Here is a 56648-nt window from a genome sequence, read left to right as displayed (position 1 = left end):
ACCGAAATCTGGGATAAGACCCGCGTCCTGCAGAACGGCGCGCCGATCGCCAACAACCAGAGCGGCACGGCGATGATGAACCTCGACTGGATCTGGGGGCGGCCGATCGTGCTGTTCTGGGAGATCCTGGCGCCGAAGCCGTCCTTCGTCGCGCCGGCATGGCTCGTCGGCTGGTGGCAGATCACCGATTTCCCGAACAGCTACTACTATTACTTCTATCCCGACGGCACGGTCGTCTACTCCAAGACCGCGCCGGGCATGGCCTACTGCCCGGTGCCGAGCGTGGACAATTCGGGCAATTATTCGCTGAAGAGCGCGACCGCCATCCGCATCAAATGGAACGACGAGGACTACAATGCCGAGCTCTTCGGCTTCGTCGCGGGCAAGGACGTCTCGGTCATGGCCGGAACTTATGAAGGCATCGCCGCGCTGCCCTTCGCCGCGACGAAGATGAGCTTCAGGCGCTGGTGAGCGTGGACGCCCCGCGATCGCATCTTCCGCGAGACCGGGACATGCCGGCAGGGCCAGCTCGTGGCCCTGCTGAAAGGTACGCAGCTACCTGGAGCGCGAAGCCCCCCGCTATTCATGCGCGCCTGGCTACTGCCCTGACCACGGCGCTCTTCCCGCCTCCACCGCAGTAGAAGCGGTCGCCGCCGGCCTCCATGCCAGAGACGAAGGTGCCCTCCGGCATGCGCATGGCGTCGAGCACCTTGCCAGTCTCGGGGTCGACCTGCCGGATCTCGCTCTCCTCGTTCTCCCAGGTCGCATGCCAGAGCTCGCCATCGGTCCAGGTCACGCCGGTGACGAAGCGGTTGGATTGCAGCGTGCGCAGCACCTTGCCGGTGTCCGGGTCGATCTGATGGATCTGGCGCTCGCGATAGTGCCCGACCCAAAGCGTGCCCTCCGCCCAGGTGAGGCCGGAATCGCCGCCGCCGGCAGGCGCGGGAATCGTCGAGACCACCCGCCCGCTCTCCGGGTCGATCTTCTGGATGCGGTCCTCGGCGATCTGGTAGAGATGCTTGCCGTCGAAGGCGGTGCCGGCATGGGCGGGCACGTCGAGGCTGCGGACGGTCTCGCCGCTGTCCGGATCGAAGGCGTTGAGCTTGTCGCCGGACGCGAACCAGACGTTGTTGCCGTCATAGCTGACGCCGTGCACGGCCTCGACGCCGGGGAAGGGGCCGTATTCGCGAAGGATCGTGGCTGCCCTGGTCATGAGATGATCTCCTCTGTTTGGTTGGACCGGGACGAGGACTAGCCATCCGGCAGCGGAGCCGGGAGTAACAAGGCTGTCGGGAAACCGGGCACCGGCGGCGTTAGCCATCGCCGCGCCCGTGCCTTGCCGAAGGACTGCACCTTGCCGGTCCCGGCCAGCGTCTCGAGCGCACGCTGCATGTTGCGCTGGCTCACATCGAGCGCCAGCGCCAGCGCCGAGCTCGACCAGGCTTCGCCATCGGCGAGCAGTGCGAGCACGTCGGCGTGCGGCTCCTCCAGCGGCTGCGCCAGCACCGCGACCTCGCGCGCCCGGTGCGGCTTGAGGGCAAAGCCGCGTTTCGTCGCATTGATCTCGGCGAGCCCGTGCAGCTCGGCGCGCAGTCGGCCGATCTCGACCCGCAGGCGGGCACGGTGCGACTCGTCGGCTTCCTTGGCCCGGAAGGCGCGCCTCAGCAGCACCTCGCGTGAGACATCCGCCGGCCAGGCCTCCGCCAGGGTGCGGGCGAGCGAAAACAGCACCGGCCGCGTCGCCAGCGGAACGGCCGTGCCGGCTTCGCGCACGACATTGCGGCAGGCATCGACGACGAAGCCGCCTGAGGCGAGCAGTGCTGCGACCTCGCCCAGCATCAGCGGGCGCTCGTTGCCATGGGCGATCAGTCGCGCTGCGGGTTCATCCAGCACGCGCGCGGCGGCCTCGACCTCGGCCGCCAGCGCCGGAATACGGGCGCGCTCAGCCGCCTCGGCCGCCCGAGCGAATGCCGCGCTAGCGAGCTCCGCTTGCAGCCGCCGCAGCGCGATACCGCCGATCGCAAGCGCCCGCGCCGCCTCCAGCGCTGGCGGCAGCGGTTGCTCGTCGAAACCGGCGAGCACGCGTTCGGCCTCGCCGAGCCGGCCGATCAGCAGCAGCCGGCGGACCTCGATCGTACGGGCATGGGCGGCGTTGAGGCGGTCGCCATGCGCTTCCAGCGTCGCGCGTGCCGTATCGAGCGCCTTCACCGGCCACCCAAGATCGCGCGAGACCAGGGCGATCTCGGCTTCGGCAACGGCGCAGCGGGCTCGTGCCACCGGCTCGCGGGCTCCGAAGGCCTGGCCGGCGCGCTTCAGCAGCGCCTTGGCCCTGGGCAGATCACCGAGCTGTGCCATGGCGATGCCGCGCAGCGCCAGGGCCGGCGCATCCTCGCGCAGCGCGATGCGGTTGAGCGCGGCGAACGGGTCGCCCGCCGCCAGCGCCCGCCCGGCTGCCGTGATCAGCGAGTCCATGCCGAGCTTTCGAATCCCGCCAAACTTGTCACTCCCGCTCCCTGTCGCCCTGCCTCTAGTTCATCTCCCCACGACGGCCGGACGGTTCGTCGCTGGCACCTGACGAGAGGAGATCATCATGCCGGACATCCTGCACAGAGTCGGAATCAAGTCTTCCCCCGAGGCAGTCTACAAGGCGCTGACCACCATCGACGGCCTGTCGCACTGGTGGACCGACGAGACGCGCGGCGACAGCAAGGTCGATGGCGTCGTTCACTTCCAGTTCGGCGAGCGCGGCTTCTTCGACATGAAGGTGCTCGAGCTTGCTCCGGGCAAGCGCGTCCTCTGGCAGGTGGTCGACGGACCGGCCGAATGGATCGGCACGCAGGTCGCCTTCGATATCAGGCAGGAGGGCGAATACACGATCATCCTCTTCAAGCACGAGGGCTGGCAGGAGCCGATCGAGTTCATGCATCATTGCAGCACGAAATGGGGCGTGTTCCTGCTGAGCATGAAGTCGCTGGTCGAAACCGGCCGGGGCGCTCCCTACCCGAACGACGTCAAGATCGACGACTGGAACTGACGCGTCCGGCTCGCACCGGAGCGCTATCAGTATAATCGCGGTGGCCCATGCCACCGCGTTTTTTGTTCGTACGAGGAGTTGGGTCGATCTAACGGCGGCGGGCGCGCGGCGTCATGCCTGCCATGCATTTTTGCATCTGCTCAGAAACGCGCCACGCAGTGCCGCGCCGCCTCGCGCTGGCTTATACAGGTCGCAGGCGATCCGTGGGTCGGGTCGCACGCAAAAAGTGTATGGCTAAAGAGGAGACGCACATGACGCTCAAAGCCCGATTCCTCATCGGAGCAGCCTTTGCCACGGCGCTGCTCGCGGGGGCGCCGGCGCGCGCCGACATCACCATCGGCCTGCTCGCACCGCTGACCGGCGCCGTCGCCGCCTATGGCGACCAGGTCAAGAACGGCGCCCAGGCCGCCGTCGACGCGATCAACAAGAAGGGCGGCATCGGGGGTGAGAAGGTCATCCTGAAGCTTGCCGACGATGCCGGCGATCCCAAGCAGGGCGTCTCGGCCGCCAACCTCCTGGTCGGCGACAAGGTCCGCTTCGTCGTCGGCCCGGTGACTTCCGGCGTCGCCATGGCGGCGTCCGACGTCTTCGCCGAGAGCGGCGTCCTGATGGTGACGCCGACCGCGACCTCGCCGGCCCTGACCAATCGCGGCCTCGACAACGTCTTCCGCACCTGTGGCCGCGACGACCAGCAGGCCGAGGTCGCTGCCAACTACGTCCTGAAGAACCTGAAGGGCAAGAAGGTCGCCATCGTCCATGACAAGGGCACCTATGGCAAGGGCCTCGCCGATTCCTTCAAGAAGGGCATCAATGCCGGTGGCATCACCGAGGTCGCCTATCTCACCCTGAACCCCGGCGACAAGGATCTCGCGGCGGTGATCACCCGGCTGAAGTCGGGCGGCGCCGAGCTGATCTATTTCGGCGGCTACCACCCCGAGGGCGGCCTGCTTGCCCGCCAACTGCACGATGCCGGCGTCAAGGCGACGATCATCGGCGGCGAGGGGCTGTCCAACACCGAGCTCTGGGCGATCGGCGGCGACACCGCGGCCGGCACGCTCTTCACCAACGCGACCGATGCGCTGAAGAACCCGGCCTCGGCCGAGGCCGTGGCGGTGCTGAAGGAGAAGGGCATCCCGCCGGAAGCCTTCACGCTCAACGCCTATGCCGCCGTCGAGGTCCTGAAGGCCGGCATCGAGAAGGCTGGCAAGGACGCCAAGGCCGATGCGGTCGCCAAGGCATTGAAGGCTGGCCTTGAGGTCAAGACCGCGATCGGCACGCTGACCTATGGCAAGACCGGCGATCTGAGCTCGCCGAGCTTCTCCATGTACAAGTGGGAAGCCGGCAAGATCGTCGCGGCCGACTGACGAAGCCGCATCGGACGGAAAGGGAAGGGGCCTGCAGCGTGCCGCGGGCTCTTTTTCGTTGCGGATCGCGATATGCTTCCGTTCTCCTGAACGCGCCGTTCGGGAACCGTTCAGGCGCCGGGCCGTTCAGTCCGGCGATCGAACCGGAATTGCCCATGCCAACCGCCGACGCCGTCGCTGCCACGCAAGCCTTCGCCAAGCCGTCCCTGATCGCGATTCGGCGTGAGGCGGACGGCTACGGCATCCGCTTCGGCCTGAACGAGGCCGAGGATGCGGCGATGCCGGGCCCGGTCTTTCCGACGCTGGGCGAAGCCATGGCCTGGATCGAGCGCATCGACCGCGCCCGCGACCATTGAAGCGGTCTGATCGGACCGATCTTCCCGATGCCTGTCGATCGCGTATTCTGATGACTTGTCAAAGCGGGTCGCGATCGGGCATAGAGCCTTCCAACGGAGACGTGGCCGAGAGGCTGAAGGCACTCGTTTGCTAAATGAGCATACCCCACAAGGGTATCGAGGGTTCGAATCCCTCCGTCTCCGCCATTCTTTTCATTGCGCGATGCCGCCCACCAACCCATCGCGCGGGCTCCGAGTTCGAACTGCGTTCCGAACTCTCCGCCACTTTCCTCGCAAGCCGACCGGATCTGGCTCTAGCTGTGAGCGCCCGATGTCAGGTTTCGGCGCACCCGGCCTGAGCTACAAGCCGCGCTGGCCTCGTGTCGGTTGATCGGTCATCAAAAGGCCGATCGCCGCTGTCCAGGAGAACTGCCCTCCGCCCAAGCCTTCTCCGGAAGTCGGATCGAAATATTCGGCGATGCCGCCGTCTCTCATCAGGGCCAGAGTCGCAGTCCGAATCCGCGCGGCGAGCGCCATGTGTCCATAGCGCGCGAACCCTTCGGCGATCATGAAGTTGACGACCGCCCAGACGGGCCCGCGCCAGTATCGCTTCGGCTCGAAGCGGGGATCGAGCGGCGAGGTGCTCGGCACCGGATAGGGCGCCCTGGCGAGCCAGCTTTCGAGCTCGGCGGCGAGTTCGTCGGCCTGCCGGGCGCCAGGGATGCCCGCGAATAGCGGCAGCAGGCCGGCTGATGTCGATGCGCTGACCACCGTGCCCGTGCCGAGATCGCGCGCCTGGTAGATTCGCCGGTCCTGGTTCCAGAGCCCGGCGAAAGCAGCGGCCCGGCGCGCCATCCGTGCCTCGATCCGGCGGCGTTCCGCGTCGCTGCCGAACTTTTCGGCCAGCACCAGCAGATCCTCATCCGCCTTGTGCAGGATGGCATTGGTCGCGACGTCGACGAGCTTGAAGGGCGAGGCCCGCCACATCGCCGCCGGCTCCCAGCCGAGCCCGGCATAAAGATCGACCAGCGCGATGAAGCGGCGATAGTCCTCGTCGCGCGGGCGCATCTCGGCGCCGATATGGGAGATGTCGCGGCGCCGGATCGGCGTCGTCGGCTGAAGCGTCAGGCGCGCCATCGCCTCGTCCCAGGCCGGGCTGTTGTCCATGCCCGATTCCCAAGGATGCAGGATGGCGACGAGCCCGGTACCTTCCGGATCGCGGGCTCTGTCCCACCAGTCATGCGAGGCGAGCGCGCATTTGTAGAGCCGGGCTGCGCGCGCCTGCGCGTCGGGACCCCGGGCGATCTCGAAGACGTGGCGCAGCGCCGTGGCGAAGACCGGCGGCTGGGTGATGCCTGAGGTCGGGACCGAATGGCGGGTCCGCCAGACGTCCGGTCCCGGGAAATAGTCGTCGCTCGGTGCGTGGAAGACGATATGCGGCACCATGCCGTCATTCCATTGGCCCTCGACCAACCGCTCCAGCTCGCGCCAGGCCCGCTCCTCGTCGAAGGTCGCCCAGCCCATCGCGACGAAGGCCGAATCCCAGTTCCACTGGAACGGATAGAGCCGGTCGGTCGGAACCGTGTAGCCGCCGCGGTCATTGGCACGCAGGATGGCGCGGGCCGCTTCGATATCGATCGTCATCGTCTCAAAGGTCCGTCATTGCGCCTGGATCGCCCGGCCCGATGCCGGATCCATCCAGACCAGTCGTTTCGGGTCGGGCTTGAGGCCGATCCGCGTGCCGGGCTTGTGTCCGCTGCCGGCCGGGGCCGCCACGCGCAGCAGCGTCTGCCCGCTGCGGCCGGTGACGAGGTCATGCGCGCCGAGGGGCTCGACCACCGCGATGTCGAAGGGCAGGCCCTCGCCATCGGCGACCGGCGTCAGGTCCTCGGCCCTGATGCCCATCAGAAAATCGCCGGAGGCCTGCGGCGCCGGCAGGCTCGAGCCGGGCAGCTCCAGCCGTGAATTCACGACAGTGACCGGCAGGAAGTTCATCGGTGGGCTGCCGACGAAGCCGCCGACGAAGGTGGTGGCCGGACGCTCATAGACCGCGGTCGGCCGGTCGATCTGCTCGATGCGCCCGCCATGCATGACGGCAATCCGATCGGCCAATCCCATCGCCTCGGTCTGGTCGTGGGTGACGTAGATCGTCGTGGTACGGGCCTCGCGCAGCACCGCCTTGAGTTCCGCGCGCATCTCCAGCCGCAGCAGCGCGTCGAGATTGGAGAGCGGCTCGTCCATCAGCAGTACCGGCGGCTCGACCGCGAGCGCCCGGGCGACCGCGACGCGCTGGCGCTGCCCGCCCGAGAGCTTTGCCGGATAGCGATCGAGATAAGGCGTGATGTGAAGCAGCTCCGTCGCCTTGCCGACGCGTGCCTTGATGCGTGCTTCGTCGGCGCCCTGCATGCGCAGGCCGAAGGCGACGTTCTCGTAGACGTTCATATGCGGGAAGACGGCATAGTTCTGGAACACCATGGCGAGCCCGCGCCGGCGCGTCGGCACCTCGGTCAGATCGCGCCCGCCGATGACGATGCGCCCGCTCGTCGCGCTCTCCAGCCCGGCGATGATCCGCAGCAGCGTGGTCTTGCCGCAGCCGGACGGGCCGAGCAGCGCCACGAACTCGCCATCGGCGACGGTGAGGTCGATCTGTTCCAGCGCCCGCGTCGCGCCGAAGGATTTGGCGATGCCGTCGATGGTGATCTCGGCCATGTCGTTCTCGTCAGCGGTTGGCGATGCCCCACATCGCGAACAGGTATTTCCGGACCGCGAAGATGAAGGCGAGCGAGGGCAGGATCAGCAGGAAGCCGCCGGCGAAGCGGAAATGCAGCGGCGACTCCGCCAGCACGGTCAGGAGATAGGCGGTGAGCGTGCGGTTCTTCACCGAGAGGACGGAGGCCGCGAAGACCTCGTTCCAGGAGATGACGAAGGCGAAGATCGCCGCGGCCGCAATACCGGGCAGCGCCAGCGGCAGCACCACCTTGCGGAAGGCCTGCCAGCGGCTGCAGCCGAAGACCCAGGCGGCTTCCTCCAGCTCGCGCGGGATCGCCTGGAACAGGCTCGCCGAGACCAGCGCGGCGAAAGGCAAGGCGAGCGCCGTATGCACGAGGCCGACACCGAAGGCGGTGTCGTAGAGCCCCACGCGGATGAAGGCGACCGTCAGCGGCAGCGCCAGGATGGCGAGCGGAAAGGCGCGGGTCAGCAAGATCAGCAGGCGGTAGGTGTTCTGGCCGCGGAAGGAGAAACGCGCCAGGGCATAGCCGGCCGGTGCACCGAGCCCGATCGAGAGGGCCATGCAGGTCAGCGCCGCGATGATGCTGTTCACCATCGCCGGCCAGACGCCCTCGACTGCGAGGAAGGTCTGCAGGGCGGCGAGGGTCGCGTCGCCCGGCCACAGCGATTTCGGCCAACGGAAGACGCCGGTGCGGCCGCCGAACGCACCCAGCGCGATCAGCCAGATCGGCACCAGCACCCAGGCGCAGAGCGCGACGACGCCGGTCCAGAAGACGGTGCGCTTCAGCCCGCTCATGGCTGCTGCTCCGCCGGAACGCGCAGCACCCGGAGGTAGATCGCGGTCGCGGCGAGCGAGATCACGACGATCAGCATCGCATAGGCGGCCGCGACGCCGGTGTTCTGGTTGGCGTTCTGCCAAGTGTAAGCCTCGCCGACGAGCACCGGGAAGTTCGTGCCGCCGATGGCATAGACCACCGCGAACACCTCGAAGGCGAGCACGGTGCGCAGGATCAGCGCCGTCTGGATGCTGGGCTTGAGCAGCGGCAGGGTGATGCGCCGAAAGATCGTCCAAGGCCTGGCGCCGAAGACCTCGGCCGCCTCGCGATACTCCTTCGGGATGAGCTGTAGCCCGGCGACCAGGATGACCAGCACGATCGCGGTAGCGCGCCAGATCTCGGCGAGGACGACCCCGAGGAAGAGCGTGCCCGGCGTCTCGTAGGTCAGCCAGGCGGTCGGCCCGTCGATCAGCCCGAGTCCGTAGAGTGCGCTGTTGAGATAGCCGCGATCCTGCAGGATCGCGAGCCAGACCAGGCCGGCTGCGAGATCGGAGACGCCGAGAGGGATCGTCCAGACCCAGAGCACGAGATCGCGCCCACGGCCGATCTTCTCGATCATCATGCTCATCCCGAGGGCAAGAGCGAGCTGGATCGGCACCACGACGAGGACGAGCAGGAAGGTGTTGCGCAGGGCGAGGCCGAAATTCAGGTCGGACACCATGCGCCGGTAATTGCCTAGCGAGGCGATCCCGCTTTCGCTGAAGGACAGCGCGATCGTCTGCACCAGCGGCAGCAGGAAAATCGCCGTCAGGAAGACCAGCGACGGCGCCAGCAGCAGATAGGGGAGGGCTCGCGATTGGGTTCGCTTCATGGCGGTCCCGGCGGCAGTGCGGAGTGATCGGAAAAAGCGGGCGGCCAGCAGGCCGCCCAGTGGGAGGAACGGCTCTGCGGGTCAGTTCACCGGGCAGGCGGCTTCGCTCGCCTTGTCGGGCGCCCAGCATGGCGCCTTGGTCGCTTCCATCAGGCCCTTGAGTACCGCGGCCTGCGCATCGAGCACCGCGCGTGGGTTCTCGCCACGCAGCACGATGCGCTGGAAGCTGTCGGAGAAGACCTTGTTGAACTCGCCACCCTTGTCGCCGAGCCCGATCGGCAGCAGCGCCGGCAGCGCGTCTTTGGCGCCTTGTGTCTTGGCGACGCCCTCCGCGATCAGCTTGATGCCCGGCGAGAGATCGGCCGGCAATTCAGCCTTCACCACCGGGAAGAAGCCGACCTCGGCCGCGGTCTTCACCTGTGTCTCAGGCTTGGTCAGGTGCTCGATCACCGCGATTGCCCCCGCCCGGTCGGGCGCGCCCTTCGGGATGGCGAGCCCTGCGACGACGGGCATGTAGCCGCGCCCCTTCGGACCGGCCGGCGCTGGGAAGCTCACATATTTGTCGGGCTCCTGCACCAGCGCGTCCTTCAGGCGCGCGACGTGGTCGAACGCGACCCAGACCTCGCCGGCCATCAGCGGCTCCTGCATGAAGTCATAGCTGGTCGAGTTCGGGTTGACGTATTGCCAGAGGCTTTTGAACTTGCCCCACATCGCCTCGGCGTCGGCTGAGCGGAACGGCGTCACCACACCACCGGTGAAGGAGGGGTAGAGATAGCCCTGGTAGAAGCGCGGCATCAGCCCCTTCGGCCCGGCCGGGAAGCCGATCAGGCGCTTGCCGGTCTTCTCGGTCAGCGCCTTGCCCCAGGCTTCGAGCTGGTCATAGCTCAGCGTGTTGACATCGGCGCCGGCCGGCAGCGAGGCGAGCGACTCCTTGCGTGCGACCATGATGTAGGTCGCCTGCATCCAGGGGATGTAGACCTGCTTGCCGGTACCGAGCTTGCCGAGCTCCAGCAGACCCTGCGGAATGCCGCGATCGGCCAGCTTGGCGACGAGGTCGTCGAGCGTGTCGAGATCGCCCGATGTGACGAGCGGCTGGAGCTCGCCATGGAGAGCGCCGGCGACGCTGATTGTGCGCTTGCCGGCCTTGCCCTCGGCCTTCATGCGCACGTCGAATTGCGGGGGTTCCTCGACCAGGTAGGAGACCTTGCCGGGCACGCCCTTCAGCAGGACCTGGCGGACCTTCTGCGCTTCCTCGACCGGCCTGAGCTGCGTCGACAGAAAGTTGACGTCCTGTGCGGCCGCAAAGCTCGCCGACAGCAGGATCGCGACGGCAGTGCCGCCTGCCAGAATACTTTTCATCATCTCCTCCCTCTGCGTTTGCTTTTCCATGCGGCGCTTGCCGGCCGCTTCAGTTCAGGCTCGGATTCTCAGGCTTCTGCGCTCGAGCCCCTCGGGATCTGGCGCAGATCCAGTACGGCGGAGAGTTCGCGCGGATCGCGTCCGCCCATGCGGGCGAGGATCATCGCGGCGAGCCGGGCGCCGACCTCGGCCGGCGGCAGCTCCATGGTGGTGAGGCCCGGTCGCGCATAGGAGGCGGCGGGAATGTTGTCGTGACCGGTGACCGCGATGTCGGGGCCGATGGCGAGACCGGCCTCGGCCACGGCCTGCATCGCTCCGAGCGCCATCCGGTCGGTAGCGCAGACCAGCGCAGTCGGCGGCTGCGGTCCGGCCAGCAGCGCGGCGGCGAGGCGATGGCCATCCTCTTCGGCCGGTTCGCCTTCGGCAAAGAGGCGCTGCGCGTCCTCTTCCAGGCCGGCTTCGGTCATCGCCTGCCGCCAGCCGGCTGCGCGTAGCGTCGCGAAGGTGAGATAGGATGGCGCCGACAGGTGCGCGATCCGGCGATGGCCCAGCCCGATCAGGCGCTTCGTCAAGTCCCTGAAGCCTCCCTCGCCATCGCCGTCGACGAAGGCGTAAGGCTGTTTCGTCTCGGTCCGGCCATGGCAGATGAAGGGCACGCCCTTCGCCTCGAGATAGGCCACGCGCTCGTCGCGCCGGCGCGTTCGGGCGAGGATGAAGGCGTCGGCCCGGCCGCTTTCGACCAGTCGTCGATAGGTCGCCATCTCCTCGAGGCCGGGGCGGGCCGCGAGCAGGATGAGATCGTGATGCTTGGCCGCGAGCTGCTCTCCGATCGCCGCCAGCAATTCCGCGAAGACCGGCTCGTGAAAATGCCCGGGTTGTGCCGGCATCACGAAAGCGACCGTCTCGCCGGTCCCTTTGCGCAGCCGGCGAGCGGCATTGTGAGGGCGATAATTCGCCTCGCGCGCCGCATGGCGGACACGCTCCCGCGTCGCCGGAGCGACATCCGGATAGTCGTCGAGGGCTCGCGACACGGTCGTGATCGAGAGGCCGAGACGTTGCGCGAGTGCCCTGAGAGAGCTCAAAACCGGCCTCCAAAACGTTTTGGAAGCTTATAAAGCCGCCAGCGGGAGTCAAGGAGGCGCTGGAGGCTTTCATCGAGCTCTCCAGGACCGCCCCGCCGCCAGCCATGCGATTGAAACCGGGCTGCCCCGTCCCCACCTGCCTGAGCCGATCACGCTTTGCTGCAGGATCCGATGAATCAACCCACCCGCAAGCGCGCTCTGCTGCTGCGCAATCCCAAGGCGCGGCGCGGCGCTGAGCCGATCGAGCCGCTTCTGCAGCGTCTCGAGGCCGGCGGTCTCGACGTCACCATCGAGACCTTCGAGGCGCTGCCGGAGATCGCCCGCGACATCGTACGGCTGCGTGATCGTGCCGACCTCGTCATCGTCTGCGGCGGCGACGGCTCGGTCTCCTCGGCGGCGCTCGCGGCGATGGAGAGCGGCCTGCCGATGGGCATCATTCCGATGGGCACGGCCAACGACCTCGCGCTGACGCTCGGCATCCCGTCCGACCTCGTCGCGGCTGCCGAGGTGATCGCCCGTGGTGAGACGCGGCCGGTCGATGTCGGCACGGTCAATGGCCACGCCTTCTTCAACGTCGCGAGCATCGGGCTGAGTAGCGATCTGGCGCAGAGCCTCGATCCGGTGCTGAAGAAGCGCTTCGGCCGGCTCGGCTATGCGCTCGCCGCGATGAAGGTCATGACACGGGCGGCGCACTTCAAGGCCAGGATCACCGAGAAGGGCCAGACGACCGAGGTCGAGACCTATCAGGTCGCGATCGGCAACGGCCGGCACTATGGCGGCGGCAACGTCGTCGAGGAGAACGCCGAGATCGATGACGGCCATCTCGATCTCTACAGCCTCGAGATCAGCAATCTCTGGAAGCTGGCGCTGATGCTGCGTTCGTTCAGGTCGGGCACGCACGGCGCCTGGCGCGAGGTGCGCACGGCGCGCTGCGTCGAGTTCGATATCGAGACCAAGCGGCCGATGCCGGTGAACACCGATGGCGAGATCGTCACCGCCACCCCGGCGCATTTCAAGGTCCACCCCAAGGCGATCTCGATCTTCACGCCCAGCGCCGGGGCGGGCGATGCGGCGGCCCGGCCTCATCTCTATCACCGCTGAAGTCGCTCGCCGCCGCGTTCGGCTCTCGGAAACCTCTCGGCGTTACGCTCCTGAGCAGCTGCCAGGAGATGCCGCTTGGAAACCTTGCTCTATCCGCCGGTGAAACGCTTCCTCGAGGAGCTCGGCTATGTCGTGAAGGGCGAGATCGGCCGCTGCGATCTCGTCGGCCTCCGGGAGGGCGATGCCACCGTGGTGGTGATCGGCGAGCTCAAGCTCGCCTTCAATCTCGAGCTCATCCTGCAGGGCGTCGACCGATTGCGCCTCGGCGACGAGATCTGGCTCGCGGCGCAGCTTTCGGCCAGGGGCAAGGGGCGAGAGAGCGACCCGCGCTATCGCGATCTCTGCCGCCGTCTCGGCTTCGGCCTGCTCGGCGTCTCCAGCACTGGCCGTGTCGAGGTGCTGGTCTCGCCGACCGCGCCGACGCCGCGCAAGAATCCGCGGGCCCGCTCGCGATTGGTCGACGAGCATCGCCGGCGCAAGGGCGATCCGGCAGCCGGCGGCAGCACGCGCCAGCCGATCATGACCGCCTACCGCCAGCAGGCGCTCGCCTGCGCCGCGGCGATGAGCGCCGAGCCAAAGCGTCCGCGCGACCTCAGGCCGTCTTGCCCCGACGCTCAGAAGATCCTGCACCGCAACGTCTATGGCTGGTTCGAGAAGGCCGAACGCGGCGTCTACGGGCTGACCGATGCCGGCCGCAGCGCCCTGGAGCGGTGGAGCCCGGCCTTTCCAGCGGCCGAGCCCGAGCGCGGGCTACCGGCCCTCTAGCCCGGCGAGCATCCGCGTCAGCTCCGCCGACGACATCGGCTTGGCCAGCGGGTAGGCCTGACCAGCCCAGAGCAGGGTGAAATCGTCCCGGCCTGCCGCCTCCGCGGCACTGCGCAGCGGCCCCAGCATTGTGCCGGCGGTCGGGAAGGCCGGGGCGAGCTCGGAGAGCGGCCCGAGCTCGGCCATGGCGCGATTGACGATGCCGCGCGCCGGCCGGCCGGTGAACAGGTTGGTGATCGCGGTCGGGCGGTCGCCCATGCCGAGAGCCTTGCGGTAGATCGGCGAGATGCTCGCTTCCGGCGTGAACAGATAGGCGGTGCCGACCTGGACGGCAGCCGCCCCGAGCGCGAAGGCGGCTTCCACCCCGCGCCGGTCGGTGATGCCGCCGGCGGCGATCACCGGAACCGAGACGGCATCGACGACCTGCGGCACCAGCGCGAAGGTGCCGACCTGCTCGGAGATCCGGTCGTTCAGGAAGATGCCGCGATGGCCGCCGGCCTCGGCCCCCATGGCGATGACCGCATCGACGCCGTGCTCGGCGAGCCAGCGCGCCTCGGGCACCGTGGTCGCCGAGGCGATCACCTTGGCGCCGGTGCGCTTGACCCGCTCGAACAGCTCGGGCGCGGGCAGTCCGAAATGGAAGCTGACGACCTCGGGCCGATACTCCTCGACGACGCCCGCCAAGCCGGCATCGAAGGGCGTGCGCCCGCTCGGCGTCTTCGGCATGTCCGGATCGAGCCCGGCCTCGGCATAGTAGCCGGAGAGGTGCTTCAGCCAGGTGGCCTGACGCGCCGGATCATCGGCCGGCGGCGTATGGCAGAAGAAATTGACGTTGATCGGCCGGCGCGTGCCGGCCCGCACGGTGTCCAGCGCCGTTCGCAGCCCCGCCTCGTTGTATTGCGCGCCGGCCAGCGAGCCGAGCCCGCCGGCTTCGCTGACGGCGATGGCCATCTCCGGTGTCGACGCCAGGGCCATGGGCCCCTGGATGATCGGCAGTTCGATGCCGAACAGGTCGAGCAGTCGCGATTGTGCGGTGCTGGTCATGATCGCTCCTCAGGGGGCCGGACGGGCCAGGGGCTAGTGTCCGCCGCAGCCCGTCGATTTCAAAGGCGAAGGTCAGCTTATCCGCAGTGCAGGATTGGGCGAGACCGGTTCGAGATCGCTGGCGGCGAGACTAGCTCGCCGCGCGCCGCTTGCGGTACTCCGGGACGGGCAGGCCGCCCCAGCCCCAATTGTCGAGCTCGACCTCCTCGATCACGATGAAGGTCGCCTCGAGCGGCTTGTTCAGCACGTCGAGCAGGAGCTGGCTGGCGCCGGCGATGAGCCTGGCCTTCTCCTCCTGCGTGACCGAGGAGCGGCCCGGGCCGGAGCCCTCGCGGGTGACCTGGATGGTGACGATCGGCATGGAAACCTCCTGTGGTCCGGTTGCGGGTCAGTGGCCGGCGCTCTGGCCGCCATCGACGTGGAGGATCTCGCCAGTGACGAAACCGGCGCTTTCCAGGAAAAGCACAGCGTCGACGATGTCGCGGACCTCGCCCATGCGCTTGACCGGGTGCAGGTTGGCCAGGAATTCATGCGTCTGCGGCGCGTGCATCGGGGTCTTGATGATGCCCGGCGAGACCGCGTTCACGCGGATGCCCTGGGTGGCGTATTCGACCGCCAGCGCCTTGGTCGCCGAATTGATGCCGCCCTTGGTCAGGTTGGCGAGCACGGTCGGAACGCCCGCGACCGCATGGTCGGTCAAGCTCGTGGTGATGCTGACGATGTGGCCGGAGCCCTGTTTCAGCATGGCGGCCACGGCCTGCTGGGTGATGTGGAAGAAGCCGGCGAGATTGGTCGCGATCTTTCTCTGGAAATCCTCTGCCGTGTAGTCGGTGAAGGGCTTGGCGATGAAGATGCCGGCATTGTTGACCAGCGTGTCGATGCGACCGAAGCGGGCAATCGCCTCGCGGACGACCGCCCCGGCCGTCGCCGGGTCGGCGATGTCGCCGGGGACTGCAAGAATGTCCGGATCGCTGCCCTGCGTGATCGAGCGCGATGTCGCCACGACCCGATAATTGCGGTCGCGGAAACCTTTGACCAGCGCCGCGCCGATGCCCTGCGAGGCGCCGGTGACGATGGCGACTTTCCGTTCGTTGCTCATGATGATCCTCGTTGCTTCGGCAGCGAGCGGAGGTGCTGCTGCCCGGCCCTGGGCCTGATGACGAGGAATCTGGAGTGTTTCGCGTTTCGGCTGAATGCCTGCTGTCCGGCAGTCATTCCTCCGTGGCGTGGAAGAATGAATGGTTCAGGAGCGCATCACGCCCGGCGCGGCCGAGAGCCGCGCGAAGTCGGCGCGCAAGCGCGGCACGGCGAAGTCGAGGAAGGCCCGGACCTTGGGGACGTTCGAACGGCCCTGCGGCATGACCAGGTTGACGGGGCGGGCCGGCGGCTCGGCATCCCGCAGCAGGAGCTCGAGCGAACCGTCCTGCACCCGTTCGGCAACGTGGTAGGTGAACAGCCGCGTCACGCCGAGCCCGCCGACCGCAGCCCCCAATGCTGCCCTGACGCTGTTGACGGTGAGCCGCGGCTTGAACTGGACGGATCGTGACACGGAGCCACCCTTCACGGGCGGGAAGACCCAGGCATCGCGCCCGAAATCGGTGCAGGCGATGATGCTGTGACTGGCGAGGTCCCCCGGCTCGTCGATACGCGGGTGCTGGCTGAGATAGCGCGGCGAGGCTGCGACCACCGTCCGGACCTCGCCGCCGATGCGGATGGCCGTCATCGCCGAATCCGGCAGGTCGAGGATGCGCAAGGCGATATCGATGCCTTCCTCGACCAGGTTGGCGCCACGCGAGAGCAGGACGAGGTTGACCGATACGGCCGGAAAGGCCTCGATGAAGGCATCGACGATCGGCCGCAGGATCTCCTCGCCGCTGATCGGCGGCGCCGTGATGGTCAAGGTGCCGCGCGGGGCGGCTTGCTCGCCGGCGCCGACCGCGTCGAGCTCCTGCAGGTCGGCGAGGACGCGGCGGCAGGCGGCGGCATAGCGCTCGCCGGTCTCGCTCAGCCGGATCGAGCGGGTCGTCCGGTGCAGCAGCGGAGCACCGGCTTGCTGTTCGAGGAAGGCGACAGCCCGGCTGACGGCGGCCGGGGAGCGGCCGAGCAGGCGTCCCGCCCCGGCGAGGCTGCCCTCGTCCAGTGCGGCGATGAACACTTTCATCGCGTCGATGCGATCCATGATGCCCCCGAGCCTTGGCCTTAAGCTCGGTCAAACCGGCAGGCTGTCAAGCGCGCGCGGCGCCAGCCCAGGCCGCGTCGCGTCAGGCCGGCTTATGCGGCAGAGCGAGGCCGTAGCTGTCGTCGGCAGGATGCTCCTCGGCCTTGCGCAGCCTGGTGTCGCTGAGCTCGTCGGCGGCTTCCAGGATCGGATAGGCGATCGAGGTGATGTGGCCGTGGATGCGCTTCAGGTCGCGCAGCACGTCGAGATGGATCGACGAGGTTTCGAGCGACTGAGCAACCCCGCTGCGCAGGCGCTCGTAGTGCTTCTCGGTCGCCATCCGCTCGGCGACGCGCATCGCGCTCTTCTCGTCGAAGAGCTGGCGGGCAAGGGTGATGTCGCGCGAGGCCATTACGTTGAGCGAGAGCTGCAGGCTGTGGCTGACCCTCGCATGGAAGTCGCGGATCTCGGCGAGGCCTTCTTCCGAGAAGCGGTAGCGCTTTCGGATCTTCTTCTCCGCCAGTTCCCGCAGGTTCTTGTCGATGATGTCGCCGATATGCTCGAGATTGGTGGTCGCCGTGATGATTTCGAACAGGCGCCGGCTGTCCTCCTCGCAGAGCGGGCGGCGCGAGAGCTGGACGAGATAGAGCTTGATCGCCTCGTGGATCGTGTCGACGCCGTCATCGGCCGCGGCGATCTCGCGCGAGAGCGCGAGCTTGTCCTGCTCCAGCAGGATCAGCAGGTCCTTCAGCATGGCGCTGACGCGGTCGCCGAGATGCAGCGTCTCGCGCATTGCGCTGGCGAGGGCTTCCGGCGGGCTGTCGAGCAGGCTGGGGTCGAGATAGAGCGGCTGCGTGCGCTTCTCCGCTTCGGGCGCAGCCGGGGTCAGGCGCGTGACCAGCGCGGCGATCGGACCGATGAAAGGCAGGAAGGCGAGGGCGCCGATGATGTTCAGCGCCAGATGGATTTCGACCGCGAGACGCGCGGGGTTCTGCGACAGCTGCGAGAACCAGGCAGCCAGCGGCTTGGCGAAGGGGATGACGACGAGCGCGATGATGATGCGCGTCAAAAGGTTGGCGAGCGCGACGCGGCGCTGCACGACCGGCGCGCCGAGCTGGTCGATAACCGGCACCAGCGCATTGCCGAGATTGGCCCCGACGATCAGGATCAGTGCGGTCGGGGCCGGGAACAGCCCACCCGCCCAGAACGAGGCGATCAGCAGGACGATGGCGAGGCTCGAATGGGTCAGCCAGGTCGCAGCGACGGTGAGCGCGATGGCGAGCAGGGGCTCGCTGGCCAGCGCCTCGAACACGGTGCGGAAGACCGGTGACTGCGCCAGCGGCGCCGAGGCGGTCTTGAGCTCGGCGAGCGAGAGCAGGATCAGCCCGATGCCGACGATCAGGCGGCCGATATTGCGGGCGCGGTTCATCGCCTCGTTGGCGAGATAGAGCGTCACGCCAACGGCGAGGCACGCCCCCCAGATCCAGCCGAGCTCGAACGAGACCAGGAAGGCGGCGAGCGCCGTGCCGATATTGGCGCCGAGCAGCACGGCGAAGGCCATGGGCAGCCCGATCAGCGCCTGTCCGGCGAAGGAGGAGAGCAGCAGCGTCGTCGCCGTTGAGCTCTGCAGGATCAGCGTGACCACCGCCCCGCTCGCCATGGCTGAGACGCGGTTGCCGGTGAAGCGCGCAATCGCCTGCCGCAGCGACGATCCGAACGCCCGGGTCGCGCCCGTTCGCACCAGCCGGACTGCCCAGATCAGCAGCGCCACCGCGCCGGCAAGATGGATCAGGATGGCGGTGGTGCTCTCGGCGGCGTTCATCGTGGGGAGGGCGCTCTTTCGGCGGGAATCGGAGGAATGAAGCGGCAGATTATGCCGTTAAATTGGTTAGCCGTCTTATAAAATCGGCGGCGGAAATGGTCTACTTCTCTCGTGCGTGCTCTGGCGGGATGGAGCGGAAGACGGCAGTCGGGCGCCCAAAAACGCAACGGCCAGCGTTGCCGTGGCGATCCACGGCAACGCTGGCGAAGCCATCTTCTTATCCGGTCAGTATGGAAGAATTGCGGTCACGGCCTGCGCCGGGCTGACGACTACGCCGCCGGAGCAGGCTTCGGCTGGGATTTGCCCGCAAGCGCCGTGCGTTCGGCCGCCATCGCCGTGATCAGGCGCGGATAGGCCTCCTGCATCGCTTGGCGGAAGGCCTCGAACGGCATGTCGTCATGGTCGCCGCGGTCGAGCACATAGTCCATGTGCTGGCGCCCTTCCGTGTCGAAGGGCTGGAAGATCGAATCCGTGCTGCCATCGAAATCGAGCGGCTCGACGCCGAAGCGGGCGCAGAAGGCAAGATCGAAGGCCGGCGTCGCCTTGACCCAGCGGCCTTCGAGATAGAGCAGCGTATAGGCGTGCCAGCGGAAGACGTCGCTGCCCATCAGTTCGAGAATGCGCGGCGAGGCGAGGTGGTTGCGCACATCGGCAAAACCTATTCTGGCCGGGATGCCGGCGGCGCGGCAAACCGCGGCGAGCGTCAGCGCCTTGGGCACGCAGAACGAGCCCTTCGCCTCCAGGCAGCGCGAGGCGACGAAGATGTCGCGCTCGATCCCGAAATAGCGCAGGTCATAGGGAATGGCGTCGCGGACGGCATAATAGAGCCGCACGGCGCGGTAGCGGTCCGGACCTGTCCCGGCATGGTCTTCGACGAAGGCACGGACCGCCGGCGCAGTGGCGTCGATGAAGGGCGTGGCCTTGAGCGCCCCGGCGAGCCTGTCGTCGCTCATCGCACCCTCCTGTCTGCGGTCAGCCACGCGGATGCTGCAGCCGCCAGGCGATCTGCGGCAGGCGGTCGGCGCCGAAGAAGCTCTCGCCGTCCAATGTCACGAACGGCACGCCGGTCACACCGGCGGCGCAGGCCTCATCCACTGCCTCGCTGAGGCGCTGGCGGCCTTCGCTGCCGTCGATCATGGCGCGGATCGTCTCGGGAGTCTCGCCTGTGAGGCAAGGCAGGGCGGCGAGCACGGCCAGATCGGCGATATCTTCGCCCTTGGCGAAGAAGGCCTCGAAGATCTCGCTCGCCAGCCGCAATCCGTCCTGCGGCCGGCGAGCGGTCCAGCCATGGTAGAGCCGGCCGGAGAGATGGGCCGAGATCTGCAGCGGTTCGGGAATGCGGAACGGCAGGCCGAAGAACGCGGCCGAGCGGGTCACGTCTTCGAGGAAATAGCGCCGCCGCGCCGGCTTCTCCAGCGGATTGACGATGCCCTGCTGCTTGAACACGGCCCAGAGGAGGATCGGCCGGAATTCCAGTTCGCGATCATGTTCTTCAGCCAGCCGCGCAAGCGGGCCGAGCGCGAAATAGGAATAGGGAGAGGCGAAATCGAGATAGAGGCGGAGCGTTCCCGGCATGGTTCAGAACCTGAAGACGCCGTAGCCGGGCGGGCCGAGCGGGGCGTTGAGCGAGGCCGAGATCGCCACGCCGAGCGCATTGCGGGTGTCGAGCGGATCGATGATGCCGTCGTCCCAGAGTTCCGAGGTCGAGTAATAGGCCGAGAGCTGCTCCTGATAGGCCTTGCGCGTCTCGTCCCAGAGCTTGTCGATCTCGCCTTTGTCGACCGCGCCGCCATTGCGCTTCATCTGGTTGGCCTTGACCTCGGCCAGCGTGTTCGCCGCCTGGTCGCCGCCCATCACGCCGATCTGGTGGTTTGGCCAGGAGAACAGGAAGCGCCCGTCGAAGGCGCGCCCGCACATGCCGTAATTGCCGGCGCCGAACGAGCCGTTGCACATCACCGTGAACTTCGGCACCCGCGAGCAGCTCTGCGCCATGATCATCTTGGCGCCGTCCTTGGTGATGCCGCGCCGTTCGTATTCGCGCCCGACCATGTAGCCGGTGATGTTCTGCAGGAAGACCAGCGGCGTGTTGTTCTGGTTGCAGAGCTCGATGAAGTGCGCGCCCTTGATCGAGGAATCGTTGAAGAGCACGCCATTGTTGGCGAGGATCCCGACCTTGAAGCCCCAGATATTGGCAAAGCCGCAGACCAGCGTCGTGCCATAGTTCGGCTTGTATTCATGGAAGCGGCTGCCATCGACGATGCGCGCGATGATCTCGCGCATGTCGAAGGCCTTCTTGATGTCGTCGGGCACGATCCCGTAGATCTCGGCGGGATCGTAGAAGGGTTCCTCCGGCGCCTCGCGCTGCGCCTCCCAGCGCGGCAGCCGGTCCCATTGCGAGACGATGTCGCGACCGATCTCGATGGCGTGCTCCTCGCTGTCGGCCGGGTAGTCACAGGTGCCCGAGACGCTGGTGTGCATCTCGGCGCCGCCGAGCTCCTCGACCGTGACGTCCTCGCCCGTCGCCGCCTTCACCAGAGGCGGGCCGCCGAGGAAGACCGCGCCGGTGCCGCGCACGATGACGCTGTAGTCGGAAAGTCCCGGGATATAGGCGCCGCCGGCCGTGCAATGGCCGAAGACCAGAGCGAGCTGCTTCACGCCCATCTTCGACAGCATGGACTGGTTGCGGAAGATCCGCCCGCCCATGTAGCGGTCCGGAAACAGCTCCGACTGGAGCTGCAGGAAGCCGCCGGCGGAATCGCAGAGATGCACGACCGGCAGCCGGTTCTCCATGGCGATATCGAGGGCGCGGACGATCTTCTTGACCGTGAGGGGATACCAGGCGCCGCCCTTCACCGTCGGATCGTCGGCGCGGATCATCACCTCGCGGCCGGAGACCATGCCGATGCCGACGATCGAGCTGGCCGAGGGCGATTCCCCGCCATAGGCCATGTTGGCGGCGAGCGAGGAGAGCTCGAGGAAGGGCGTGCCGGGGTCGAGCAGCATCTCGATGCGCTTGCGCTGCGGCATCTTCTGCTGGCGGGCGAGCCGGTCGAGGTCGCGCTGCGGGCGGCCGTGACGCGCCGCCTCCTGCTTCGCCTTGAACTCGGCGACGAGGCGGCGGTTATGCGCCTCGTTGCGGCGGAAATCGGCGGAAGTCGTGTTGATCGACGATTGCAGTCTGGACATCGGGTCAGCCTTCCGCCGGTGCCGCGAGACGGGCGAGCACGGCGTCCTTGTCGAAGCCTTCACCCTCGCGCGCCGCGATCTCGGCGATCTCGCCGTCACGCGGCGCATCGAGTTTCATCTGCAGCTTCATGCTTTCGATGGTGACGATGGTCTCGCCGCGCTGGACGCTGTCGCCGACGCGCTTATGGACCACGACGACGGTCCCCGGCATCGGCGCGCGCACGACATTGGCGCCGCCACCCGCTGCGGAGGCTTCGGCTGCGGCATCGACCCGGCGCAGCGCGAAGCTGCGTCCGTCCAGGCGGATGATGGCGCCGTCGGCACTGCCGGCGCGGGCGAAGGCGACGGGCCCGCCATCGAGCGTCAGCGCGCGGCTGCCGTCGCCGACTTCGTCGAGGCCTTCGACGACATGCCGGCGGCCATCGACCGAGAGCACCAGATGCGGCCGGCGCGCCAGGATGGTGATGGTGTGGACGGTGCCGTCGAGGTCGAGCTTGAGGACCATGCTCAGTTCCTCCAATGCCCGATCGAGGCGTGCGGCTCGGGCACGCCGAGGATGAGATCGCGGAAGTCGCGCAGGCCGAGCGCTGCGGCGATCAGCACGGTGTCGCGTGTCGCTTCATCCGGCTCGCCGGCGGTGAGTTCGGCCTTGTGCTGGACGACGAAGCCGGTGTGCAATTCGCCGGCGGCGAAGGCAGGGTGGCCGAGCACACGGGCGAGATAGTCGATATTGGTCTTGATCCCGAGCAGCGCGAGCTCGTGCAGCGCCGCAATGGCGCGCTCTGTCGCCACGGCGCGATCCGGCCCATGGGCGACGAGCTTGGCCAGCATCGGGTCGAAATCGGCGGTGACGCGCTGGCCGCGATCAAGCGCGTTCTCGAAGCGCAGGTAAGCCGCCTGCGGCGCGTCGAGATGCAGGATCGTGCCGGTCTCCGGCAGGAAATCGCGCTCGGGGTCCTCGGCGCAGATCCGGCATTCGATGGCGTGGCCATTAGCGGCGACGGCATCCTGCGTGATGGGCAGGTCGCTGCCTGCGGCGATCTCGATCTGCATGCGTACCAGGTCGAGCCCGATGATCATCTCGGTGACGGGATGCTCGACCTGCAGGCGGGTGTTCATCTCCAGGAAGAAGAAGCGGCCATCGGCGCCGAGGATGTACTCGACCGTGCCGGCATTGCGGTAGTTCGAGGCGGCGGCGAGCCTGACCGCCGAGGCGCAGATCTCGTCGCGCAGTGCGGCCGGCAGGTTCGCGGCCGGCGCCTCCTCGATGATTTTCTGGAAGCGGCGCTGCACCGAGCATTCGCGCTCGAACAGGTGGATCGCGCTGCCCTTGCCGTCACCGAAGACCTGCACCTCGATATGGCGGGGACGCTCGACGAAGAGCTCGGCATAGACGCGTCCATCGCCAAAATAGCGCTGCGCCTCGCTCGCCGCGAGGCGGGCGGCGCCCTCAAGCTCTTCGGCCGAGCGTACGATGCTCATGCCCTTGCCGCCGCCGCCCGCCGCCGCCTTGATCAGCAGCGGAAAGCCGATCTCCGTTGCCTGGCGGGTGAATTCGGCGAGGTCTTCGGTCGGCATCACCGAGGGCGCGACCGGAACGCCGTGATCGGCCGCGAACTGGCGCGCCGAGATCTTGTCGCCCATCAGCGCGATGGTGTCGGCATCCGGCCCGATGAAGGTGAGCCCGGCCTCGGAGACGGCGCAGGCAAAGCGCGCATTCTCGGAGAGGAAGCCATAGCCCGGATGGATCGCGTCGGCGCCGACGGCGCGGGCGGCCGCGATGATCTGGCCGCTGTCGAGATGGGCCGCGACCGGCGTCTCGCCCGAAATCTCGACAGTCTCGTCGGCCTCGCGCACATGCCGGGCGCGGGCCTCGACCGGATGATGGATCGCGACCGAGGCGATGCCCATTTCGCGCAGCGTCCGGATGATGCGGCAGGCGATCTCGCCGCGATTGGCGATCAGGACCTTGCGGAATGGCTGGGTGTCGTCCGGAGCCGTCATCATGCGTCGTCCGTGGTCTTGAAGCCGTGGAGAGGACCACCCGGCGCGAGCCAGGCGGCGGGCACCGGCACCGGCAGGCTCATCAGCACCTGCGCCATCGCCTTGCCCTGCGGGTCGTGGCGGAGCGAAGCGATGCCGCCGCCGCCGAGCGCCCGGTGCATGACGAGGTTGAAGCCGCCGAGGCCCGGCCAGTCGAAGCGCTCGACCTTGCCTTCGACATGATGGGCGAAGTGCCGGCCGACTGCCTCCGGCGTCAGCACCCGCCTCAGCCAAGGCAGGAAGGCGGCATCGCGCGCGATCACGCCGATATTGGCGATGTCGCCCTTGTCGCCGCTGCGGCCGAAGGCGAGGGCGATGAGCGGCACGTTGGCCGTCTCGCCGGTCACGACCTCCGAGGGATCCGCGCCGACAGGCGAGGGCGCGTTGGTGGTCGCCGACGGGATATGCGCCGGCACCGGCAGGCTCGTCTCGCCGAGGCTGACGCTCGGATGCAATTCGGCCTTGTCGATCAGGAAGGAGAACAGCCGGATCACCGGCTGCCGCTCGGGCCGGCCGCCGGCGAAGCCGGTCAGGCTCTGCGCCATCGCGGTGGCGGCCGGGTAGATCTCGCGGGCGAAGATTTGTAGCGCCTCCCTGGAGGGATGGCGCACGCCGATCTTGAGGACGACCTCACGCGTCGCCCGCGCCTGGCTCCGGGCACCATAGCTCGCCTCGGCGCCGAGCGTCTCGATCGAGCTTTCAGCGAAATCGGGAAGACCGGCTTCGCGGATCAATCGGCCGCAGCGGGCAAGGATCGCCTTCGCGACCGCCTCGGCCCGCTCGGCCGCGTCATCGCCGACGATCATCATCGTCGCGGCGCAGCGATAGCCGTCGGGATAGGTGGCGCTGACCTTGTAGCTCGCGGACGGCGCCCGTCCGCGAGCACCTGAGACCCGGACGCGATCGGGACCCGAGGCTTCGAGCTTCACCTGCGACCAGTCGCAGCAGACATCCGGCAGCATGTAGGCGGCGGGATCGCCGACCTCGTAGACGACCTGCTCGGCGATGGTCGCTGGGCTGATGCGGCCGCCGGTGCCCTCGGGCTTGCCGATCTCGAAGCTGCCATCGGCGCGGCAATCGGCGAAGGGGAAGCCCATGTCGGCCCAGTCGCCGGCGACCGCACGCCAGTCGGTGACGATGCCGCCGGTCGCCTGCGCGCCGCATTCGAGGATGTGGCCGGCGAGGCTGCCGGCCGAGAGCCGGTCGTAATCCTCCGGCTTCCAGCCGAATTCATGGATCAGCGGGCCGAGCACGACGGCCGAGTCGACGCAGCGCCCGGTCACCACGACATCGGCGCCCGCCGCGAGCGCCGCCGCAATCGGGAAGGCGCCGAGATAGGCGTTGATGCTGGCGGTCCGCTCGGGGAAGGGCGCGCCGGAGAACATCTCGGTGATGCCCTGGGCGCGCAGCCGCTCGGCCTCACCTGAAAGGTCGTCGCCGGTGACGATCGCGACCTTGAGGTCGACCCCGACCTCCTTGAAGGCGGCAAGCAGAGCGTCGCGGCAGGCTTCCGGATTGACGCCGCCGGCATTGGTGACGACGCGGATGCGCTTCTGCGCGATCTCGCGGGCGAGCGGCTTCATCACCAGCGAGACGAAGTCGGTGGCGTAGCCGAGCGCCGGGTTCTTCGCCTTCATCCGGGCGAGGATCGACATGGTGATCTCGGCCAGATAGTCGAGCACGAGATAGTCGATGCCGCCATGGCGCACGAGCTGGCGCGGCCCCTCCGGGCTGTCGCCCCAGAAGCCGGCGCCGCAGCCGATGCGGATGCTCTCGCGCACGGCGCTCACCGCCCGGTCCAGACCGGCGGCCGCTTCTCGGCGAAGGCGGCAAAGCCCTCGCGCGCATCCTCGGTGCGAGCCATGTTGGCCAGCATGAACTGGGCGTATTCGAGCGCCGTATCGGTCGACATCTCGCGGATCTTGGCGAGGCTCTGCTTGCCGAGCCGGATGCCGGTCGGGGACTTGTCGGTAAGGCGCCCGACCAGCCATGCCGTCTTGGCGTCGAGATCATCAGCCGGTACGGCGTAGTTGACGATCGCAACGGCTTCCGGATCGCCCGCCTTGATGGTCTCGCCGGTGAGGCAGAGTTCCATCAGCCGGCGATAGGGCAGCACCCGCATCAGATAGGGCAGGATCATCATCGGGAAGAGCCCGACCTTGACCTCGGTGACGCCAAGCAAGGCGTCGTCGCGCGCCACCACGAGATCGCAGGCGCAGATCAGGCCGAGGCCGCCGGCCAGCGCATGGCCGTTGACCCGCGCCACCAGCGGCAGCCGGCAGGCGTCCATCCGGCGCAGCAGTCCGGCGACGTAATGGCGCGGATCGGAGGCCTCGATGGTGAAAGGTGTTCCGTCCGCATTGGGCTTGAGGTCGCCGCCGGCGCAGAAAGCCTTGTCACCGGCCCCGGTCAGGATCACGGCGCGTACCTCGGGATCGGCCTCGGCCTGGTCGAGCGCAGCGACGACTCCCTCGGCAACAGCCTCATTCAGGGCATTGCGGCGGCTCTCGCGATTGATCGTGACGACCAGCGCTGCGCCCTCGCGTCGGGTGATGACCTCTTCGCTCACGGTTCCATCCCTGCGCGGCTCGCTGAGGGAGCCTTTGTGCAGTAAATGATTTCAATTCATTTGCTGTGTCAATAGCCGCGTAGCGGCGAGAATGTGCCGAATGGTACTCAAATGGATTGTTCGATTTTGCCACACAGGCTTGCGTTGACAGTCGCGATCGCCACTGATGAAATACGCTCAATAAGATCAATCGAGCCGAATGGCTCGCTGCCCGCACCGCTGCGTGGGGGCGAGGGAGGAGATCGACGTGAACGCCGTGAACGGTAGCAACCGCGCCAATGCCTTCGGGCTCGACGAGGAGCAGACCGCCATCCTCGACGGCGCCGACCGTTACGCCCGTGCCGAGCTCTATCCGCTGTCGCAGCGCATGGACGATGAGGAGTGGTGGCCGGAGGAGGGCTTCCGCCATATCGGCGAGAGTGGCTTCCTCGGCGCGACGATCCCCGAGCAATATGGCGGGGCGGGGCTCGATCTGCTGCAGGCCGGGCTGGTGCTGCAGGGTTTCAGCCGCTGGAACCATGCGATGGCTCTGTCGGTCGTCGCCCATGACAACCTCTGCGCCAACAACATCTATCGCAATGGCAATGAGGAACAGCGGCGCCGATACCTGCCGGATCTCTGCTCAGGGAAAACGATCGGCGCGCTCGGCCTGACCGAGCCGGGGGCGGGCTCGGATGCGCTTGGCTCGATGCGCACCACCGCGCGCCGCGACGGCGACCACTACATCCTCAACGGCAGCAAGATCTTCATCACCAACGGCCCGGTCGCCGACGTGCTGCTGGTCTACGCCAAGACCGACAAGGAGCGCGGCGCCCACGGCATCTCCGCCTTCATCGTCGAGAAGGATTTCCCCGGCTTCAAGGTGGCGCAGAAGCTGACCAAGATGGGCTATCGCGGCAGCCCGACCGGCGAATTGCTATTCGAGGATTGTCGCGTCCCGGCCGCCAATCTGGTCGGCGCCGAGAATCAAGGCGTCGCCATCGTGATGAGCGGGCTCGATCTCGAGCGGGCAATGATCTCGCCGCTCTGCCTCGGCATTTCCGAGCGGGCGCTCGAGCTCTCGATCGACTACGCCAAGACGCGCAAGCAGTTCGGCAAGCCGATCGGCTCCTTCCAGATGGTCCAGTCGATGCTGGCCGAAATGTATGTGCTGGTCGAGACCATGCGCAGCTTCAGCTATCGGACGCTGGCCGAGGCGGCGCCGCTCGAAGTCGGCGGGGGCGGGCGCGGCGACATCCACCGCTTGACCGCGGCCTCGGTGATGTATGCGGCGCAGGCCTGCCACGACGTGCTCGACAAGGCTGTGCAGGTCCATGGCGGCGCCGGCTATATCTGGGAAGCGGAGATCAACCGGCTCTTCCGCAGCACCAAGCTGCTCGAGATCGGCGCCGGCACCACCGAGGTGCGCAAGATGATCATCGCCGGCGAACTGCTGAAGGGGATGGAGCGCCATGGCTGAGGCCGAGCCCCGCGAACTCGGGCTGGAGGACGCCGACCTCGCTCGGCTGCCGACGGTCTATGCGGCGGACGCCTTCGCCGGGCGGACCGTGCTGATCTCCGGCGGCGCCGGCGGCATCGGCCGTGCCACCGCCTGGCTGCTCGGCCGGCTCGGGGCGCAGGTGATCGTCGCCGGGCGTGACGAGGGCAAGCTGGAGGCGGCGGCGCAGACGATGCGCGCCGCTGGGCTGAAGGCGGCGGGCAAGACGGTGAATGTCCGCGATCCCGCGACGATCACGGCGCTACACGACTGGATTGCGGCCGAATTCGGCGGCATCGACATCCTCGTCAACAGTGCCGGCGGCCAGTTCCCGCAGGCCGCGATCGACTTCTCGACGAAGGGCTGGAACGCCGTCGTCGACACCAATCTCAACGGCACCTGGTACATGATGCAGGAGGCCGCCCGGCGCTGGCGCGACGCGAAGCGGCCGGGCAGCATCGTCTCGATCGTGGTGGTGACGCGGCAGGGCCTGCACGGGGTCGCCCATACGATCGCAGCGCGCGCCGGCGTGGTCGGCCTGACCCAGGCGCTGGCGGTGGAATGGGCGCCGCTCGACATCAGGGTGAACTGCATCGCGCCGGGCGCGATCGAAACGCCGGGCTGGCGCGTCTACGACCCGCAGGTGGTCAAGGCCTATCCGCGCTCCAACCCGATGATGCGCACCGCCACGACCTGGGAGGTTGCCGAAGCCTGCGCCTATCTCTGCGGGCCGGCGGCGGCTTACGTCACCGGCGAGGTGCTCAACGTCGCCGGCGGCGCCCAGCTCTGGGGCGAGACCTGGACGATACCGCGCCCGGATTTCTTCGACGGCCCGGGCAACGGGCAGGGCGGAGCGTGAACTCAGCGCGATCCGGGGGAGTTGGGCTTCGCCGGCGCGATCCCAGCCGCTGCCTCCAGCCGGGCCGTCGCCGTCTCCAGCCGGGCGACCACGCTCTCGATCGGCGAGGCCGGCTGGTCGAGCGCGACGCCGCGATAGACCAGATTGGTGATCGCTTCCGCCGTGTCGGCAGGGTCGTAATCGCCCTCGCCGCGCAGGAAGGTCCAGGTCCGGTGCTCGATGCAGCCGAAGACCAGATCACGCACCAGGCTCGGCGAGGTGTCGGGGCGCAGTTCGCCCGAGGCGATGCCGGCCTTGACCACGTCGACGAGGCGATGGGTGTAGGCGCGGTTGAGATCGAACAGGTGCGAGCCGCGATAGTCGGGCGCCGGGCGGATTTCCTGGAACATCAATCGCGACAGCGCCGGATCGCGGCGGATCGAGGTGAGGTGGTTGTAGACGAGGAAGCGGATCTGGTTCCAGCTGCCGCGCACGGCGGCGAACTGCTCGGCATCTTCCTGCAGCAACTCCTCGAACCAATGCTCGACGACCTTGACCAAAAGTTCGCGCTTGTTGGCGAAGAAGCGATAGATGCTGCCCTCGACCACGCCGGCGCGCAGCGCGATGTCGGTGATCAGCGCGTCATTGTAGCCCTTCTCGGCGAAGACCTGCTTGGCCGCGGCCATGATGTCGGAGATGCGGCGCTCGGGCGGGAGCCGGTTGACCTGTCGCTTCAGGGCGCTGCGAGGTGCCATCGATGATCCTTGCCGACGCGAAGCGCGGGCGCGCTGCGGTCGCTTTCCGGCTGCCGACGCGCCCGGACGGGGGCGGCGACACTAATAAATACCATTCATCATCGACGCGTTCCAGGCAAGAGCGTAACCGCAAGCGGCGCTTTGCAGGATGGGCGCCCGTGCGGAGCCGAGCGAGCTCTTTAGGGGAGGGGTCATTGCCGTTACCTGCTGCTTTCGCCGGACGCTTGCGCGTTCCCGTCATTGCCGCGCCGATGTTCCTGATCTCGGGGCCGGACCTTGTCGTTTCCTGCTGCCGCAATGGCGTCGTCGGCAGCTTTCCGGCGCTCAACCAGCGCACGACGGCAGGCTTCGCCGACTGGCTCGACGAGATCGCCGGACGGCTCGACGGCGAGCGTGACGCAGCGCCGTTTGGCGTCAATCTGGTCGTCCACCGCAGCAATCCGCGGCTGGACGCCGATCTTGCTGTCGTCGTCGAGCGCAAGGTGCCGCTGGTCATCACCTCGCTCGGCCTCAACCGCGACCTGATTCGGGCGGTGCAGGGCTATGGCGGGCTGGTCTTCCACGATGTGACGACACTCGCCTTCGCGGCCAAGGCGGCCGAGGCTGGTGTCGATGGGTTGATCGCAGTCTCGGCCGGTGCTGGCGGCCATGCCGGGCCGCTCAATCCCTTCGCGGCGCTGGCCGATATCCGACATATCTTCGATGGCACGCTCGTGCTCGGCGGGGCGCTGAGCAACGGCGCGCAGGTCGCCGCCGCCATGATGGCGGGCGCCGACATGGCTTATCTCGGCACCCGTTTCATGGCGACGCAGGAGAGCCTGGCGCCGGAGGCGCTGCGGGGCATGCTGCTCGGCGCTTCCGCTGCCGATATCGTCTACACCCCTGCCATCAGCGGCGTGCACGGCAATTTCCTCAAGCCCAGCATCGTGGCTGCCGGTCGCGATCCCGACGATCTCAGCAAGCCCGCGAGCTATGATTTCGGCACGGCGGAAGCCAAGGCCTGGCGCGACATCTGGGCGGCAGGGCAGGGCGTCGGTGCGATCCGCGATTTGCCCGATGCAGGCGAGCTCTGCCGGCGGCTGGCCGATGAATATGAGGCGGCCCTGGCCGGCGCGTCGCGCCTGTCATGCCAGGCTGCTGTCGCGGCGGTGGGCTGAGGCCGGTTCATTGGCGTCCGCCAGGGTGCGCGATACCGGTCGGGCGGTGCGGAAAAGCGCAGCTGCCAATGGTGCTGAAGCTGGTCCCGGAAGAGTTGACAGCACAAGATGAATTGTATTCATTAGCTGCATTGAGCTGACGCTTAGACAGACAACAAACCAGCGCAGCCGGGGAGGACATCGTGGGAGAAGACGCCGTTCATCCGGCGGTGCCGCGCGTGCGCCGGGTACCCGTTAATGCTGTGGCAGCGATCGTTGGCTGCAGCGTCCGGATGGCGGGCGCTTCGGATGAATGACGCTCAATATCGCCCTCTGGCGAGCGTGGCGGACGCTCCCGTTGCGCTCTCCTGTACCGGGATCGAGCGCAGCTTCGGCGGCCTGCGTGCGCTGAAGGGCGTGTCTCTCGATGTCCGCAAGGGCGAAATTCTCGGTCTGGTCGGCCCGAACGGCTCCGGCAAGACCACGATGGTCAACGTGATCACCGGCTTCTACCCGCCCAATGCCGGCAAGGTGACCCTTTTCGGCGAGGACATCACCGCGCTGAAGCCGCATCGCATCGCTGCCCGCGGCGTCGCCCGCACCTTCCAGAATCTCGCTCTGTTCAAGGGCATGAGCGTTCTCGACAACATCCTGATCGGCCGCCACACCCACATGAAGCCGAGTGCGCTCGGGGCCTTGTTCTACTGGTGGTGGGCGGAGCGCGAGGAGCTGGCCCATCGCCGGGTCGTCGAAGAAGTCATCGAGTTCATGCAGCTCCAGGACATTCGCGACGAACCGGTCGAGGTCATCCCGCTCGGCCTGCAGAAGCGCGTCGAACTGGCGCGGGCGCTGGTCGCCGAACCGCGTCTCCTGATCCTGGACGAGCCCATGGCCGGCATGAACCAGGAAGAGAAGGAATATATCGCCCGCTTCATCCTCGATGCGCAGGAAGCGCGCGGCGTCACCATCCTGATCATCGAGCACCACATGGACGTCGTCACCTCGATCTGCGACCGCGTCGTCGTGCTGAGCTATGGCGAGGTGATCTCGGAAGGCGAGCCGCAGGCGGCGATCTCGCATCCGAGCGTGGTCAGCGCCTATCTCGGCGAGCGCGCCGCCAAGCGCCACCAGGCGGGGAGCGCGGCATGATGGCGGCGCTCGGCATCGACCGTGAGAGCGGGCGTTGGCCCGTCGCGGCGGACGGCACGCCCGCGACCCTGATCGCCGCGCTCGCCCGCAACGCCGCCGAGTTCGGCGACCGCGTCGCCTTCCGCGAGCGGCGCTACGGCATCTGGCAGGAGCAGAACTGGCGCGAGGTCTTCGACGAGATCGCCGCCATGGCTGCCGGGCTGGAAGAGGCCGGACTGGTGGCCGGCGCCGCGATGACGGTGATCGGCGACAACCGCCCGCGGCTCTATTACGCCATGCTCGCCGCCAACATGCTGCGGGCCTTCCCGTCGCCGGTGTTTCCGGACGTCCCACTGGAAGAGCTGATCGCCGCGACCCTGCATGGAACGCCGCCCGTCGGCGTGGCCGAGGATCAGGAGCAGGTCGACAAGCTGCTTGAGCTCAGGGCCGCGACCGGGCGCGTCGCGACGATCCTCTATGACGACGAGCGCGGGCTCGATAGCTACGATCTGCCCGGGTTGATGTCGCTCGATACGCTGGTGGCGAAGGGGCGCGAACGGTTGGCGCGCGAGCCGGAACTCCGCGATCGCTTCGTCCAGGCGCCGCAGGCCGACGACATCTCGGTGCTGCTGCACTCCTCCGGCACGACCGGCCTGCCCAAGGGCATCCCGCTGCGCCATCGCAACGTCACCGGCGGCCTGCTCAATGCCGGCCGCAGCGGCTATTTCCACCAGCACGAGGAACTCTACGCCTATCTGCCGACGGCCTGGGTCGGCGACTTCGTCTTCACTCTGGGCGCCGGCATGATGATGGCGGCGACGATCAATATCCCGGAGCGCCAGGAGACGGTGATGCGCGACCTGCGCGAGGTCTCGCCGACCTTCTATCTCGCCGCGCCGCGCGCCTGGGACCAGATGCTGACCCGCGTCCAGGTCGGCATGAAGAACTCGACGCCGTTCAAGCGCTGGCTCTTCGAGACGACCATGGAGCGCGCCGTTGCCTTCGAGCGCAAGCGCCTCGCTGGTGGCACGCTGACGCTGAAGGAGAAGCTGCTCGACGCGGTCGGCGACGTGCTGGTCTATGCGCCGCTGCGCGACCATCTCGGGCTCGGCCGGGCCGAGCGCGCCTTCACTGGCGGCGAGGCGCTTGGCGAGGACACTTTCCTGTTCTTCCGGGCGCTCGGCATCAAGCTGAAGCAGTTCTACGGCCAGACCGAGACCTGCGCGCTGACGGCGGCGCAGACCGAAGGCCAGGTCAAGCTCCATACTGTCGGCCGGCCGATGGAGGGCAGCGAGATCCGCATCGACGAGAGCGGCGAGATCCTGGTGCGCTCCACCTCGGTGGTCGATGGCTACTATGACGACCCCGATAGTAGCGCTAAGGCGCTGGTCGATGGCTGGCTGCACACCGGCGATGCCGGGCGCATCGACGAGGACGGCCAGCTCGTCGTGCTCGGCCGCGTCAGCGAAGTCGTGCGCACGGCTTCCGGCGAGCGCTATATCCCGAACTTCATCGAGAACCGGCTGAAGTTCAGCCCCTATATCCGCAATGTCGCGGTGATCGGCGCCGGGTGCGACCAGCTCACCGCGATCATCTGCATCGATTTCGACGCGGTCGGCCATTGGGCCGAGGAGCGCGGCATCTCCTACACCTCCTATGCCGAGCTCTCGCAGGGAACCGAGGTGCAGGGGCTGATCGGCCAGGTGGTCAGGCACGTCAACGGCACGCAGCCGGACGGCCTGCGCATTCGCCGCTTCGTCAACCTGCACAAGGACTTCGACGCCGACGACGGCGAGATCACCCGCACCCGCAAGCTGCGTCGCAACACCATCGAGACCACCTACGCCTCGCTGATCGCGGCGCTCTATGGCGGGCTCGAGGAGAGCGTGTTCGAGGCCATCATCACCTATGAGAACGGCGAGCACGGCGTGATCCGGCGGACGCTCAGGATCAGTGAGGTCGTCGCCTGATGGACTGGATCCTGCTCGCGGAACTCTCGACCAACGGCATCTTCGTCGGCCTGATGTACGCGCTGGTCTCGCTCGGCATCGTGCTGATCTACAAGACCTCCGGCACCGCCAATCTCGCCCAGGGCGCGATCGCCATGACCGGCGGCTACGTCACCTGGGCGCTCGCCACTCTGGTCGGGCTGCCGATCTGGCTGGCGATCCCGGCAGCGCTCGTCATCATGTTCGGCTTTGGCCTGCTGATGGAACGCATCGCGCTGCGCCGGATGATCGGCCAGCCGGTGATCATGACGATCATGCTGACGCTCGGCGTCGAGATCATGCTGCGCGGCGTTCTTCCCGGCGTCTTCGGCGCCGCGGTCAAGCGCCTCGACATCGGCATGCCGCAGCAGCCGCTCTTCGTCGGCGAGCTCCTGCTCAACCGCTCCACGATGATCGGCGGCTCGATCTCGCTGCTGCTGATCCTGCTCTCGCTGTTCTTCTTCAATTCGCGCTTCGGCGTGGTGATGCGGGCCGTCGCCGACGACCAGACCGCCTCCTGGTCGGTCGGTATCAGGGTCGAGCGCGCGATCGCCGTCGCCTGGGGGCTGGCTGCCGTCTCCGCCACCGCTGCCGGCGTGCTCTGGGGCAGCACGCAGGGCGTCGACTGGTCGCTCTCTCTGCTGCTGATCAAGGCGCTCGCCATCGCGATCCTTGGCGGCCTCGACTCGATCCCCGGCGTGCTGATCGCCGGCGTCATCGTTGGCGTGGCCGAGAGCCTTGCCACCGGCGTGCTCGATCCGCTCGTCGGCGGCGGCTCGCGCGATGTCGTCGCGGCCGTGATCATCCTGGTGACGCTCCTGCTCAAGCCGCACGGCCTGTTCGGCCGCCACCATATCGAGAGGGTCTGACGCCGTGTTCTATCGTCGCGCCGGGATCCGCCACACGCGCTATCAGGACGAGCGCCAGCTGTTTCCGCTCGGCTTCGACCGCGGCCTGATCATTGCGGTCCTCGCCATCCTGCTGGCGGCGCCATTCCTGTTCGACCGGCTCTATGTCTCCGGCTATCTGCTGCCCTGGCTGATCTGGACCTCGGCGGCACTCGGCCTCAACCTCCTGATGGGCTGGTCCGGCCAGATCCATCTCGGCTATGGCGCGGTGATGGGCATCGGCGCCTATGGCTCGGTGCATCTGGTGCGTCTCGGCGTACCGCTCGAGATCGCGATGATCGCCGGCGGCCTGCTCAGCGCCACCATCGGCACGATGTTCGGCGGTGCGGCCCTGCGCATGAAGGGCATCTATTTGGCCATGGCGACGCTCGCCATGCAGTACGTCGTCGACTTCGTCATCTCGCATTCGTCGGTGATCAGCGGTGGCTCGCTGGCGACGTTGCAGGTGCCGCCGGTCAGCTTCCTCGGCATTCCGCTGCAGGGCGAGGTACCGACCTATTATCTCGCGCTCGGCGTCTGCTTCGTCATCACCCTGTTCATGCTGAACGTCAGGCGCACCAGCTTCGGCCGGGCGCTGGCGGCGCTACGCGAGAAGGACTACGCCGCGCAGATCCTCGGTATCTCGACCTTCCGCTACAAGCTGCTCGCCTTCTGGGTCTCGTCCTTCATCGGCGGCGTCGTCGGCTCGGTGCTGGCGGTGACCTATCTTAGGGCGATCTCGCCCGACCAGTTCCACATCGAGCTCTCGATCCAGATCCTGGCGATGATCATCGTCGGCGGCCTCGGCAGCGTGCTCGGGCCGTTCTTCGGCACGGCATTGATCCTGTTTGCACCGATCCTGCTCAACAACCTGCTCGGCGCCGCCGCCGGCACCTTCGGCCTGTCCTTGCCGATCGACCTGCGCGCCCATCTGCCGCTGATGGCCTATGGCGCACTGGTGATCGGCTTCCTGCTCTACGAGCCGCTCGGCCTCGCCAAGATCTACGCCAATTTCCGCAACTATTTGCTCGTCTGGCCGTTCCGCCATGCCCAGCGGTGACGGTGCCTCAATCAACGACAGGGCTGGAGGAAACAGGATGTCGCTCGATCGCCGTTCTTTCATCGCCGGCTCGGCCGCGCTGGCCGCGCCGCTCGCCCTGCCGGTCCAGGTCTTCGCCCAGGAGAAGATCGTCCGCTTCACGCTGCCGCAGGATTTCACCCGGATCTACACCTTCGTCACCTCGGAATATAACCAGGGCCAGCGCGACTACTTCACGCTGGTCAACGACCGCGGCGGCATCGGTGGCTACAAGATCGTCGCCGACATTACCGACCACGCCAACGACCTGCCGCGCGCCATCGAGGCCTATGAGCGCGGCAAGCGCGAGGGCGCCGTGCTGATCGACCCGCTCTCGACCCCGGTGGCGCGGGCTCTGGTGCCTCGCGCGCTCGAGGACAAGATCAACATGATCACCGCCTATTCCGGCCGCAGCGACGCGGCCGATGGCAGCGCCTTCCCCTATGTCCTGCCGCTCTCGATCAACTACTGGACCCAGGCCGGCCTGATCATCGAGCAGTTCAAGAAGACCGAGAAGGGCAGCCTCAAGGGCAAGAAGATCGTCTTCGTCCATATCGACACGCCCTTCGGCAAGGAGCCGCTGCCGATTCTCAACGTGCTCGCCAAGAAGGAAGGCTATGAGCTCGCCGCTTTCCCCTATACGCCGCCGGGCAACGACCAGTCGGCGATCTGGCCGCAGGTGCGCCGCGCCAGGCCCGATTTCGTGATCTTCTGGGGCGCCGGCGTCGGCCAGACCGTTGCGCTGACCGAGGCGATCCGCAACGGCCTGCCGATGGACCGGGTCTCGGGCAGCGTCTGGCTGTCGGAATCCGACATGGACGTGGTCGGGCGCGAGGCGGCCAAGGGCGTGATGAAGGTCGAGCCCTGCGTCGGCGGCCGCGAGCCCAAGGTGATCAAGGACATCCTGGCCGACGTCGTCGGCAAGGGCAAAGGCGCCGGCCCCGAGAACAAGGTCGGCACCGGCTACTACAACTACGGCGTCCAGATGGCGACGCTGATGGTCGAGGGCGTGCGCAAGGCGGCCGAGAAGGCCCCGAACGGCCCGGTCACCGGCCCCTGGCTCAATGAGGGCCTGCGCTCGATCACCAACTTCACCGCCGACGGCCTGCTGCCGCCGACCACGATCACCAAGGACGACCACCAGGGCGGCGGCATGGGCCGGATCGCGCGCTGGGACGGCGCCAAGTTCGTGCCGATCACCGACTGGTACTCCGCCAACCAGGACGTGGTCTGGGAGGAGATCCGCAAGAACTCGGAAGAGTTCAAGAAGTCCGGGAAATGACGGGGCCAGGGCGGCGCGAGTTCATTGCGCCGCCCCTTTTCGGATCGGGCCGATGACGCTGCTGGCGCTGAACAATATCGAGATCGTCTACGATCAGGTCTTCCTCGCGGTGCGCGGCGTCTCGATCGAGGTGCCCGAGAAGGGTCTCGTCGCCGTGCTCGGCGCCAACGGCGCCGGCAAGAGCACGGTGCTGAAATCGATCTCGGGCCTGCTCAAGCCCGAGCGCGGCGCTGTCACGCGCGGCGAGATCAGTTTCGAGGGTCGCTCGATTCTCGCGGTCGACCCGCCCGATCGCGTGCGGCTCGGCATCGTCCATGTGCTCGAAGGCCGGCGCGTCTTCGGCCATCTGACGCCGAAGGAGAACCTGATCGCGGCCGCGACCATGCATCGCGAGCGCGGCCATGTCACAGCGCTGATCGACCGGATGTTCGAGACCTTCCCGCGTCTCGCCCAGCGCGCCAAGGCCGAGGCCGGCTATCTCTCCGGCGGCGAGCAGCAGATGCTGGCGATCGCCCGCGCCTTGATGACCGAGCCGCGCCTCCTGATGCTCGACGAGCCGAGTCTGGGCCTCGCGCCTTTCCTCGTCGACGAGATCTTCGACATCATTCGGGGCGTCAACGAGCGCGACGGCGTCGCCGTGCTCCTGGTCGAGCAGAATGCGACGGCGGCGCTGGAGATCGCCCAGTACGGCTACCTGATCGAGAATGGCCGCATCCTGATGAGCGGCGAGGCTGCAGTGCTGAGCGCCAATCCTGACGTCGCCGACGCCTATCTCGGCGGCCACCAGAAGGTCGACTATCACGCGGTCAAGCACTACCGGCGCCGCAAGCGCTGGCTCGCCTGAGAGACTGCGATGGCCAAGCATTACGACCGGCTGGAAACCCGCGCACCCGCACGCCGCGAGGCCGATCTGTTCAGGCGGCTGCCCCAGGTGATCGCGGCGGCTCAGCGGCTGCCAGCCTGGCGCCGGCATCTGCGCGGCGTCGATCCCGAAGCGGTAACCGACCGGGCGACGCTCGCCTGCCTGCCGGTGCTGCGCAAATCCGACCTGCCGGCGACCCAGCGCGCGAAGCTGCCCTTCGGCGGGCTGTTGCCCGGCCGCCCCAGCGATTATCGCCGGCTGATGATGTCGCCGGGGCCGATCTTCGAACCCGAGCGCCATGACGACGATCCCTGGCGGGTCGCCCGCGCACTTGCGGCGACCGGCGCCGGCCGCCGCGACATCGTGCTCAACACCTTCTCCTATCACCTGACGCCCGGCGCCTGGTGCTTCGATGCCGGCGCGCGCGTCCTCGGCTGCGCCGTGATCCCAGCCGGACCGGGCAATAGCGACGCCCAGCTCGACCTGATCGAGGCCTACCGGCCGACGCTCTATGCCGGCGTGCCGGATTTCCTGAAGATCCTGCTCGATCTCGGCGCGGCGCGCGGGCGCGATCTCTCCTCGCTGAAGCGGGCGGTGGTCTCCGGCGCGGCCTTCCCGCCCTCGCTGCAGGCCGAGTTCCGCGAGCGCGGCATCGACGCCTATCAGTGCTACGCTACGGCGGAATGCGGCATCATTGCCTATGAGACGCCGGCCCGCGAAGGCCTCGTCCTCAACGAGGACATCATCGTCGAGATCCTGCGGCCCGGCACCGGCCAGCCGGTGGCGGAAGGCGAGGTCGGCGAGATCGCGGTGACCATCCTCGATCCGAACAAGCCATTGATCCGCTTCGCCGTCGGCGATCTCACCGCGGCGCTTCCGGGACGCTCGCCCTGCGGACGTACCAATCAGCGCATTCGCGGCTGGCTCGGCCGGGCCGACCAGTCAGCCAAGGTCAAGGGCATGTTCGTCCGGCCCGAGCAGGTCGCGGCTGTCGCCGCACGGCATCCCGAGCTCGGACGCTGCCGGCTGGTGGTGACGCGCGCCGGCGAGACCGATGCGATGTGCCTCAGGGCTGAGGCCGCCACGCCGGGGATAGGGCTCGCCGAGGCGGTGAAAGCCTCGGTGCGCGAGGTCTTCAAGCTGAGCGGTGCCGTCGAGCTGGTGGCGCCGGGGATTTTGCCGAACGACGGCAAGGTGATCGACGATACCAGGGCCCCGGGGTGAGGTGCCAACCATTGGGCGTCATCCCGGACAAGCGGCGTAGCCGCGCAGCTCCGGGATCCATCGGAGGGCTCTGGAGCTCTACGATGGATTCCGGCGTTCCGCTTCGCTCCAGCCGGAATGACGAGGTAATTTGAGCTTTGACGGCGAGAGGTGACGTGATGAGCGATCCGGCAGGCGAGGTGGTGATCACGGAGCGGCATGGCCCGGTGCTGACCGTGACCATGAACCGTCCCAAGGTGCTCAACGTCCTTGACGAGGCGATGGCCGATGCCTTGGTCGCGGCCTTCTCGGGACTCGCCGCCGACGCATCGATCCGCGCCGTCATCCTGGCCGGGACAGGGCGTTCCTTCATGGCGGGCGGCGATCTCGCCCGCTTCCAGGCCGATCTTCCCGGCGCGCCGCAGACCGCGACACTGCTGATCGACCGCTTCCACACGCTGATGCGCCTGATCAAGGCGATGCCACAGCCGGTGATCGCGGCGGTGCAGGGACCGGTCGCCGGCGGCGGCGTCGGGCTCGCCTTCGCCTGCGACCTCGTCGTGGCGGCGCAGGATGCGAGCTTCCTCTCGGCCTACACCAAGCTCGGCACCAGCCCCGATGGCGGCACGACCTGGACGCTGACGCAATTGCTCGGCCCGCGCCGGGCATTGGAATTCGTCCTGCTCAACGAGGCGGTGGATGCCGAGAGCGCGCTCCGGCTCGGCCTCATCAGTCGGATCGTGCCGAATGGCGAGCTGATGGAGACCGCGCGGGCCATGGCGGAGAAGCTTGCTCGCGGCAGTGTCGGTGCGCAAGGGGCGAGCAAGGCGCTGGTCCAGGCTGCGACGCTTGGCTCGTTCGACGAACAGCTCGAGCTGGAGAAAAAGGCCTTCGTCGCCAATGCCGGCACAGCGGATTTCCGCGAGGGCATCGCCGCCTTCTTCGCGCGGCGGCCGCCGAAGTTTTGAGGCAGCGGGCTTGTCGCCCGCCGCCCTGCCAAATTTCGTCTCAGCCGGTCTTGGCCTGGTTGAAGTCCGAGATGCCGCCATGGGCGGCCGACCACTTGGCCGGCTCGTTGAGGAAGCTCTCGACCTCGTCCAACACCTTCGGCTCGAAATGGCCGCTCGCCTTGGCGACCTTGAGCACGTCCCACCAGGTGGTGAGATAGTGCAGGCCGACGCCGATCTCCTGCATCATCGCGCGCCCCTGCGGGAAGATGTCGTAGTAGAACAGCACGAAGCAGTGATCGACCTTGGCGCCGGCGTCGCGCAGCGCCTTGCAGAAATTGACCTTGCTGCCGCCATCGGTGGCGAGATCCTCGACCAGCAGCGTGCGCGCGCCCTCGACCACCTCGCCTTCGATCTGGGCATTGCGGCCGAAGCCCTTGGGCTTCTTGCGGACATACTGCATCGGCAGCGAGAGCCGGTCGGAGATCCAGGCAGCGAAGGGGATGCCGGCCGTCTCGCCGCCGGCGACGATGTCGATCGATTCATAGCCGATATCGCGCACGATGGTGGTCGCCGCAAAGTCGATCAGCGAGGAGCGCAGCCGCGGGAAGGAGATGATCTTGCGGCAGTCGATATAGACCGGGCTGGCCCAGCCCGAGGTGAAGATGAAGGGCTTGTCGCTGTAGAAGTGGACCGCCTTGATTTCGAGCAGCATCTTGGCCGCTTCGAGCGCGATGGTCTCCCGGTCGACCGGCATGTAGAGATTGGGCATGGTCTGGTTCTCCAGGGCCAGCGCGCGCCAGCCTTCGCCGTTTGCAGGCGTTGGCGCGGCTCTGATCAAATTCGCAAACGGGCCCCTTCTCGACAGGTTGCCGGTGAAGGTCAATCCCCGCCGCGCGCCTTGCACAAGCAACGTCCCTTTCCAATTCGTCATTCCGGCCGCAGCGAAGCGGCGTGCCGGAATCCATCGTAGAGCATCAAGCCCTACGATGGATTCCGGAGCTGCGCCGCTTCGCGGCTTGTCCGGAATGACGGATGATGTCGACCTGCATCTCAGACATGGCCGACATAGGAAAAACGGCGCTATGGAGAAGCGGCGGATTCGCGCCGCGAAGACCACAGGGGCAGGGCATGAGCGTCACGGAACTCTTCGGCAGCAGTGAGGCCCAGGTCGCCGGCAGCTTCGAGACGCTGACGATCCGCCGTCCGGACGACTGGCACGTGCATTTGCGCGACGGCGCCATGCTCAAGGCGGTACTGCCCTTCACCGCGACCCAGTTCAAACGCGGCATCATCATGCCGAACCTGGTCCCACCAGTGACCAGCGTCGATGCCGCCAGCAGCTATCGCGAGCGCATCCTCGCCGCGCGGCCCGAGGGCAGCGACTTCACCCCGCTGATGACCTGCTATCTCACCGATACGACGGATCCGGGCGAGATCGAGCGCGGCTTCAGGGAGGGCGTCTGGGCCGCCGCCAAGCTCTACCCGGCCGGCGCCACCACCAACGCCCATCACGGCGTCACCAGCATTCCGAAGCTCGCCCCGGTGCTGGAGCGGATGGAGAATATCGGCATGCCGGTCCTCGTCCATGGTGAGGCGACCGATCCCGCCGTCGACATCTTCGACCGCGAGGCGGTGTTCATGGAGCAGGAGATGCTGCCGCTGCTGAAGCGGCATCAGGGCTTGAAGGTCGTGGTCGAGCACGTCACCACCGCCGAGACGGTCGATCTCGTGCGCGCCCATGCCGGACGGGCTGCCGGCACGATCACGCCGCACCACCTGATCATCAACCGGACCTCGATCTTCCAGGGGGGCTTGAGACCGCATCTCTACTGCCTGCCGGTCGCCAAGCGCGAGCGCCATCGTCTCGCTCTGCGCAAGGCTGCGACGTCAGGCGACGGCAACTTCTTCATCGGCACCGACACCGCCCCGCATCTGCGCTCAGCCAAGCAGGCTGAATGCTGCTCGGCCGGCGTCTTCGGCGGCGCCACTGCCTTGCAGACCTATGTCCAGGTCTTCGACGAGGAGGGCGCGCTGGATCATTTCGAGGCCTTTGCCTCGCTGAACGGCGCGCGCTTTTACGGTCTGCCGCTGAACGAAGGCACGGTCACGCTGGAGAAGCGGCCCTGCCGGGTCTCGCCCGCCATCGCGGTCGGCGAGGAGGACGTCGTCGTCTTCCGCGGCGGCGAGGAACTGCCCTGGTCACTCGGGGAGGTGAGGGCGTAACGGGCCGCCGCGCTCGTGCTTTCTCCCCTTCTCCCCTTGCGGATGCCTCTGCGAAACACGTGGGAGGCGAAACCCCTCCCCCTTGTGGGGAGGGGCAGGGGTGGGGGGCGTAAAGTCAAAACGAATTCGCGGGAAACTAGGATGATCCGCTTCTACGAGTCGCCTTGCGCCCGGTCGTTCGCCCCCCATCCCCAACCCTTCCCCACAAGGGGGAAGGGAGGAGCGAGGGCGACCAGCCTTTCGCAGAGGAATCCGCACTGGGCGAGGGGACAGGCCGCACCCCTCAATCGGTGAACACCACCGTCTTCTTGCCGTTGAGCACGATGCGGTCTTCGAGATGGTGCGAGACGGCCCGCGCCAGCACGCGCCGCTCGATGTCGCGGCCCTTGCGGACGAGGTCGTCCGGCGTATCGCGATGGCTGATGCGCTCGACGTCCTGCTCGATGATCGGCCCCTCGTCGAGGTCCGGCGTGACGTAGTGCGCTGTCGCGCCGATCAGCTTCACCCCGCGCTCATGCGCCTGGTGATAGGGCTTGGCGCCCTTGAAGCCCGGCAGGAACGAGTGGTGAATGTTGATGCAGCGCCCGGCGAGCTTGGCCGAGAGCCCGTCCGAGAGGATCTGCATGTAGCGGGCGAGCACGACGAGGTCGGTCTTGCTCTCCTGCACGATCCGCCAGATCTCCGCTTCCTGTTCCATCTTGGTCTGGCGCGTCACCGGCAGATGGTGGAAGGGCAGGTCGCCGATATCGGTCGAAGCGATGGCGGCACGCTCATGGTTGGAGACGATTGCTGCGATCTCCATCGGCAGTTCGCCGATCCGCCAGCGATAGATCAGGTCGACCAGGCAATGATCGAACTTCGAGACCAGCAGCAGCACGCGCTTCTTCTTGGCCCGCTCGCTGAGATTGATGGTCATGGAAAAGCGCTGGGCGAGCGCCTCGATGCCGGCGGCGATGGCCTCCTGCGGCTGTGCGCCGTCGAGGCGCACGAAGACGACGCGCATGAAGAAGCGACCGGTTTCGGTGTCGTCATATTGCTGGGCGTCGAGGATGTTGCAGCCGGCCTCGAACAGCAGGGTCGAGACGGCGGCGACGATCCCCGGGCGGTCGGGGCAGGAGAGGGTGAGCACGCTGGTGCGGTCGAGCATGGCATGACGCCGCCGGCGAGGGCGGCCCTTCGATCAGGGATGAGTTTTGGGGCCGAGAGCGAGGCGCGCGACGCGCTGCCGTCAACCTCGGCCGGAGAGGCGCGCGCAGCCACCCGCGGCCGCAAGGGCGGCGGGGAGCGATCCGTGAAGGCTGCGTGCGATCATGGTCCGTGAAGGGCCTACATCCGGAGAACTTGTCAAGCCGAGCGGGTTCAGTGTCCCGCTGCGGCCGGCTCGATCAGCTTGGCGAGGTTGAGCAATTGCCGGTCGCGCCCGGCGACGGCGCTCAGCATCAGCCCGCCCGACAGCTTGTCGCCGAGCGACATCGGCAGCGAGATCGAGCACAGGTCGAACAGGTTGCCGAAGGCGGGATTGCGCAGGATCAGGCGGTTGGCCGTGTGGAAGGCCTCGTCATGGGCCTCCATCGCGGCGATCATCGGCGCCTCGATCGGCACGGTCGGCGCCAGGAAACCGTCGAGCCCGTCGAGCTGGGCAGCGAGCCTTGCGATCAGCGCCCGGCGCCTCTCCATCGCGATGATGTAGTCGGACGCCTTGCAGGGCACGCCGATGGCGATGCGCGCCGCGACGCGCCGGTCATAAGCGTCGCCGTTGCTGGCCATCAGGTCGCGATGCACCGCAGAAGCCTCGACCGTGACGAGCGGCACCGGGCCGATCGCGAACATCTCCTTGTAGAGCCCGTCGAAGTCGACCGGCTCGACCGCGATGCCGAGCCGCGTCACGCGCTCGATCGCCGCCTCATAGGCCCTGGCGACGGAAGGATCTGCCTCGGCCAGGAAGCCGCCGCGCGCCACGCCGAGACGGATGCGGCCGGCGGACATGCCGTCTTCAAGCAGGAAGGGCCGGTCGGCCAGCACCGACAGCAGCCTTGCGCAGCCGGCGACGTCCTTCGCCAGCGGGCCGATCGAATCGAGGCTCGGCGCCAGCGGGAAGCAGCCCTCGGCCGGAACCGTGTTGTGCGTCGGCTTCATCCCGGTGATGCCGTTGAAGGCGGCGGGGATGCGACAGGAGCCACCGGTATCGGTACCGACGGTCAGTTCGGAGGTGCCTTCAGCCACCGAGACCGCTGCGCCGGAGGAGGAGCCGCCGGGGATGCGGGTCTTGTCGAGCGCGCTGCCCGGCGTGCCGAAGGTGGCGTTGAGGCCGATACCGGAGAAGGCGAACTCGCTCATATTGGTCTTGCCGATGATCACTGCACCGGCCCGGCGCAGTCGGGCGACCGAAGGCGCGTCCTGAACTGCCGGGGCTGCGCCTTTCAACGCGCTGGAGCCGGCCCAGGTCGTCACGCCCTTCACGTCGAGCAGGTCCTTGACCGAGACGATGGTGCCGTCGATCGGGCTGAGCTCGAGGCCGGCCCCGCGCCGGCGATCGGCGGCGTCGGCCTCGGCGCGCGCCGTGTCGAGCAGCAGCTTGGTGAAGACCGGGGCGCCGTCGCCGATGCGGGCAAGGTTGGCTTCGAGCTTGTCGCGGACGCTGCGGGACATCGGGCGGACCTGGCTGGTGGACGGGCGCGCGGCGAAAGCCGGCGCATTTGAGTAAGGCACATATTCCCGCGATGGAACCACTGCGTCGTCATTCCGGACCAGCTGCGTCAGCGGCGCAGCTCCGGAATCCATCGTAGAGCGCAGCCCCCTATGATGGATCCCGGCGCTCCGCTTCGCTTCGGCCGGGATGACGGCGCGTAGTCCTCACGCCGCCACGCTCTCCCCGGAGGGCAGGTCCGGCTTGCGCTGGAGCAGATCGTTCGCGGCGAAGATCTCCGCCAGCCAGTCGACGAAGACTCGCACCTTGTTCGAGAGGTGCCGGTTCGGCGGATAGATGATGTGCAGCGGCTTCGGCGCGGTGCACCAGTCGGTCAGGACCGGCACGAGCCGGCCGGCGGCGATGTGTGCCATGGCCATGAAGGTCGGTACCTGCATGATGCCCATCCCGGCGAGTCCGGCGGCGAGATAGCCGGTACCCTCGTTCAGCGAGATCGCATAGTTGCCGTGGATCTCGATGGTCTCGCTGGTGCCGGCGAAGGTGAAGGGCAGGATGCGGCTGGTGCCGGCGCGGCGATAGCCGACGGCGAGGTGGCCATTCTCCAGGTCGCGCGGATGCCGCGGCGTGCCGTGCTTGGCCAGATAGTCCGGCGTCGCGCAGGTGATCAGCATCATCTGGCCGATGCGGCGGGCGATCAGGCTTTGGTCGTCGATCGCACCCGCACGCACGGCGAGGTCGAGATTCTCGCCGACCAGGTCGGCAGGCCGGTCGGACAGCCCCATGTCGATCTGAATCTCGGGATAGCGCGCCAGGAATTGCGGCAGCGCCGGCAGGATGATGTCGGTCGCGAGCGGCACGCTGACATCGATCCTGAGGCGCCCGCTCGGACGCGCCTGCGAAGAAGTCATGCTCTGGTCGAGTTCGTCGATCTCGCCGAGGACGCGCAGCGCCCGCTCGTAATAGGCGGCGCCGTCCATGGTCACGGTGACTCGCCGCGTCGTGCGGTTGAGCAATTGCGCCCGCAAATGCCCCTCGAGCTGCTGGATCAGTTTGGTCACCGTTGGCTTGGGCAGGTCGAGCAGCTGCGCCGCACGGGTAAAGGTGCCGACTTCGACGACGCGCACGAAGGCGCGCATGGCAGTGAGCTGGTCCATCGCAATCCTCGGACGATGCAGCGATTGTTTCCGTACAGAAATAATGTAGGAGCAGATCGGCGGTTTATTAAGGAACAGCATCACCTAAATCATGACGCACCGCAACATTCGTCAGTCGCCCCCGTCATGCTCGCTCCCTCCATCCCCGAAAGCCGCTATCGCCGCGCCGTCTTCTGGCGCGAGCAGAGCGTGCAAGCCGGGCGCGAGAAGCTCGCTGGCCGGCTCTATGCTCCGACGGCAGTGCCGGATGAGGCTGGCCTCGTCGTCCATCTGCATGGCGGCACCTTCGACACCGGCACGCTGGCCTCGGGGGAGGCCGTCGCGACCACGCTGGCCGAGGCCGGTGCGATCGTGATCTCGCTGCCTTACCCGCTGGCGCCCGCCAATCCGTTTCCGCAGGCGCTTGAGGCGACCTATGCGGCGCTGGAAAAGATTGCCCGCGACAAGGCGCGCTGGGTCGGCAAGCACGCGCCCCTCTATGTGGCGGGCGAGGAGGCCGGCGGCAACCTCGCCGCTGCGCTTGCCATGATGGCGCGCGACCGGCACGGCCCGGCGCTCGCCGGCCAGATCCTGTTCTCGCCGATGCTCGATTCCTGCCTCGGCACCTATTCCTTCCGCAACGCCGAGGCTGGGCCGGTCGGCTGCCGCTGGGCCGATGGCTGGCACGCCTATCTCGGCTCGCCTGAGAAGGCCGCGCATCCCTATGCCGCGCCGGTCAATGCCGCGCGGCTCTCCGGTCTTGCCCCGGCCCTGATCGTCACGGCCGAGGACGACCTGTTGCGCGACGAGAGCATCACTTATGCCGGCCGGCTGAAGGCGGCCGGCGTCGATACCACCATCCGCGTCGTTGGCGCGCCGAGCCGCTGGCCGGACGCTTTCGCCGAGGGCCCGTGCGACGGCTCCTGCCTCTGCGCGGCCTGTCATCACATCAGCGAGTTCTTCACCGCGACCGCTCCGCCCTAGCGCGCTGCAGCCGCTCGCCTTCCGACTTTTCTCTTTTGAGCAAGGAATGAACCCATGATTCAGGGAACGATCCGTCACGTCCTGTTGGGCGTCACTCTCGCCGCCGGCGTCTCGCTCGCGGCGCTCGCCGTCGCCGTCAATGGCTCGGGCAAGGCGCAGGGCGATACCGCCCCCGCCGCACCGCCGGCGACTCCGGTATCCGTCGCGCTGGTCGAGCAGCGCGCGCTGGTCGCCTGGGCCGAATTCTCCGGCCGGCTTGAGGCGATCGAGCGCGTCGAGATCCGCTCACGTGTTTCCGGCGTGGTCGAGCAGGTGCACTTCTCGCAAGGCGCGCTGGTCAAGCAGGGCGATCTGCTCGTCAGCATCGACCAGGCACCTTATCAGGCCGAGTTCGAGCGGGCTCAGGCGCAATTGCTCGCCGCCGAGGCGCGCGTTGCGCTCGCCGCGGGCGAGCATGAGCGCGGCCAGAAGCTGATGTCGACGCAGAACGTCTCGCAACGCGACCTCGACACCAGGCTGAACGCGCTCCGCGAGGCGCAGGCGAACGAGCGTGCGATCCGCGCCGCCCTGCAGTCGGCGAGGCTGAATCTGGACTACACCCAGATCCGCGCCCCGATCGGCGGCCGCATCGGCCGACTGGAAGTCACCGTCGGCAATCTCGTCGCCGCCGGCGCCGCTGCGCCGCTGCTGACGACGCTGGTCTCGGTCGATCCGGTCTATGCCGGCTTCAACGCCGACGAAGGCTCGCTGCTCAAGGCGCTGGCGACCCTGCCGGTCGAGCCGGGCAAGCCGCGCGATCTGAAGCGCATCCCGGTGCAGATGACCACCGCGACGAACGAGGCTGCGCCGGTCTCCGGCTATCTCAACTTCGTCGACAACGGCATCGACGCCGCGACCGGCACGGTCCGCGTCCGGGCGATCTTCGACAATCCTGACGGCGCGCTGATGCCCGGCCAGTTCGTGCGCCTGCGCATGGGCCAGGCGAAGTCCGAGCCGGCGCTGGTCATCAACGAGCGCGCCGTCGGCACCGACCAGAACAAGAAGTTCGTCTTCGTCGTCGGCAAGGACCACAAGGCGGTCTGGCGCGAGGTCACGCTCGGCACGGCCGCCGAAGGGCTCCGCATCGTCACCAGCGGGCTGGAAGCCGGCGAGCAGATCGTCGTCAACGGCCTGCAGCGCATCCGCCCGGGCGCCACCGTCGCCCCCGAGCAGGTGCCGATGGCCGAGCGTTCCGAGCTGAAGAAGTCCACGACAGAGCTCGCGCAGCGCTAAAGCGCGCCAGCCTTTCCCAGTTCTATCGCCCCGCCGGCCGCTTCGGGACCGGCGGGGCAGCCGCCTTGAAGGGGCACCCCTATGAACCTCTCGAAGTTCTTCATCGACCGGCCGATTTTCGCCGGCGTCCTCTCTGTCCTGATCTTCCTCGCCGGCCTGCTGGCGCTGCGGGCGCTGCCGATCTCGGAATATCCCGAGGTCGTGCCGCCGACCGTGGTGGTGCGCGCGCAATATCCCGGCGCCAATCCGCGCGTCATCGCCGAGACCGTCGCGACGCCGATCGAGGAGCAGATCAATGGCGTCGAGGGCATGCTCTACATGTCGAGCCAGGCGACGACCGACGGCGTGATGACGCTGAACGTCACCTTCAAGCTCGGCACCGACCCGGACAAGGCCCAGCAGCTGGTGCAGAACCGGGTCAGCCAGGCGGAACCCCGCCTGCCCGAGGAGGTGCGCCGCCTCGGCGTCACCACCATCAAGAGCTCGCCGGACCTGACGATGGTGGTGCACATCACCTCGCCGAACGGCCGCTATGACATGACCTATCTGCGCAACTACGCCGTCCTCAACGTCAAGGACCGGCTGGCGCGCATCGACGGCGTCGGCCAGGTCCAGCTCTTCGGCTCGGGCGACTATTCCATGCGCGTCTGGCTCGACCCGCAGAAGGTCGCCGAGCACGCCCTCTCGCCCTCCGACATCGTGCGCGAGATCCGCGCCCAGAACGTCCAGGCCGCGGCCGGCGTCATCGGCGCCTCGCCGAGCGGGCCGGGGCTCGACCTGCAGCTTTCGGTCAATGCGCAGGGCCGCCTCGCCAGCGAGGGGGAGTTCGGCGAGATCATCGTCAAGACCGCCCCGAGCGGCGCGGTCGTCCGCCTGAAGGACGTCTCCCGCATCGAATTGGGCGCCGCCGACTACGCGCTGCGCTCGCTGCTCAACGGCAAGTCGGCCGTCGCGGTGCCGATTTTCCAGGCGCCGAACTCGAACGCCATCGCCATCGCCGACCGCGTCCAGGAGACGATGCGCGAGATCAAGCAGAACATGCCTGAGGGCGTCGACTACTCGATCGTCTACGACACCACCCAGTTCGTCCGCGCCTCGATCAAGGCGGTGATCACCACGCTGCTCGAGGCGATCGCACTCGTCGTGCTCGTCGTCATCGTCTTCCTGCAGACCTGGCGTGCCTCGATCATCCCGCTCGTCGCCGTGCCGATCTCGGTCGTCGGCACCTTCGCGGTGATGTACCTGCTCGGCTTCTCGATCAACGCGCTCTCGCTGTTCGGCCTCGTGCTGGCGATCGGCATCGTCGTCGACGACGCCATCGTCGTGGTCGAGAATGTCGAGCGCAATATCGAGAACGGGCTGTCGCCGCGCGAAGCCACCTACAAGGCGATGCGCGAGGTCTCGGGCCCGATCATCGCGATCGCGCTCGTCCTCGTCGCGGTCTTCGTGCCGCTCGCCTTCATCAGCGGCCTGACCGGCCAGTTCTACCGCCAGTTCGCGCTCACCATCGCGATCTCGACGGTGATCTCCGCGATCAACTCCCTGACGCTGTCGCCGGCACTCGCCGCATTGCTGCTGCGCGGCCACGATGCGCCTAAGGATGCGCTGACCCGCGGCATGGACTTTCTGTTCGGCTGGTTCTTCCGCGGCTTCAACCGCTTCTTCAACCGCTCCTCGGAGGCCTATGGCGGCGGCGTCACCCGCATCCTCGGCCGCAAGACGGTGATGCTCGTGGTCTATGCCGGCCTCGTCGGCCTGACCGTCGTGCTCTTCCAGAAGGTGCCGTCAGGCTTCGTGCCGGGCCAGGACAAGCAGTACCTCGTCGGCTTCGCGCAGCTGCCCGACGCGGCGACGCTCGACCGCACCGAGGACGTCATCCGCAAGATGGACGCGATCGCGCTGAAGCATCCCGGCGTCGAGAACGCGATCTCGTTCCCGGGTCTGTCGATCAACGGCTTCACCAACTCGTCCAATGCCGGCATCGTCTTCGTCGGCCTGAAGCCCTTCGACCAGCGCAAGACGCCCGAGCTCTCGGGCAACGCCATCGCCATGCAGCTCAACAAGGAGTTCGCCGGCGTCAAGGAGGCGTTCATCGCGATGTTCCCGCCGCCGCCGGTCCAGGGCCTCGGCACCATCGGCGGCTTCAAGCTGCAGATCGAGGACCGCGCCGGCCTCGGCTACAAGGCGCTCGACGAGGCGACCAAGGCCTTCATGGCCAAGGCCGCCGTGGCGCCCGAGCTCGCCGGCATGTTCTCGAGCTTCCAGGTCAACGTGCCCCAGCTCTATGCCGACATCGACCGCACCAAGGCGCGCCAGCTCGGCGTTCCCGTCACCGATGTCTTCGAGACGCTGCAGATCTATCTCGGCTCGTCCTATGTGAACGACTTCAACAAGTTCGGCCGCACCTACACGGTGCGCGTCCAGGCCGATGCGCCCTATCGCGCCTATCAGGAGGACATCGGCAAGCTCAAGGTCCGCTCGAACTCGGGCGAGATGGTGCCGCTCTCGGCCGTGCTCAACGTGCGCACCGATTCCGGCCCCGAACGGGCGATGCGCTATAACGGCTTCCTCAGCGCCGACATCAATGCCGGCCCGGCCCCGGGCTTCTCCTCGGGCCAGGCGCAGGATGCGGTCGAGCGCATCGCGGCCGAGACCCTGCCCAAGGGCTTCGCCTTCGAATGGACCGAGCTGACCTATCAGGAGATCCTGGCCGGCAACTCCGCGCTCCTCGTCTTCCCGGTCGCGATCCTGCTCGTCTTCCTGGTGCTGGCGGCGCAGTATGAGAGCCTGACCCTGCCGGTCGCGATCCTGCTGATCATCCCGATGGGCCTGATGGCGGCGATGGCCGGCGTCTGGTGGAGCGGTGGCGACAACAATGTCTTCACCCAGATCGGCCTCGTCGTCCTGGTCGGACTATCGGCCAAGAACGCCATCCTGATCGTCGAATTCGCGCGTGAGCTCGAATTCGAGGGCAGGACGCCGGTCGAGGCCGCGATCGAGGCCAGCCGCCTGCGCCTGCGGCCAATCCTGATGACCTCGCTCGCCTTCGTCATGGGCGTGGTGCCCCTCGTGCTCTCGACCGGGGCGGGCGCCGAGATGCGCCAGGCAATGGGCATCGCGGTCTTCGCCGGCATGATCGGCGTCACCGCCTTCGGCATCTTCCTGACGCCGGTGTTCTACGTGCTGATGCGGAAGTTGTCGGGCAACAAGCCGCTCAGGCAGCATGGGGTGGAGGGGAAGGGGGAGATGGCTGAGGCGGCTTAGTGGATAGCCGGCGGGGGGGCGGGTAGCCGTACCCTGCTGGCGTCTGCCTCAGTACAGCCCCGTCATGCCTAAGAGCGTGGCGGGGCTGTCCTGTTCCGAAAGCTGTGATCACATGGGGGCTCCTGCCCAAGATGCCGTTGCTGGTACCCTTGGCTTACCATAGGTTGTGCGGAGGGTGGCTGGGGAACATAGATAATGGACGGTGCCGGCAAAAAGGAACTCACTGGAGCTTGGGTAATCCATCACGGTCGAAAGCTCGTGCTCGATGCCAACGGGCCGGCTGAGTTTCCTGCGATTGACGAAGCCGCAAAAGCGGCGTCGCTGCTAACTAAGCTCGGTCAGGCGAATCAGATCAACATCACCAAGAAGGAAGTCCAAGCGATAGCGGTGGCCTCAGGGCTAAACCCAAGGCACGAGCTCAACGGCCTGCTTCAGGTGTTGGAGAAGAAGCGACTAATCCAGCAATCCAGCGATGAAGTATCCGTGCTCGGTGTTACGACGAGAGGCTCGCTTGGTCACGCTGCAGAAATGTATCGGGAGGCCGAGCCAACGCCTTACGAGCAGGCGTCAATCAGTTTGGCTGAGATCGCCTCGGAGGCGCCTGTTCGCAGGTCCGATATCATTCAGAAAATCGGTGACGAGCATAAACTCACCGACAATCAGACCAAAGATTTTCTTGATCGAGCGGAGGCAATTGGCTTCGTCGATAAGGAGGGTGAGGGGGAGCATCGACTGCTCTTCAATGGAAATCTCTTCAGGCGGGATTCAGTCGAGAAGACCCAGAAGGTCTTAGCTTCACTCACTCTGCCGGAACAGAAGCTTGTCACAGAGATCGGGGAACAACTCGGTGGCAGCGGTTGTCTCGCTGCGGCCTATGTGGAAGGCGTTTTGTCGAAGCCACTTTTCGAGAAGCTTGTCGCGGCTGGCGTTTATGATCTCAACCAAGTGACGAATGAGCAGGGTAGCCACGTTTATGTCACTGCCCCTGCAGCGTTCCATAAGTTCGTCGACCCGATGGTGGACGATTGCTTTGATATGGCGAAGTCGCTTGTGGCGGCTCTCACATATGGGATGAAGTCGCGTCCGTCATCCCAAGGCCGGATCAGCATGTTGCCGGCATTGTTGGGGAAACTGATTGCAGACCGAGAAATTGGACCTGCCACCGCAATCGGCCAAGACTACCGAGTGCTGGAGGTGAATCGCGTTGTCCAATTGAGAGCGGACCCACAAAATCCCGGCCGTTTTTTCATGAAGCTGCTGAAAAAGGAAGTCGGGCATCTCGCGCTGCAAGTCCTTACCCAAGGCAACGCTTACGAGCAGTCGCTGAGTGATTTGCCGGGAGCGCCAATGTCGGGCTACGTCGGCCCAGAAGAGAGCCGCGTGACCGTGCGAAGGAAGCAGAGCGCTTTGAGCAAGAGAACAACCCGAGATGTGCTTGAAGCCGTTCGTGGCGGGCGTGTCCTACGATGAGCGAGACGCCTGTCCTTCCGAAGGGATTCGCGCTCGAAGAAATCCTACGTGCCTACTTTCTACGGGCGGGATTCTTCGTGGTCAGAGGCGTACCGTTGCGGGTGGCCGATGAAGATCTGACTGACGTTGATCTTTGGCTATACGAGCGTCCAACCGGAACCTCTCGCCGCGTCCAGATATGCGATATCAAGTATAAGCAGAAACCCAAAGCGGTCGAGCGCATCTTCTGGACTAGCGGGCTAGCGGAAACTCTCGGTGTCGATGGCGCTTATGTTGCGACGACCGATAGCAGGCCGAGCCTTCGCTCGATAGCGAGCAAGCTAGATCTGCAACTGATCGATGGCACCGATATACGGCGGATTCAGAGTAGTACGACAATCTTGTACCCTGAGCGAATGGCCGATGAGCAGCTGATAGCCGAGCTGCAAGAAGTCGACAAAGAATTCCGGAACAAGGACTTTCAGAACGCTAGGATCGATATTCTCTCATCTCTTTCCGAAGGGTTTGGTGCTCCGTCAGCAGTGCGGGCCTTGGAGGCCTTTAGTCGCCTTGCTTCCGCGGTGGTGGGTTATCATCCAAATTCGAAACCAGCTAGAGCAGCTGGACGCCTCGCCTATCTTGCAGCGGCTCTAGCGTGTGAAAGTTTGGACTATGTCAGCGTCAGTGCGGCCTTCAGATCGATGGATGAAAGGCGGAAGCTTATTCTGGATGCGGTTCGGCTTGGGGCACTGAGTAGCGAGCGAGGCCAGTACTCACTAAAGCTAGCAATAGCTCTTATCGAAAAGTATGCGCCGGGAGGCAAGGGAGCCGCCCGCGGGATGGAGACGGCTCTTACGAAGGATTTGGAACGAATTCCTGCTGAGATCATTGCTGACCAGGCCGTCAAACTGCTGAAAGCCGACCAACTCTTTCTAACCGGGCGGGAGCTTGAAATGGCTTGCTATGCCGCCGCTCTGCCGACTTTTGATGGCTTAAGCGTCTCCACCAAATCGATGCTTGGAGCGCTCCTAGACTATGCAAACGTCGATCGGAAACGATTTGCCGATGCTTGGAAGCCTAGCACGCTCCCCTTGGCATCCTCAGAAAGCAAGGCACCCCCAACTCCGCATGACGAAACGCCTCAGCCAAGTCTGTTCACCGACAAATAAGGCTGCGGAGGCACTGCAAGGCAGGACTCTAGCTAAGCTAGCTCGCCGATAAGTCGAAGCTGTAAGCATCTGCAAGCAAGAAGTTGCTCAGCGGCAAGGGGCCGGCGCCAGGAGGAGATGAAGCCCAGCGGCATGTTGCTGGAGCGGCTGCGACCGTAACCCGTCGCGCCTTCGTGCATGGCAGGGCTCTCGTCGTCCGCGCTACAACGGCACATCGCCTCGGCACTGTGACACCGGGCGGTCACGCGGAGGGAAGGGGACCGACCGGTCCTGTGCGGGATGATGCGGATGCTCGGGCGCGACTTCGACAGCGACGACGCCGAGGGGCTGCGAGGCTACGCAGCCTCCCCGGCGAAGGCGACGATGCCCGAGCGCGGCGGGAGGTTGACCGGCATCGCATCGAGGCAGGCAAGGGCCATCGCGGCAAGCGCGCTGATCGCCGGGGCGTTCGCTTGCGCCGTGCCCTCGGCCGCCTCGGCGCGCGAGATGCGCCTTCGCTACGATGTCACGGTGCTGGGCGGGGTCACGCTCGGCGAGATCGAGGTGACCTCGATGCTGGATCGCGCCGGCTATCGCATCGAGATCCGCACGCGCCCTTACCGGGCGGCCCAGCTCGTCGGGGCGGCCGAGCAATCCGGCAAGGTGGAAGGCCGCTGGGGCCGCAGCGGCCCCGAGCCGCGGCTCTATCAAGCGAACGGCTCATGGCGCGGCCGAACTTACGTCAGCGAATTGCACTATCAGCGCGGCGTGCCGACGATCCGGCGGCAGGAGCCCTCGAACGAGGATCGCGAGGCCGTCCCGCCCGAGCTGATCCGCGGCACGGTCGACTCGCTCTCCGGTGTCGCCGGGATGCTCAAGAAGGTGGCGGAGACTGAAGGCTGCGACGGCTCGACGGCGATCTATGACGGCCGCCGCCGCTCGGTCGCGGTCATGACCTCGTCGGCGAAAGTGCAGGTGAGCGACCAGGGCACCTTGAATGGCCGCGGGCTGCGCTGCGGCTTCACCGTCCGGACGATCGCCGGCTTCCGGCATGACGATGATCGCCAGGCGGCGATGCGGCCTTTGAAAGGCTCGGTGCTGATCGCGCTGCGCGAGGGCGGCGAGTTTCCTGTGCCGGTGCGCTTCGAGGTCGAGACGCGCTGGTTCGGCACGGTCGCAGTCCAGCTCGCCGGACCGCCCGTCGCGGCCGATTGAGAGGTTGCGGTCGGTCGATCGGAATGGCTGCCGCTACCCCTTCACCCAGGGCCGCACCACGCCCTGTTCCGCGAAGGTGCTGCGGTTGCTCTCCTTGCGCTTCTTGATCTCGGCGCGGGCGATGGTGCGCAGGTGGACCTCGTCCGGCCCGTCGATGAAGCGCAGCGCCCGGCCCCAGGAGTAGATGAAGGCGAGCGGGGTATCGTTGGAGAGCCCGCCGGCGCCGAACACCTGCATCGCGCGGTCGGCGAGCTTGGTCTGGAGGCGCGTCGCCACGACCTTGATCGCGGAGACCTCGGTGCGGGCGGCCTTGTTGCCGTGCTTGTCCATCATCCAGGCGGCGCGCAGGCAGAGCAGGCGGGCCTGGTCGATCTCCATGCGCCCTTCGGCGATCCAGTCCTGGACATTGGCGTAGTCGGCAAGGTTGCGGCCGAAGGCCTTTCGCTCCAGCGCGCGCTCGACCATCAGCTCGAGCGCGACCTCGCATTGGCCGATCGAGCGCATGCAATGGTGGATGCGCCCCGGCCCGAGCCGCGCCTGCGCCAGGGCGAAGCCCGCTCCTTCCTCGCCGAGCAGATTCGCAGCCGGCACCCTGACCTCGCTGAAGTCGGTCTCGGTATGGCCCTCGATCGAATAGTGGTTCAGCAGCGGCAGGTTGCGCATCACGCTGAGGCCGGGCGAATCCATCGGCACGATGATCATGCTGTGGCGCTTGTGCGGATCGGCGTCGGGGCGCGGATCGGACAGGCCCATGACGATGCAGAATTTCACCTTCGGGTGCAGCGCCCCGGTCGTCCACCATTTGCGGCCATTGATCACGTGGTGGTCGCCGTCGCGGATGATGGTGGTCTGCAGGTTGGTCGGGTCGGAGGAGGCGACGCCCGGCTCGGTGATCCCGACGCAGGAGCGGATCTCGCCGTTCATCAGGGGCACGAGCCAGCGTTCGCGCTGCTCTTGCGTCGCGAACATATGCAGGATTTCCATGTTGCCGGTGTCGGGGGCGTTGCAGTTGAACACCTCCGACGACCAGTAGATCCGGCCCATGATCTCGGCGAGCGGGGCGTATTCGAGATTGGTCAGCCGCGTGCCGGGCTCATCCGGCTTGAGCGCCGGCAGGAAGAGGTTCCACAGCCCTTCGGCCTTCGCCTTGGCCTTGAGGCCGTCGATCAGCGCGCTCGGATAACGCCCGGCCTCGACCTCGTGCTTCCAGGCGGCGTCGGCCGGCTGGATATGGGCGTCCATGAAGGCTTGCAGCCTGCCGCGCAGTTCCTCGACCCTGGCCGAATAGGCGAAATCCATGGTGTTTCTCCTCAGATCCAGGGCGTCATGCTCGGGGAACCCCTCTCCCGGATGGGAGAGGGGCAGGGGTGAGCGACTGTCTTGGTGGTCAAGCGTCTTGTTCGCGCCATGGTTGTTGGTCCCGGATGACGGCATTGAGGATCGTGACGAGTTTTCGGGCCGTCGCGATGATGGCGACGAGCTTTGGCTTT

50 protein-coding genes, 1 tRNA gene and 1 pseudogene (1 of these 52 running past the window's edge) are annotated in these 56648 nt (G+C 67.0%); 25 read left to right on the top strand and 27 right to left on the bottom strand.

The window, feature by feature from the left end:
• Positions 1-471: the 3' portion of a T6SS effector amidase Tae4 family protein gene (locus B6S44_RS16660; protein ID WP_129158013.1), read on the top strand. Its footprint begins 468 nt before the window's first position; 471 of the gene's 939 nt are visible here — the last part of the coding sequence; its start codon lies off the left edge, out of view; its stop codon occupies positions 469-471.
• 112 nt (positions 472-583) lie between these two features.
• Here the strand turns inward: B6S44_RS16660 and B6S44_RS16655 are convergent, their stop codons facing one another.
• Positions 584-1213 carry a Vgb family protein gene (locus tag B6S44_RS16655; RefSeq protein ID WP_129158012.1) on the bottom strand — a complete coding sequence of 210 codons (630 nt, stop codon included), beginning with the start codon at positions 1211-1213 and terminating at the stop codon, positions 584-586.
• A 38-nt stretch (positions 1214-1251) separates the two neighbouring features.
• The gene (locus tag B6S44_RS16650; RefSeq protein WP_129158011.1) at positions 1252-2472 is read right to left on the bottom strand and encodes a helix-turn-helix domain-containing protein; all 1221 of its coding nucleotides are present in this window, start codon (positions 2470-2472) and stop codon (positions 1252-1254) included.
• A 118-nt stretch (positions 2473-2590) separates the two neighbouring features.
• On the opposite strand from B6S44_RS16650, the gene B6S44_RS16645 reads away from it, so the two are divergent.
• The 4 genes from B6S44_RS16645 to B6S44_RS16630 all read left to right on the top strand — a co-directional run bounded on the left by B6S44_RS16645 (position 2591) and on the right by B6S44_RS16630 (position 4940).
• Positions 2591-3034, top strand: a complete 444-nt coding sequence (locus tag B6S44_RS16645; RefSeq protein WP_129158010.1) for an SRPBCC family protein — start codon at positions 2591-2593, stop codon at positions 3032-3034.
• 251 nt (positions 3035-3285) lie between these two features.
• Positions 3286-4398 (top strand): branched-chain amino acid ABC transporter substrate-binding protein, encoded by a 1113-nt coding sequence (locus tag B6S44_RS16640; protein ID WP_129158009.1) that lies wholly within the window; start codon positions 3286-3288, stop codon positions 4396-4398.
• 155 nt (positions 4399-4553) lie between these two features.
• The gene (locus B6S44_RS16635; RefSeq protein WP_129158008.1) at positions 4554-4754 is read left to right on the top strand and encodes a hypothetical protein; all 201 of its coding nucleotides are present in this window, start codon (positions 4554-4556) and stop codon (positions 4752-4754) included.
• 95 nt (positions 4755-4849) lie between these two features.
• Positions 4850-4940 (top strand) — tRNA-Ser (locus tag B6S44_RS16630).
• Positions 4941-5093: 153 nt separating this feature from the next.
• Here the strand turns inward: B6S44_RS16630 and B6S44_RS16625 are convergent.
• The 6 genes from B6S44_RS16625 to B6S44_RS16600 form a co-directional block, all read right to left on the bottom strand.
• Positions 5094-6377: an MGH1-like glycoside hydrolase domain-containing protein gene (locus B6S44_RS16625; protein WP_129158007.1), complete on the bottom strand. Its 1284-nt coding sequence runs from the start codon at positions 6375-6377 to the stop codon at positions 5094-5096.
• 15 nt (positions 6378-6392) lie between these two features.
• Positions 6393-7442 carry an ABC transporter ATP-binding protein gene (locus B6S44_RS16620; protein WP_129158006.1) on the bottom strand — a complete coding sequence of 350 codons (1050 nt, stop codon included), beginning with the start codon at positions 7440-7442 and terminating at the stop codon, positions 6393-6395.
• A gap of 10 nt (positions 7443-7452) precedes the next feature.
• Positions 7453-8259 (bottom strand): carbohydrate ABC transporter permease, encoded by an 807-nt coding sequence (locus B6S44_RS16615; RefSeq protein ID WP_129158005.1) that lies wholly within the window; start codon positions 8257-8259, stop codon positions 7453-7455.
• Positions 8256-9110 (bottom strand): carbohydrate ABC transporter permease, encoded by an 855-nt coding sequence (locus tag B6S44_RS16610; protein ID WP_129158004.1) that lies wholly within the window; start codon positions 9108-9110, stop codon positions 8256-8258. Before B6S44_RS16610 ends, B6S44_RS16615 begins: the two co-directional genes overlap by 4 nt.
• A gap of 81 nt (positions 9111-9191) precedes the next feature.
• Complete coding sequence (locus B6S44_RS16605; RefSeq protein ID WP_129158839.1) at positions 9192-10469, bottom strand: ABC transporter substrate-binding protein; 1278 nt, start codon at positions 10467-10469, stop codon at positions 9192-9194.
• Positions 10470-10537: 68 nt separating this feature from the next.
• Positions 10538-11551 carry a substrate-binding domain-containing protein gene (locus B6S44_RS16600; protein ID WP_129158003.1) on the bottom strand — a complete coding sequence of 338 codons (1014 nt, stop codon included), beginning with the start codon at positions 11549-11551 and terminating at the stop codon, positions 10538-10540.
• A gap of 171 nt (positions 11552-11722) precedes the next feature.
• Between B6S44_RS16600 and B6S44_RS16595 the strand changes: the two genes are divergently transcribed.
• Together B6S44_RS16595 and B6S44_RS16590 are read left to right on the top strand one after the other, a co-directional pair.
• Positions 11723-12652: a lipid kinase gene (locus tag B6S44_RS16595; protein ID WP_129158002.1), complete on the top strand. Its 930-nt coding sequence runs from the start codon at positions 11723-11725 to the stop codon at positions 12650-12652.
• Between the two features lie 75 nt (positions 12653-12727).
• Complete coding sequence (locus tag B6S44_RS16590; protein WP_129158001.1) at positions 12728-13417, top strand: DUF2161 domain-containing phosphodiesterase; 690 nt, start codon at positions 12728-12730, stop codon at positions 13415-13417.
• Here the strand turns inward: B6S44_RS16590 and B6S44_RS16585 are convergent.
• From B6S44_RS16585 to B6S44_RS16530, 12 genes are all read right to left on the bottom strand, one after another.
• Positions 13403-14461, bottom strand: a complete 1059-nt coding sequence (locus B6S44_RS16585) for an NAD(P)H-dependent flavin oxidoreductase (protein WP_129158000.1) — start codon at positions 14459-14461, stop codon at positions 13403-13405. The two genes, B6S44_RS16590 and B6S44_RS16585, sit on opposite strands and share 15 nt — an antisense overlap.
• Before the next feature lie 130 nt (positions 14462-14591).
• Positions 14592-14822, bottom strand: coding sequence for a tautomerase family protein (locus B6S44_RS16580; RefSeq protein WP_129157999.1), 231 nt, complete (start codon positions 14820-14822; stop codon positions 14592-14594).
• Between the two features lie 27 nt (positions 14823-14849).
• Positions 14850-15560 (bottom strand): SDR family NAD(P)-dependent oxidoreductase, encoded by a 711-nt coding sequence (locus B6S44_RS16575; protein ID WP_129157998.1) that lies wholly within the window; start codon positions 15558-15560, stop codon positions 14850-14852.
• Positions 15561-15704: 144 nt separating this feature from the next.
• Positions 15705-16640 carry a LysR family transcriptional regulator gene (locus B6S44_RS16570; protein WP_129157997.1) on the bottom strand — a complete coding sequence of 312 codons (936 nt, stop codon included), beginning with the start codon at positions 16638-16640 and terminating at the stop codon, positions 15705-15707.
• Between the two features lie 82 nt (positions 16641-16722).
• A complete protein-coding gene (locus B6S44_RS16565) occupies positions 16723-18441 on the bottom strand; it encodes a Na/Pi cotransporter family protein (RefSeq protein WP_129157996.1) in 1719 nt (572 codons plus the stop codon).
• A 269-nt stretch (positions 18442-18710) separates the two neighbouring features.
• Complete coding sequence (locus B6S44_RS16560) at positions 18711-19394, bottom strand: transglutaminase-like domain-containing protein (RefSeq protein ID WP_129157995.1); 684 nt, start codon at positions 19392-19394, stop codon at positions 18711-18713.
• Between the two features lie 19 nt (positions 19395-19413).
• On the bottom strand, positions 19414-20016 hold the full coding sequence (locus tag B6S44_RS16555) for a 2-hydroxychromene-2-carboxylate isomerase (RefSeq protein WP_129157994.1): 603 nt from the start codon (positions 20014-20016) through the stop codon (positions 19414-19416).
• 3 nt (positions 20017-20019) lie between these two features.
• Complete coding sequence (locus tag B6S44_RS16550) at positions 20020-21627, bottom strand: acyl-CoA carboxylase subunit beta (RefSeq protein ID WP_129157993.1); 1608 nt, start codon at positions 21625-21627, stop codon at positions 20020-20022.
• A gap of 4 nt (positions 21628-21631) precedes the next feature.
• A complete protein-coding gene (locus tag B6S44_RS16545; protein WP_129157992.1) occupies positions 21632-22132 on the bottom strand; it encodes a biotin/lipoyl-containing protein in 501 nt (166 codons plus the stop codon).
• 2 nt (positions 22133-22134) lie between these two features.
• Positions 22135-23634, bottom strand: a complete 1500-nt coding sequence (locus tag B6S44_RS16540) for an acetyl-CoA carboxylase biotin carboxylase subunit (protein WP_206735180.1) — start codon at positions 23632-23634, stop codon at positions 22135-22137.
• A complete protein-coding gene (locus B6S44_RS16535; RefSeq protein ID WP_129157991.1) occupies positions 23631-25460 on the bottom strand; it encodes an acyclic terpene utilization AtuA family protein in 1830 nt (609 codons plus the stop codon). The genes B6S44_RS16540 and B6S44_RS16535 overlap by 4 nt, the downstream gene beginning before the upstream one ends.
• A complete protein-coding gene (locus B6S44_RS16530; RefSeq protein WP_129157990.1) occupies positions 25457-26239 on the bottom strand; it encodes an enoyl-CoA hydratase-related protein in 783 nt (260 codons plus the stop codon). The genes B6S44_RS16535 and B6S44_RS16530 overlap by 4 nt, the downstream gene beginning before the upstream one ends.
• A gap of 247 nt (positions 26240-26486) precedes the next feature.
• Here B6S44_RS16530 and B6S44_RS16525 point away from each other — a divergent pair, with 247 nt between their 5' ends.
• Together B6S44_RS16525 and B6S44_RS16520 are read left to right on the top strand one after the other, a co-directional pair.
• Positions 26487-27698 (top strand): acyl-CoA dehydrogenase family protein, encoded by a 1212-nt coding sequence (locus B6S44_RS16525; protein ID WP_206735179.1) that lies wholly within the window; start codon positions 26487-26489, stop codon positions 27696-27698.
• Positions 27691-28575, top strand: a complete 885-nt coding sequence (locus B6S44_RS16520; RefSeq protein ID WP_129157988.1) for an SDR family oxidoreductase — start codon at positions 27691-27693, stop codon at positions 28573-28575. Before B6S44_RS16525 ends, B6S44_RS16520 begins: the two co-directional genes overlap by 8 nt.
• 2 nt (positions 28576-28577) lie before the next feature.
• On the opposite strand, the gene B6S44_RS16515 is transcribed toward B6S44_RS16520, so the two are convergent.
• On the bottom strand, positions 28578-29309 hold the full coding sequence (locus B6S44_RS16515) for a TetR/AcrR family transcriptional regulator (protein WP_129157987.1): 732 nt from the start codon (positions 29307-29309) through the stop codon (positions 28578-28580).
• A gap of 194 nt (positions 29310-29503) precedes the next feature.
• Between B6S44_RS16515 and B6S44_RS16510 the strand changes: the two genes are divergently transcribed.
• The 9 genes from B6S44_RS16510 (at position 29504) to B6S44_RS16470 (ending at position 39841) form a co-directional block, all read left to right on the top strand.
• Positions 29504-30466: an NAD(P)H-dependent flavin oxidoreductase gene (locus B6S44_RS16510; RefSeq protein WP_206735178.1), complete on the top strand. Its 963-nt coding sequence runs from the start codon at positions 29504-29506 to the stop codon at positions 30464-30466.
• A 288-nt stretch (positions 30467-30754) separates the two neighbouring features.
• Positions 30755-31594 carry an ABC transporter ATP-binding protein gene (locus B6S44_RS16505; RefSeq protein WP_129157986.1) on the top strand — a complete coding sequence of 280 codons (840 nt, stop codon included), beginning with the start codon at positions 30755-30757 and terminating at the stop codon, positions 31592-31594.
• On the top strand, positions 31591-33543 hold the full coding sequence (locus B6S44_RS16500) for an AMP-dependent synthetase/ligase (RefSeq protein WP_248309630.1): 1953 nt from the start codon (positions 31591-31593) through the stop codon (positions 33541-33543). Before B6S44_RS16505 ends, B6S44_RS16500 begins: the two co-directional genes overlap by 4 nt.
• Positions 33543-34430, top strand: a complete 888-nt coding sequence (locus B6S44_RS16495) for a branched-chain amino acid ABC transporter permease (protein ID WP_129157985.1) — start codon at positions 33543-33545, stop codon at positions 34428-34430. Before B6S44_RS16500 ends, B6S44_RS16495 begins: the two co-directional genes overlap by 1 nt.
• 4 nt (positions 34431-34434) lie before the next feature.
• On the top strand, positions 34435-35508 hold the full coding sequence (locus B6S44_RS16490; RefSeq protein WP_129157984.1) for a branched-chain amino acid ABC transporter permease: 1074 nt from the start codon (positions 34435-34437) through the stop codon (positions 35506-35508).
• Positions 35509-35545: 37 nt separating this feature from the next.
• Positions 35546-36808, top strand: coding sequence for an ABC transporter substrate-binding protein (locus tag B6S44_RS16485; protein WP_164985857.1), 1263 nt, complete (start codon positions 35546-35548; stop codon positions 36806-36808).
• A gap of 52 nt (positions 36809-36860) precedes the next feature.
• Positions 36861-37652: an ABC transporter ATP-binding protein gene (locus tag B6S44_RS16480; protein WP_129157982.1), complete on the top strand. Its 792-nt coding sequence runs from the start codon at positions 36861-36863 to the stop codon at positions 37650-37652.
• 9 nt (positions 37653-37661) lie between these two features.
• Positions 37662-38894, top strand: coding sequence for a phenylacetate--CoA ligase family protein (locus tag B6S44_RS16475; protein ID WP_129157981.1), 1233 nt, complete (start codon positions 37662-37664; stop codon positions 38892-38894).
• A 158-nt stretch (positions 38895-39052) separates the two neighbouring features.
• Complete coding sequence (locus B6S44_RS16470) at positions 39053-39841, top strand: enoyl-CoA hydratase/isomerase family protein (RefSeq protein ID WP_129157980.1); 789 nt, start codon at positions 39053-39055, stop codon at positions 39839-39841.
• Positions 39842-39881: 40 nt separating this feature from the next.
• On the opposite strand, the gene B6S44_RS16465 is transcribed toward B6S44_RS16470, so the two are convergent.
• Positions 39882-40592 (bottom strand): orotate phosphoribosyltransferase, encoded by a 711-nt coding sequence (locus B6S44_RS16465; RefSeq protein WP_129157979.1) that lies wholly within the window; start codon positions 40590-40592, stop codon positions 39882-39884.
• A 359-nt stretch (positions 40593-40951) separates the two neighbouring features.
• On the opposite strand from B6S44_RS16465, the gene pyrC reads away from it, so the two are divergent.
• Positions 40952-42046 (top strand): dihydroorotase, encoded by a 1095-nt coding sequence (pyrC, locus tag B6S44_RS16460; RefSeq protein ID WP_129157978.1) that lies wholly within the window; start codon positions 40952-40954, stop codon positions 42044-42046.
• A gap of 283 nt (positions 42047-42329) precedes the next feature.
• Here pyrC and purU read toward each other — a convergent pair whose 3' ends face one another.
• The 3 genes from purU to B6S44_RS16445 all read right to left on the bottom strand — a co-directional run bounded on the left by purU (position 42330) and on the right by B6S44_RS16445 (position 45847).
• The gene (purU, locus tag B6S44_RS16455; RefSeq protein ID WP_129157977.1) at positions 42330-43193 is read right to left on the bottom strand and encodes a formyltetrahydrofolate deformylase; all 864 of its coding nucleotides are present in this window, start codon (positions 43191-43193) and stop codon (positions 42330-42332) included.
• Positions 43194-43405: 212 nt separating this feature from the next.
• On the bottom strand, positions 43406-44695 hold the full coding sequence (locus B6S44_RS16450; RefSeq protein ID WP_129157976.1) for an amidase: 1290 nt from the start codon (positions 44693-44695) through the stop codon (positions 43406-43408).
• A gap of 204 nt (positions 44696-44899) precedes the next feature.
• Positions 44900-45847: a LysR family transcriptional regulator gene (locus B6S44_RS16445; RefSeq protein ID WP_129157975.1), complete on the bottom strand. Its 948-nt coding sequence runs from the start codon at positions 45845-45847 to the stop codon at positions 44900-44902.
• A gap of 126 nt (positions 45848-45973) precedes the next feature.
• Here B6S44_RS16445 and B6S44_RS16440 point away from each other — a divergent pair, with 126 nt between their 5' ends.
• The 6 genes from B6S44_RS16440 (at position 45974) to B6S44_RS16415 (ending at position 55158) form a co-directional block, all read left to right on the top strand.
• Positions 45974-46810 (top strand): alpha/beta hydrolase fold domain-containing protein, encoded by an 837-nt coding sequence (locus B6S44_RS16440; protein WP_129157974.1) that lies wholly within the window; start codon positions 45974-45976, stop codon positions 46808-46810.
• 54 nt (positions 46811-46864) lie between these two features.
• Complete coding sequence (locus B6S44_RS16435) at positions 46865-48082, top strand: efflux RND transporter periplasmic adaptor subunit (RefSeq protein WP_129157973.1); 1218 nt, start codon at positions 46865-46867, stop codon at positions 48080-48082.
• A gap of 81 nt (positions 48083-48163) precedes the next feature.
• Positions 48164-51346: an efflux RND transporter permease subunit gene (locus B6S44_RS16430; RefSeq protein ID WP_129157972.1), complete on the top strand. Its 3183-nt coding sequence runs from the start codon at positions 48164-48166 to the stop codon at positions 51344-51346.
• Between the two features lie 195 nt (positions 51347-51541).
• Positions 51542-52816 carry a hypothetical protein gene (locus B6S44_RS16425; RefSeq protein WP_129157971.1) on the top strand — a complete coding sequence of 425 codons (1275 nt, stop codon included), beginning with the start codon at positions 51542-51544 and terminating at the stop codon, positions 52814-52816.
• The gene (locus tag B6S44_RS16420) at positions 52813-53964 is read left to right on the top strand and encodes a hypothetical protein (RefSeq protein WP_129157970.1); all 1152 of its coding nucleotides are present in this window, start codon (positions 52813-52815) and stop codon (positions 53962-53964) included. The genes B6S44_RS16425 and B6S44_RS16420 overlap by 4 nt, the downstream gene beginning before the upstream one ends.
• Before the next feature lie 288 nt (positions 53965-54252).
• Positions 54253-55158, top strand: a complete 906-nt coding sequence (locus B6S44_RS16415) for a DUF3108 domain-containing protein (RefSeq protein ID WP_164985856.1) — start codon at positions 54253-54255, stop codon at positions 55156-55158.
• Positions 55159-55191: 33 nt separating this feature from the next.
• Here B6S44_RS16415 and B6S44_RS16410 read toward each other — a convergent pair whose 3' ends face one another.
• Together B6S44_RS16410 and B6S44_RS16405 are read right to left on the bottom strand one after the other, a co-directional pair.
• Positions 55192-56457, bottom strand: coding sequence for an acyl-CoA dehydrogenase family protein (locus B6S44_RS16410; protein ID WP_129157968.1), 1266 nt, complete (start codon positions 56455-56457; stop codon positions 55192-55194).
• An 88-nt stretch (positions 56458-56545) separates the two neighbouring features.
• Positions 56546-56648 (bottom strand): annotated as a pseudogene (locus B6S44_RS16405) (IS110 family transposase); the annotation flags it as partial.

Source organism: Allobosea sp. Tri-44 (genome assembly GCF_004123845.1).
In the GTDB taxonomy this organism is placed as follows: domain Bacteria; phylum Pseudomonadota; class Alphaproteobacteria; order Rhizobiales; family Beijerinckiaceae; genus Allobosea.
Note: the sequence above shows the minus strand (reverse complement) of the source record. Positions and strands in the feature narration are given on the sequence as shown.

What these genes read in the sequence shown, in the direction of transcription:
- B6S44_RS16655 (WP_129158012.1), bottom strand. Translation starts at nt 1,213, where the DNA reads ATGACCAGGGCAGCCACGATCCTTCGCGAATACGGCCCCTTCCCCGGC.
- B6S44_RS16650 (WP_129158011.1), bottom strand. Translation starts at nt 2,472, where the DNA reads ATGGACTCGCTGATCACGGCAGCCGGGCGGGCGCTGGCGGCGGGCGAC.
- B6S44_RS16645 (WP_129158010.1), top strand. Translation starts at nt 2,591, where the DNA reads ATGCCGGACATCCTGCACAGAGTCGGAATCAAGTCTTCCCCCGAGGCA.
- B6S44_RS16640 (WP_129158009.1), top strand. Translation starts at nt 3,286, where the DNA reads ATGACGCTCAAAGCCCGATTCCTCATCGGAGCAGCCTTTGCCACGGCG.
- B6S44_RS16635 (WP_129158008.1), top strand. Translation starts at nt 4,554, where the DNA reads ATGCCAACCGCCGACGCCGTCGCTGCCACGCAAGCCTTCGCCAAGCCG.
- B6S44_RS16625 (WP_129158007.1), bottom strand. Translation starts at nt 6,377, where the DNA reads ATGACGATCGATATCGAAGCGGCCCGCGCCATCCTGCGTGCCAATGAC.
- B6S44_RS16620 (WP_129158006.1), bottom strand. Translation starts at nt 7,442, where the DNA reads ATGGCCGAGATCACCATCGACGGCATCGCCAAATCCTTCGGCGCGACG.
- B6S44_RS16615 (WP_129158005.1), bottom strand. Translation starts at nt 8,259, where the DNA reads ATGAGCGGGCTGAAGCGCACCGTCTTCTGGACCGGCGTCGTCGCGCTC.
- B6S44_RS16610 (WP_129158004.1), bottom strand. Translation starts at nt 9,110, where the DNA reads ATGAAGCGAACCCAATCGCGAGCCCTCCCCTATCTGCTGCTGGCGCCG.
- B6S44_RS16605 (WP_129158839.1), bottom strand. Translation starts at nt 10,469, where the DNA reads ATGAAAAGTATTCTGGCAGGCGGCACTGCCGTCGCGATCCTGCTGTCG.
- B6S44_RS16595 (WP_129158002.1), top strand. Translation starts at nt 11,723, where the DNA reads ATGAATCAACCCACCCGCAAGCGCGCTCTGCTGCTGCGCAATCCCAAG.
- B6S44_RS16585 (WP_129158000.1), bottom strand. Translation starts at nt 14,461, where the DNA reads ATGACCAGCACCGCACAATCGCGACTGCTCGACCTGTTCGGCATCGAA.
- B6S44_RS16580 (WP_129157999.1), bottom strand. Translation starts at nt 14,822, where the DNA reads ATGCCGATCGTCACCATCCAGGTCACCCGCGAGGGCTCCGGCCCGGGC.
- B6S44_RS16575 (WP_129157998.1), bottom strand. Translation starts at nt 15,560, where the DNA reads ATGAGCAACGAACGGAAAGTCGCCATCGTCACCGGCGCCTCGCAGGGC.
- B6S44_RS16570 (WP_129157997.1), bottom strand. Translation starts at nt 16,640, where the DNA reads ATGGATCGCATCGACGCGATGAAAGTGTTCATCGCCGCACTGGACGAG.
- B6S44_RS16565 (WP_129157996.1), bottom strand. Translation starts at nt 18,441, where the DNA reads ATGAACGCCGCCGAGAGCACCACCGCCATCCTGATCCATCTTGCCGGC.
- B6S44_RS16560 (WP_129157995.1), bottom strand. Translation starts at nt 19,394, where the DNA reads ATGAGCGACGACAGGCTCGCCGGGGCGCTCAAGGCCACGCCCTTCATC.
- B6S44_RS16555 (WP_129157994.1), bottom strand. Translation starts at nt 20,016, where the DNA reads ATGCCGGGAACGCTCCGCCTCTATCTCGATTTCGCCTCTCCCTATTCC.
- B6S44_RS16550 (WP_129157993.1), bottom strand. Translation starts at nt 21,627, where the DNA reads ATGTCCAGACTGCAATCGTCGATCAACACGACTTCCGCCGATTTCCGC.
- B6S44_RS16545 (WP_129157992.1), bottom strand. Translation starts at nt 22,132, where the DNA reads ATGGTCCTCAAGCTCGACCTCGACGGCACCGTCCACACCATCACCATC.
- B6S44_RS16540 (WP_206735180.1), bottom strand. Translation starts at nt 23,634, where the DNA reads ATGATGACGGCTCCGGACGACACCCAGCCATTCCGCAAGGTCCTGATC.
- B6S44_RS16520 (WP_129157988.1), top strand. Translation starts at nt 27,691, where the DNA reads ATGGCTGAGGCCGAGCCCCGCGAACTCGGGCTGGAGGACGCCGACCTC.
- B6S44_RS16515 (WP_129157987.1), bottom strand. Translation starts at nt 29,309, where the DNA reads ATGGCACCTCGCAGCGCCCTGAAGCGACAGGTCAACCGGCTCCCGCCC.
- B6S44_RS16505 (WP_129157986.1), top strand. Translation starts at nt 30,755, where the DNA reads ATGAATGACGCTCAATATCGCCCTCTGGCGAGCGTGGCGGACGCTCCC.
- B6S44_RS16500 (WP_248309630.1), top strand. Translation starts at nt 31,591, where the DNA reads ATGATGGCGGCGCTCGGCATCGACCGTGAGAGCGGGCGTTGGCCCGTC.
- B6S44_RS16495 (WP_129157985.1), top strand. Translation starts at nt 33,543, where the DNA reads ATGGACTGGATCCTGCTCGCGGAACTCTCGACCAACGGCATCTTCGTC.
- B6S44_RS16485 (WP_164985857.1), top strand. Translation starts at nt 35,546, where the DNA reads ATGTCGCTCGATCGCCGTTCTTTCATCGCCGGCTCGGCCGCGCTGGCC.
- B6S44_RS16480 (WP_129157982.1), top strand. Translation starts at nt 36,861, where the DNA reads ATGACGCTGCTGGCGCTGAACAATATCGAGATCGTCTACGATCAGGTC.
- B6S44_RS16475 (WP_129157981.1), top strand. Translation starts at nt 37,662, where the DNA reads ATGGCCAAGCATTACGACCGGCTGGAAACCCGCGCACCCGCACGCCGC.
- B6S44_RS16470 (WP_129157980.1), top strand. Translation starts at nt 39,053, where the DNA reads ATGAGCGATCCGGCAGGCGAGGTGGTGATCACGGAGCGGCATGGCCCG.
- B6S44_RS16465 (WP_129157979.1), bottom strand. Translation starts at nt 40,592, where the DNA reads ATGCCCAATCTCTACATGCCGGTCGACCGGGAGACCATCGCGCTCGAA.
- pyrC (WP_129157978.1), top strand. Translation starts at nt 40,952, where the DNA reads ATGAGCGTCACGGAACTCTTCGGCAGCAGTGAGGCCCAGGTCGCCGGC.
- purU (WP_129157977.1), bottom strand. Translation starts at nt 43,193, where the DNA reads ATGCTCGACCGCACCAGCGTGCTCACCCTCTCCTGCCCCGACCGCCCG.
- B6S44_RS16450 (WP_129157976.1), bottom strand. Translation starts at nt 44,695, where the DNA reads ATGTCCCGCAGCGTCCGCGACAAGCTCGAAGCCAACCTTGCCCGCATC.
- B6S44_RS16445 (WP_129157975.1), bottom strand. Translation starts at nt 45,847, where the DNA reads ATGGACCAGCTCACTGCCATGCGCGCCTTCGTGCGCGTCGTCGAAGTC.
- B6S44_RS16440 (WP_129157974.1), top strand. Translation starts at nt 45,974, where the DNA reads ATGCTCGCTCCCTCCATCCCCGAAAGCCGCTATCGCCGCGCCGTCTTC.
- B6S44_RS16435 (WP_129157973.1), top strand. Translation starts at nt 46,865, where the DNA reads ATGATTCAGGGAACGATCCGTCACGTCCTGTTGGGCGTCACTCTCGCC.
- B6S44_RS16430 (WP_129157972.1), top strand. Translation starts at nt 48,164, where the DNA reads ATGAACCTCTCGAAGTTCTTCATCGACCGGCCGATTTTCGCCGGCGTC.
- B6S44_RS16425 (WP_129157971.1), top strand. Translation starts at nt 51,542, where the DNA reads ATGGACGGTGCCGGCAAAAAGGAACTCACTGGAGCTTGGGTAATCCAT.
- B6S44_RS16420 (WP_129157970.1), top strand. Translation starts at nt 52,813, where the DNA reads ATGAGCGAGACGCCTGTCCTTCCGAAGGGATTCGCGCTCGAAGAAATC.
- B6S44_RS16415 (WP_164985856.1), top strand. Translation starts at nt 54,253, where the DNA reads ATGCTCGGGCGCGACTTCGACAGCGACGACGCCGAGGGGCTGCGAGGC.
- B6S44_RS16410 (WP_129157968.1), bottom strand. Translation starts at nt 56,457, where the DNA reads ATGGATTTCGCCTATTCGGCCAGGGTCGAGGAACTGCGCGGCAGGCTG.